General features: G+C 49.6%; 51 protein-coding genes, 1 tRNA gene and 1 pseudogene (2 of these 53 running past the window's edge). 33 read left to right on the forward strand and 20 right to left on the reverse strand.

Going from position 1 to position 57,671, the window contains the following annotated elements:
* Together yjeM and epmA are read right to left on the reverse strand one after the other, a co-directional pair.
* Positions 1-1,296, reverse strand: partial view of a glutamate/gamma-aminobutyrate family transporter YjeM gene (gene yjeM / locus ACJHWT_RS07670; RefSeq protein ID WP_001317580.1) — the 5' portion only. Its footprint begins 207 nt before the window's first position; the window shows 1,296 of its 1,503 coding nt (coding positions 1-1,296); its start codon is at positions 1,294-1,296; the stop codon falls past the left edge of the window.
* A 218-nt stretch (positions 1,297-1,514) separates the two neighbouring features.
* Positions 1,515-2,492: an elongation factor P--(R)-beta-lysine ligase gene (gene epmA / locus ACJHWT_RS07675; protein WP_000004771.1), complete on the reverse strand. Its 978-nt coding sequence runs from the start codon at positions 2,490-2,492 to the stop codon at positions 1,515-1,517.
* Positions 2,493-2,816: 324 nt separating this feature from the next.
* Between epmA and frdA the strand changes: the two genes are divergently transcribed.
* The 6 genes from frdA (at position 2,817) to blc (ending at position 7,946) form a co-directional block, all read left to right on the forward strand.
* Positions 2,817-4,625, forward strand: a complete 1,809-nt coding sequence (frdA, locus tag ACJHWT_RS07680; protein WP_001192967.1) for a fumarate reductase (quinol) flavoprotein subunit — start codon at positions 2,817-2,819, stop codon at positions 4,623-4,625.
* Positions 4,618-5,352, forward strand: a complete 735-nt coding sequence (frdB, locus tag ACJHWT_RS07685; RefSeq protein WP_000829498.1) for a fumarate reductase iron-sulfur protein — start codon at positions 4,618-4,620, stop codon at positions 5,350-5,352. The genes frdA and frdB overlap by 8 nt, the downstream gene beginning before the upstream one ends.
* Positions 5,353-5,362: 10 nt before the next feature.
* A complete protein-coding gene (gene frdC, locus ACJHWT_RS07690; protein WP_000208757.1) occupies positions 5,363-5,758 on the forward strand; it encodes a fumarate reductase subunit FrdC in 396 nt (131 codons plus the stop codon).
* A gap of 10 nt (positions 5,759-5,768) precedes the next feature.
* The gene (frdD, locus tag ACJHWT_RS07695; protein WP_000609663.1) at positions 5,769-6,128 is read left to right on the forward strand and encodes a fumarate reductase subunit FrdD; all 360 of its coding nucleotides are present in this window, start codon (positions 5,769-5,771) and stop codon (positions 6,126-6,128) included.
* A gap of 62 nt (positions 6,129-6,190) precedes the next feature.
* Positions 6,191-7,324 carry a BlaEC family class C beta-lactamase gene (locus tag ACJHWT_RS07700; RefSeq protein ID WP_001317579.1) on the forward strand — a complete coding sequence of 378 codons (1,134 nt, stop codon included), beginning with the start codon at positions 6,191-6,193 and terminating at the stop codon, positions 7,322-7,324.
* Between the two features lie 88 nt (positions 7,325-7,412).
* Positions 7,413-7,946, forward strand: coding sequence for a lipocalin Blc (gene blc / locus ACJHWT_RS07705; protein ID WP_001238369.1), 534 nt, complete (start codon positions 7,413-7,415; stop codon positions 7,944-7,946).
* Here blc and sugE read toward each other — a convergent pair.
* The 4 genes from sugE to efp form a co-directional block, all read right to left on the reverse strand.
* Positions 7,943-8,260, reverse strand: a complete 318-nt coding sequence (sugE, locus tag ACJHWT_RS07710) for a quaternary ammonium compound efflux SMR transporter SugE (RefSeq protein ID WP_000118482.1) — start codon at positions 8,258-8,260, stop codon at positions 7,943-7,945. The two genes, blc and sugE, sit on opposite strands and share 4 nt — an antisense overlap.
* A 174-nt stretch (positions 8,261-8,434) precedes the next feature.
* On the reverse strand, positions 8,435-8,581 hold the full coding sequence (gene ecnB / locus ACJHWT_RS07715; RefSeq protein ID WP_000239596.1) for a lipoprotein toxin entericidin B: 147 nt from the start codon (positions 8,579-8,581) through the stop codon (positions 8,435-8,437).
* A 110-nt stretch (positions 8,582-8,691) separates the two neighbouring features.
* The gene (gene ecnA / locus ACJHWT_RS07720; RefSeq protein ID WP_000977757.1) at positions 8,692-8,817 is read right to left on the reverse strand and encodes a lipoprotein antitoxin entericidin A; all 126 of its coding nucleotides are present in this window, start codon (positions 8,815-8,817) and stop codon (positions 8,692-8,694) included.
* 51 nt (positions 8,818-8,868) lie between these two features.
* On the reverse strand, positions 8,869-9,435 hold the full coding sequence (gene efp / locus ACJHWT_RS07725; protein WP_000257278.1) for an elongation factor P: 567 nt from the start codon (positions 9,433-9,435) through the stop codon (positions 8,869-8,871).
* 41 nt (positions 9,436-9,476) lie between these two features.
* Between efp and epmB the strand changes: the two genes are divergently transcribed.
* Both epmB and ACJHWT_RS07735 read left to right on the forward strand, forming a co-directional pair.
* Positions 9,477-10,505, forward strand: coding sequence for an EF-P beta-lysylation protein EpmB (gene epmB, locus ACJHWT_RS07730; protein ID WP_000940545.1), 1,029 nt, complete (start codon positions 9,477-9,479; stop codon positions 10,503-10,505).
* A 391-nt stretch (positions 10,506-10,896) separates the two neighbouring features.
* The gene (locus tag ACJHWT_RS07735) at positions 10,897-11,766 is read left to right on the forward strand and encodes a YjeJ family protein (protein WP_001008038.1); all 870 of its coding nucleotides are present in this window, start codon (positions 10,897-10,899) and stop codon (positions 11,764-11,766) included.
* A 49-nt stretch (positions 11,767-11,815) separates the two neighbouring features.
* Here the strand turns inward: ACJHWT_RS07735 and ACJHWT_RS07740 are convergent, their stop codons facing one another.
* From ACJHWT_RS07740 to ACJHWT_RS07750, 3 genes are all read right to left on the reverse strand, one after another.
* Positions 11,816-12,169: a DUF4156 domain-containing protein gene (locus tag ACJHWT_RS07740; RefSeq protein WP_000558209.1), complete on the reverse strand. Its 354-nt coding sequence runs from the start codon at positions 12,167-12,169 to the stop codon at positions 11,816-11,818.
* A 137-nt stretch (positions 12,170-12,306) separates the two neighbouring features.
* Entirely contained in the window at positions 12,307-13,953 is a 1,647-nt protein-coding gene (groL, locus tag ACJHWT_RS07745) for a chaperonin GroEL (RefSeq protein WP_000729117.1), read from the reverse strand.
* A 43-nt stretch (positions 13,954-13,996) separates the two neighbouring features.
* The gene (locus ACJHWT_RS07750; RefSeq protein ID WP_001026276.1) at positions 13,997-14,290 is read right to left on the reverse strand and encodes a co-chaperone GroES; all 294 of its coding nucleotides are present in this window, start codon (positions 14,288-14,290) and stop codon (positions 13,997-13,999) included.
* A gap of 275 nt (positions 14,291-14,565) precedes the next feature.
* Between ACJHWT_RS07750 and yjeH the strand changes: the two genes are divergently transcribed.
* Complete coding sequence (gene yjeH, locus ACJHWT_RS07755; protein WP_000015859.1) at positions 14,566-15,822, forward strand: L-methionine/branched-chain amino acid transporter; 1,257 nt, start codon at positions 14,566-14,568, stop codon at positions 15,820-15,822.
* Between the two features lie 15 nt (positions 15,823-15,837).
* On the opposite strand, the gene ACJHWT_RS07760 is transcribed toward yjeH, so the two are convergent.
* Positions 15,838-16,314: an FxsA family protein gene (locus tag ACJHWT_RS07760; RefSeq protein WP_001267443.1), complete on the reverse strand. Its 477-nt coding sequence runs from the start codon at positions 16,312-16,314 to the stop codon at positions 15,838-15,840.
* 336 nt (positions 16,315-16,650) lie between these two features.
* Between ACJHWT_RS07760 and aspA the strand changes: the two genes are divergently transcribed.
* The 12 genes and pseudogenes from aspA (at position 16,651) to lysS (ending at position 31,778) form a co-directional block, all read left to right on the forward strand.
* Entirely contained in the window at positions 16,651-18,087 is a 1,437-nt protein-coding gene (gene aspA, locus ACJHWT_RS07765; RefSeq protein WP_000069437.1) for an aspartate ammonia-lyase, read from the forward strand.
* A 117-nt stretch (positions 18,088-18,204) separates the two neighbouring features.
* Entirely contained in the window at positions 18,205-19,506 is a 1,302-nt protein-coding gene (gene dcuA, locus ACJHWT_RS07770) for an anaerobic C4-dicarboxylate transporter DcuA (protein ID WP_000961959.1), read from the forward strand.
* 114 nt (positions 19,507-19,620) lie between these two features.
* On the forward strand, positions 19,621-19,959 hold the full coding sequence (gene cutA, locus ACJHWT_RS07775; RefSeq protein WP_000883405.1) for a divalent cation tolerance protein CutA: 339 nt from the start codon (positions 19,621-19,623) through the stop codon (positions 19,957-19,959).
* Positions 19,935-21,632 (forward strand): protein-disulfide reductase DsbD, encoded by a 1,698-nt coding sequence (gene dsbD, locus ACJHWT_RS07780; RefSeq protein WP_000068940.1) that lies wholly within the window; start codon positions 19,935-19,937, stop codon positions 21,630-21,632. The genes cutA and dsbD overlap by 25 nt, the downstream gene beginning before the upstream one ends.
* 36 nt (positions 21,633-21,668) lie before the next feature.
* Positions 21,669-22,244 carry a transcriptional regulator gene (locus ACJHWT_RS07785; protein WP_001317578.1) on the forward strand — a complete coding sequence of 192 codons (576 nt, stop codon included), beginning with the start codon at positions 21,669-21,671 and terminating at the stop codon, positions 22,242-22,244.
* Positions 22,245-22,350: 106 nt separating this feature from the next.
* Positions 22,351-22,426: transfer RNA gene (locus tag ACJHWT_RS07790), tRNA-Phe, on the forward strand.
* A 197-nt stretch (positions 22,427-22,623) separates the two neighbouring features.
* Positions 22,624-22,783, forward strand: a pseudogene (locus ACJHWT_RS07795) (integrase); the annotation flags it as partial.
* Between the two features lie 259 nt (positions 22,784-23,042).
* On the forward strand, positions 23,043-24,581 hold the full coding sequence (gene cadC / locus ACJHWT_RS07800) for a lysine decarboxylation/transport transcriptional activator CadC (protein ID WP_001187191.1): 1,539 nt from the start codon (positions 23,043-23,045) through the stop codon (positions 24,579-24,581).
* A gap of 365 nt (positions 24,582-24,946) precedes the next feature.
* Complete coding sequence (gene cadB, locus ACJHWT_RS07805) at positions 24,947-26,281, forward strand: cadaverine/lysine antiporter (protein ID WP_000092909.1); 1,335 nt, start codon at positions 24,947-24,949, stop codon at positions 26,279-26,281.
* A 79-nt stretch (positions 26,282-26,360) separates the two neighbouring features.
* Positions 26,361-28,508 (forward strand): lysine decarboxylase CadA, encoded by a 2,148-nt coding sequence (gene cadA, locus ACJHWT_RS07810; RefSeq protein ID WP_001296667.1) that lies wholly within the window; start codon positions 26,361-26,363, stop codon positions 28,506-28,508.
* A 58-nt stretch (positions 28,509-28,566) separates the two neighbouring features.
* A complete protein-coding gene (gene dtpC, locus ACJHWT_RS07815) occupies positions 28,567-30,024 on the forward strand; it encodes a dipeptide/tripeptide permease DtpC (RefSeq protein ID WP_000856826.1) in 1,458 nt (485 codons plus the stop codon).
* Positions 30,025-30,260: 236 nt separating this feature from the next.
* Positions 30,261-31,778 carry a lysine--tRNA ligase gene (gene lysS / locus ACJHWT_RS07820; protein ID WP_000003805.1) on the forward strand — a complete coding sequence of 506 codons (1,518 nt, stop codon included), beginning with the start codon at positions 30,261-30,263 and terminating at the stop codon, positions 31,776-31,778.
* A gap of 118 nt (positions 31,779-31,896) precedes the next feature.
* On the opposite strand, the gene ghoT is transcribed toward lysS, so the two are convergent.
* The 4 genes from ghoT to yjdI form a co-directional block, all read right to left on the reverse strand.
* Positions 31,897-32,070: a type V toxin-antitoxin system toxin GhoT gene (gene ghoT / locus ACJHWT_RS07825; RefSeq protein ID WP_001173343.1), complete on the reverse strand. Its 174-nt coding sequence runs from the start codon at positions 32,068-32,070 to the stop codon at positions 31,897-31,899.
* Between the two features lie 27 nt (positions 32,071-32,097).
* Positions 32,098-32,394: a type V toxin-antitoxin system endoribonuclease antitoxin GhoS gene (gene ghoS, locus ACJHWT_RS07830; protein WP_001317561.1), complete on the reverse strand. Its 297-nt coding sequence runs from the start codon at positions 32,392-32,394 to the stop codon at positions 32,098-32,100.
* 226 nt (positions 32,395-32,620) lie between these two features.
* Complete coding sequence (locus ACJHWT_RS07835; RefSeq protein WP_000405647.1) at positions 32,621-32,893, reverse strand: GNAT family N-acetyltransferase; 273 nt, start codon at positions 32,891-32,893, stop codon at positions 32,621-32,623.
* An 11-nt stretch (positions 32,894-32,904) separates the two neighbouring features.
* Positions 32,905-33,135 carry a 4Fe-4S mono-cluster protein YjdI gene (gene yjdI / locus ACJHWT_RS07840; RefSeq protein WP_000371717.1) on the reverse strand — a complete coding sequence of 77 codons (231 nt, stop codon included), beginning with the start codon at positions 33,133-33,135 and terminating at the stop codon, positions 32,905-32,907.
* Between the two features lie 179 nt (positions 33,136-33,314).
* On the opposite strand from yjdI, the gene ACJHWT_RS07845 reads away from it, so the two are divergent.
* The 5 genes from ACJHWT_RS07845 (at position 33,315) to ACJHWT_RS07865 (ending at position 40,049) form a co-directional block, all read left to right on the forward strand.
* A complete protein-coding gene (locus ACJHWT_RS07845) occupies positions 33,315-34,946 on the forward strand; it encodes a sensor histidine kinase (RefSeq protein WP_001216477.1) in 1,632 nt (543 codons plus the stop codon).
* Positions 34,943-35,662, forward strand: a complete 720-nt coding sequence (dcuR, locus tag ACJHWT_RS07850; protein WP_000611288.1) for a two-component system response regulator DcuR — start codon at positions 34,943-34,945, stop codon at positions 35,660-35,662. Before ACJHWT_RS07845 ends, dcuR begins: the two co-directional genes overlap by 4 nt.
* A gap of 570 nt (positions 35,663-36,232) precedes the next feature.
* Entirely contained in the window at positions 36,233-37,573 is a 1,341-nt protein-coding gene (gene dcuB / locus ACJHWT_RS07855; protein WP_000899517.1) for an anaerobic C4-dicarboxylate transporter DcuB, read from the forward strand.
* A 77-nt stretch (positions 37,574-37,650) separates the two neighbouring features.
* Entirely contained in the window at positions 37,651-39,297 is a 1,647-nt protein-coding gene (gene fumB, locus ACJHWT_RS07860; protein WP_000066704.1) for a class I fumarate hydratase, read from the forward strand.
* A 122-nt stretch (positions 39,298-39,419) separates the two neighbouring features.
* Positions 39,420-40,049, forward strand: coding sequence for a DUF2238 domain-containing protein (locus ACJHWT_RS07865; protein WP_000198761.1), 630 nt, complete (start codon positions 39,420-39,422; stop codon positions 40,047-40,049).
* Positions 40,050-40,187: 138 nt separating this feature from the next.
* Here the strand turns inward: ACJHWT_RS07865 and melB are convergent, their stop codons facing one another.
* On the reverse strand, positions 40,188-41,609 hold the full coding sequence (gene melB / locus ACJHWT_RS07870) for a melibiose:sodium transporter MelB (RefSeq protein ID WP_000028103.1): 1,422 nt from the start codon (positions 41,607-41,609) through the stop codon (positions 40,188-40,190).
* Positions 41,610-41,711: 102 nt separating this feature from the next.
* Positions 41,712-43,067 carry an alpha-galactosidase gene (melA, locus tag ACJHWT_RS07875; protein WP_000986628.1) on the reverse strand — a complete coding sequence of 452 codons (1,356 nt, stop codon included), beginning with the start codon at positions 43,065-43,067 and terminating at the stop codon, positions 41,712-41,714.
* A 282-nt stretch (positions 43,068-43,349) separates the two neighbouring features.
* On the opposite strand from melA, the gene melR reads away from it, so the two are divergent.
* From melR to pmrB, 7 genes are all read left to right on the forward strand, one after another.
* Positions 43,350-44,258: a transcriptional regulator MelR gene (melR, locus tag ACJHWT_RS07880; RefSeq protein ID WP_001090758.1), complete on the forward strand. Its 909-nt coding sequence runs from the start codon at positions 43,350-43,352 to the stop codon at positions 44,256-44,258.
* A gap of 198 nt (positions 44,259-44,456) precedes the next feature.
* Entirely contained in the window at positions 44,457-46,724 is a 2,268-nt protein-coding gene (gene adiA, locus ACJHWT_RS07885; RefSeq protein WP_076838075.1) for an arginine decarboxylase, read from the forward strand.
* Between the two features lie 335 nt (positions 46,725-47,059).
* Positions 47,060-47,821 carry a DNA-binding transcriptional activator AdiY gene (adiY, locus tag ACJHWT_RS07890; protein ID WP_001217059.1) on the forward strand — a complete coding sequence of 254 codons (762 nt, stop codon included), beginning with the start codon at positions 47,060-47,062 and terminating at the stop codon, positions 47,819-47,821.
* Positions 47,822-47,957: 136 nt separating this feature from the next.
* Entirely contained in the window at positions 47,958-49,295 is a 1,338-nt protein-coding gene (gene adiC / locus ACJHWT_RS07895) for an arginine/agmatine antiporter (RefSeq protein WP_000093154.1), read from the forward strand.
* A gap of 103 nt (positions 49,296-49,398) precedes the next feature.
* Positions 49,399-51,042, forward strand: coding sequence for a phosphoethanolamine transferase EptA (gene eptA / locus ACJHWT_RS07900; RefSeq protein WP_001696433.1), 1,644 nt, complete (start codon positions 49,399-49,401; stop codon positions 51,040-51,042).
* Complete coding sequence (gene basR, locus ACJHWT_RS07905; protein WP_000697915.1) at positions 51,039-51,707, forward strand: two-component system response regulator BasR; 669 nt, start codon at positions 51,039-51,041, stop codon at positions 51,705-51,707. The genes eptA and basR overlap by 4 nt, the downstream gene beginning before the upstream one ends.
* Entirely contained in the window at positions 51,708-52,808 is a 1,101-nt protein-coding gene (pmrB, locus tag ACJHWT_RS07910; protein WP_001052139.1) for a two-component system sensor histidine kinase PmrB, read from the forward strand.
* Here the strand turns inward: pmrB and pmrR are convergent.
* The 4 genes from pmrR to crfC all read right to left on the reverse strand — a co-directional run.
* A complete protein-coding gene (pmrR, locus tag ACJHWT_RS07915; RefSeq protein ID WP_000797658.1) occupies positions 52,784-52,873 on the reverse strand; it encodes an LpxT activity modulator PmrR in 90 nt (29 codons plus the stop codon). The genes pmrB and pmrR overlap by 25 nt on opposite strands.
* A 111-nt stretch (positions 52,874-52,984) precedes the next feature.
* On the reverse strand, positions 52,985-54,487 hold the full coding sequence (gene proP, locus ACJHWT_RS07920; protein WP_001298520.1) for a glycine betaine/L-proline transporter ProP: 1,503 nt from the start codon (positions 54,485-54,487) through the stop codon (positions 52,985-52,987).
* A gap of 263 nt (positions 54,488-54,750) precedes the next feature.
* Complete coding sequence (locus tag ACJHWT_RS07925; RefSeq protein ID WP_000169137.1) at positions 54,751-55,629, reverse strand: YjcZ-like family protein; 879 nt, start codon at positions 55,627-55,629, stop codon at positions 54,751-54,753.
* On the reverse strand, positions 55,626-57,671 hold the 3' portion of the coding sequence (crfC, locus tag ACJHWT_RS07930; protein ID WP_021525745.1) for a clamp-binding protein CrfC. Its footprint extends 183 nt past the window's final position; the window shows 2,046 of its 2,229 coding nt (coding positions 184-2,229); the start codon falls outside the window, past its right edge — the gene reads right to left on this strand; the stop codon is at positions 55,626-55,628. The genes ACJHWT_RS07925 and crfC overlap by 4 nt, the downstream gene beginning before the upstream one ends.

Raw genomic sequence — 57,671 nt, forward strand, 5'->3', positions numbered from 1 at the left:
CATATGCGTTTTGAAAATCACAAACGGTCTGTCGAGATCCTGACGTGCTTTAAAGAATGGGAAAGCCAGCGCGAGGAACAGGTAAGGAAGCGTCATAGACACGTTCGCCATCAGCGTCAGCTTGTTAAAGAACGCCGATGCGGTACCGCCACCAAACGAAACCAGCAGGATGAAGACAGTAACCAACCCGCACTGCATCCACATGGCGATAGACGGCATCCCCATCGCATTCAGGCGCGTCATCGGTTCCGGCCACAACGCTTTCGGCGTCCCCTGGATGATGGCTTTCAGCGGTGAATAGCAAAGCGTAAAGAACGCACCGGTATAAGCGAGGAACATCGAAAGTCCGGTAATACGCGCAAACCATACGCCCAGCGACAATGACGCTTCAGGTGACAAATGCAGTGCGTTACCCAGCGTCACCCCGAGGCTCTTCATCAGCACATAGGTAATATTGCCGAGGTTAACGGAACCATTACTTAATACCTGCTGCCAGTTTGTGCTGACGCCCCATAAAAATATTGCCAGCGAATAACCGATTGAAATAACAATAGCGGCAAAAACAATACCTTTGGCAAAGTTCTTTTCTGGATTTTCCGTTTTATCGACCAGACCACCAACCGCTTCAATTCCACCATAGGCAAAAATAGCAAATACCACAAACGATAGCATTGCCAGACCGGACTGATAACCTGGGTTCGGTGATGCAAGGAAATTAATATCCTGCGCGAAATGCCCACCATTTAATAACAAAATAGTAATGCTTACTAACAGCAATACTAAATTCAGACACATTACTGCAATACCGCCCACCGCAGTAATGCGGGCAATTTTATTAATCCCTTTTGAAGCAACGACGGTGACCAGAATCATCCATGCCACTGCCAGCAGACCAACCACCTGCGTAGGCTCCAGTCCGGCAATACGCCAGTGCTGGGTCATGTCGCTACCATAGAGGAATGTTGAGAACGGTACCCAAACTTTCGCGGAGGTACTCACCATCCAGATGATATAAGAGGAAAACCACATAAACGTACCAATGAAGGCAAAACGTGGTCCGACACTATTATTCATCCAGGAATAGATACCGCCTTCTTCTTTGCGATAAGCAGCTCCCATTTCAGCCATCATTAAGGCGAATGGAATAAAGAATAACAATGCAGAAAATATATAAAAGGGAATCGCACTATAACCCATTAAGTAATAAGCCGATGGGCTATTGGCAAATCCAAATACGGAAGTAAAGATCATCAATATGAGTCCTATCAGACTCATCTTTTTTATCGAGTGAGGCATGAAACCATCCTTCATTTCAGCGCGTGTATAAAACGCGCCCACTGAACTGCACTGCCCAACATTGAGCGGGCAGCGTAAAAACCAATACAGAATTGATACCTGGATGATATCAAATATCCAGTCTTAAATTGTGGCCTTTAGCGGAAAAATGAAAACATATGCTACAGAATGGCGCTTATCACGCCATTCTTCGCGGTTAATTCAGTAATTTTTCAGAATTATGCCCGGTCAACGCTAAAGGCGATGACTTCAGCCAGTGTCTCCGCGCCCAGCGCCAACATCACCAGACGATCAACGCCTAATGCCACGCCGGAACAGTCAGGCATACCGACTTTCAAGGCTTCAATCAGATTCTGGTCAATGGGGTGCTGCGGCAAACCGCGCGCCGCGCGCTTACGGTTATCTTGTTCAAAGCGTTGTTGCTGCTCACGGGCATCCGTCAATTCATGGAAACCATTCGCCAGCTCAATACCTTTATAATAAACCTCAAAGCGTTCAGCGACCCGATGATCTTCGGTACTGATTTGCGCCAGTGATGCCTGGCTGGCTGGAAAGTGGTACACAAAGGTCGGTTTTTCTTTGCCAATATTTGGCTCTACGCCAAAGGTAAACAGCAATTGTAGAAGCGTGTCGCGGTCTTCTTCAGTATCGGCAACGTTGCTCAAATCCAGTTTCGCTGCCACTTCCCGCAGTTGCGTTTTGTCGGCAGAGAGTGGGTCAATTTCCAGATAACGCAAGAAAGCTTGTTGATAAGAAAGGCTTTCTGCTGCCGGACAGTCCAGCACCTGTTGCAAGAGATCGTCCACCTCGTTCATCAACCGGTACATATCATAGTGCGGTCGATACCACTCAAGCATAGTGAACTCAGGGTTGTGATAACGCCCCATCTCTTCATTACGGAAGCTGCGGCACAGCTGGAATACCGGCCCACAACCAGCAACCAGCAGGCGTTTCATATGGTATTCCGGGCTGGTCATTAACCAGAGATTCATCCCCTGCGAATGCCCGGGGCCTACGAAACGTGTCTCAAACGGGACCAAATGAATATCGGTTACCGTCGCCTGGCTCATACAAGGCGTCTCCACCTCCAGCACTCCACGATCGGCAAAGAAACGACGGATCTCCGCCATAATCGCCGCGCGTTTTAATAAGTTAGGAATGGATGCGCTCGGCTGCCAGGATGCCGTTTCGCTCATAGTTAAATCTCCAGTTTTTGACAAGGGCACGAAGTCTACTCGCAACGCGACGGCGAGACAAATTTTACGCAGGAATCAAACAAGGGTGGGCAGTGACTAAAAAAAGCACGATCTGATGGTTTAGTAATTAAATTAATCATCTTCAGTGATAATTTAGCCCTCTTGCGCACTAAAAAAATCGATCTCGTCAAATTTCAGACTTATCCATCAGACTATACTGTTGTACCTATAAAGGAGCAGTGGAATAGCGTTCGCAGACCGTAACTTTCAGGCACTTACCCTGAAGTACGGGGCTGTGGGATAAAAACAATCTGGAGGAATGTCGTGCAAACCTTTCAAGCCGATCTTGCCATTGTAGGCGCCGGTGGCGCGGGATTACGTGCTGCAATTGCTGCCGCGCAGGCAAATCCAAATGCAAAAATCGCACTAATCTCAAAAGTATACCCGATGCGTAGCCATACCGTTGCTGCAGAAGGGGGCTCCGCCGCTGTCGCGCAGGATCATGACAGCTTCGAATATCACTTTCACGATACAGTAGCGGGTGGCGACTGGTTGTGTGAGCAGGATGTCGTGGATTATTTCGTCCACCACTGCCCAACCGAAATGACCCAACTGGAACTGTGGGGGTGCCCATGGAGCCGTCGCCCGGATGGTAGCGTCAACGTACGTCGCTTCGGCGGCATGAAAATCGAGCGCACCTGGTTCGCCGCCGATAAGACCGGCTTCCATATGCTGCACACGCTGTTCCAGACCTCTCTGCAATTCCCGCAGATCCAGCGTTTTGACGAACATTTCGTGCTGGATATTCTGGTTGATGATGGTCATGTTCGCGGCCTGGTAGCAATGAACATGATGGAAGGCACGCTGGTGCAGATCCGTGCTAACGCGGTCGTTATGGCTACCGGCGGTGCGGGTCGCGTTTATCGTTACAACACCAACGGCGGCATCGTTACCGGTGACGGTATGGGTATGGCGCTAAGCCACGGCGTTCCGCTGCGTGACATGGAATTCGTTCAGTATCACCCAACCGGTCTGCCCGGTTCCGGTATCCTGATGACAGAAGGCTGCCGCGGTGAAGGTGGTATTCTGGTCAACAAAAATGGCTACCGTTATCTGCAAGATTACGGCATGGGCCCGGAAACTCCGCTGGGCGAGCCGAAAAACAAATATATGGAACTGGGTCCACGCGACAAAGTTTCTCAGGCCTTCTGGCACGAATGGCGTAAAGGCAACACCATCTCCACGCCACGTGGCGATGTGGTTTATCTCGACCTGCGTCACCTCGGCGAGAAAAAACTGCATGAACGTCTGCCGTTCATCTGCGAACTGGCGAAAGCGTACGTTGGCGTCGATCCGGTTAAAGAACCGATTCCGGTACGTCCGACCGCACACTACACCATGGGCGGTATCGAAACCGATCAGAACTGTGAAACCCGCATTAAAGGTCTGTTCGCCGTGGGTGAATGTTCCTCTGTTGGTCTGCACGGTGCGAACCGTCTGGGCTCCAACTCGCTGGCGGAACTGGTGGTCTTCGGTCGTCTGGCCGGTGAGCAAGCTATGGAACGCGCATCTACTGCCGGTAATGGCAACGATGCAGCAATCAATGCTCAGGTTGCTGGCGTTGAACAGCGCCTGAAAGATCTGGTTAACCAGGATGGCGGCGAAAACTGGGCTAAGATCCGCGACGAAATGGGCATGGCCATGGAAGAAGGCTGCGGTATCTACCGTACGCCGGAACTGATGCAGAAAACCATCGACAAGCTGGCAGAGCTGCAGGAACGCTTCAAGCGCGTGCGCATCACCGACACTTCCAGCGTGTTCAACACCGACCTGCTCTACACCATTGAGCTGGGCCACGGTCTGAACGTTGCTGAATGTATGGCGCACTCCGCAATGGCACGTAAAGAGTCCCGCGGCGCGCACCAGCGTCTGGACGAAGGTTGCACCGAGCGTGACGACGTCAACTTCCTCAAACACACCCTCGCCTTCCGCGATGCTGATGGCACAACTCGCCTGGAGTACAGCGACGTGAAGATTACTACGCTGCCGCCAGCTAAACGTGTTTACGGTGGCGAAGCGGATGCAGCCGATAAGGCGGAAGCAGCCAATAAGAAGGAGAAGGCGAATGGCTGAGATGAAAAACCTGAAAATTGAGGTGGTGCGCTATAACCCGGAAGTCGATACCGCACCGCATAGCGCATTCTATGAAGTGCCTTATGACGCAACTACCTCATTACTGGATGCGCTGGGCTACATCAAAGACAACCTGGCACCGGACCTGAGCTACCGCTGGTCCTGCCGTATGGCGATTTGTGGCTCCTGCGGCATGATGGTTAACAACGTGCCAAAACTGGCATGTAAAACCTTCCTGCGTGATTACACCGACGGTATGAAGGTTGAAGCGTTAGCTAACTTCCCGATTGAACGCGATCTGGTGGTCGATATGACCCACTTCATCGAAAGTCTGGAAGCGATCAAACCGTACATCATCGGCAACTCCCGCACCGCGGATCAGGGTACTAACATCCAGACCCCGGCGCAGATGGCGAAGTATCACCAGTTCTCCGGTTGCATCAACTGTGGTCTGTGCTACGCCGCGTGCCCGCAGTTTGGCCTGAACCCAGAGTTCATCGGTCCGGCTGCCATTACGCTGGCGCATCGTTATAACGAAGATAGCCGCGACCACGGTAAGAAGGAGCGTATGGCGCAGTTGAACAGCCAGAACGGCGTATGGAGCTGTACTTTCGTGGGCTACTGCTCCGAAGTCTGCCCGAAACACGTCGATCCGGCTGCGGCCATTCAGCAGGGCAAAGTAGAAAGTTCGAAAGACTTTCTTATCGCGACCCTGAAACCACGCTAAGGAGTGCAACATGACGACTAAACGTAAACCGTATGTACGGCCAATGACGTCCACCTGGTGGAAAAAATTGCCGTTTTATCGCTTCTACATGCTGCGCGAAGGCACGGCGGTTCCGGCTGTGTGGTTCAGCATTGAACTGATTTTCGGGCTGTTTGCCCTGAAAAATGGCCCGGAAGCCTGGGCGGGATTCGTCGACTTTTTACAAAACCCGGTTATCGTGATCATTAACCTGATCACTCTGGCGGCAGCCCTGCTGCACACCAAAACCTGGTTTGAGCTGGCACCAAAAGCGGCCAATATCATTGTAAAAGACGAAAAAATGGGACCAGAGCCAATTATCAAAAGCCTCTGGGCGGTAACTGTGGTTGCCACCATCGTAATCCTGTTTGTTGCCCTGTACTGGTAAGGAGCCTGAGATGATTAATCCAAATCCAAAGCGTTCTGACGAACCGGTATTCTGGGGCCTCTTCGGGGCCGGTGGTATGTGGAGCGCAATTATTGCGCCGGTGATGATCCTGCTGGTTGGTATTCTGCTGCCACTGGGGCTGTTTCCGGGTGACGCACTGAGCTACGAGCGCGTTCTGGCGTTCGCGCAGAGCTTCATTGGTCGCGTATTCCTGTTCCTGATGATCGTTCTGCCGCTGTGGTGTGGTTTACACCGTATGCACCACGCGATGCACGATCTGAAAATCCACGTACCTGCGGGCAAATGGGTTTTCTACGGTCTGGCTGCTATCCTGACAGTTGTCACGCTGATTGGTGTCGTTACAATCTAACGCATCGCCAATGTAAATCCGGCCCGCCTATGGCGGGCCGTTTTGTATGGAAACCAGACCCTATGTTCAAAATGACGCTCTGCGCCTTATTAATTACCGCCTCTTGCTCCACATTTGCTGCCCCTCAACAAATCAACGATATTGTGCATCGCACAATTACCCCGCTTATAGAGCAACAAAAGATCCCCGGTATAGCGGTGGCGGTAATTTATCAGGGTAAACCTTATTACTTTACCTGGGGCTATGCGGACATCGCCAAAAAGCAGCCCGTCACACAGCAAACGTTGTTTGAGTTAGGTTCGGTCAGCAAAACATTTACGGGCGTGCTTGGTGGCGACGCTATTGCTCGAGGGGAAATCAAGTTAAGCGATCCCGCGACAAAATACTGGCCTGAACTTACCGCTAAACAATGGAATGGGATCACACTATTACATCTCGCGACCTACACCGCTGGCGGCCTGCCATTGCAGGTGCCGGATGACGTTAAATCCTCAAGCGACTTGCTGCGCTTCTATCAAAACTGGCAACCTGCATGGGCTCCAGGAACACAACGTCTGTATGCCAACGCCAGTATTGGGTTGTTCGGTGCACTGGCGGTGAAACCATCCGGTTTGAGCTTTGAACAGGCGATGCAAACTCGTGTTTTCCAGCCACTCAAACTCACTCATACGTGGATTAATGTGCCGTCCGCAGAAGAAAAGAATTACGCCTGGGGATATCGCGAAGGTAAGGCAGTGCATGTTTCGCCAGGGGCGTTAGATGCTGAGGCTTATGGTGTGAAGTCGACCATTGAAGATATGGCCCGCTGGGTGCAAAGCAATTTAAAACCCCTTGATATCACTGAGAAAACGCTTCAACAAGGGATACAACTGGCACAATCTCGCTACTGGCAAACCGGCGATATGTATCAGGGCCTGGGCTGGGAAATGCTGGACTGGCCGGTCAATCCTGACATCATCATTAACGGCAGTGACAATAAAATTGCACTGGCAGCACGCCCCGTAAAAGCGATTACGCCCCCAACTCCTGCAGTACGCGCATCATGGGTACATAAAACGGGGGCGACCGGCGGATTTGGTAGCTATGTCGCGTTTATTCCAGAAAAAGAGCTGGGTATCGTGATGCTGGCTAACAAAAACTATCCCAATCCAGCGAGAGTCGCCGCCGCCTGTCAGATTCTCAACGCTCTACAGTAAAATTTCATCGGGTCCGAATTTTTGGACCTTTTCTCCGCTTTTCCTTGCTGTCATCTACACTTAGAAAAAAACCAGTAAGGAAACATTTATGCGCCTGCTCCCTCTCGTTGCCGCAGCGACAGCTGCATTTCTGGTCGTTGCCTGCAGTTCCCCTACGCCGCCGCGTGGCGTGACCGTAGTGAATAATTTCGACGCTAAACGTTATCTCGGTACCTGGTATGAGATTGCCCGTTTTGATCACCGCTTTGAACGTGGACTGGAAAAAGTCACCGCAACATACAGCCTGCGTGATGACGGCGGCCTGAATGTCATTAATAAAGGCTATAACCCTGACAGAGAAATGTGGCAGCAGAGTGAAGGGAAAGCGTACTTTACCGGAGCACCAACTCGCGCTGCGCTGAAAGTGTCATTCTTTGGTCCTTTCTATGGCGGTTATAACGTTATTGCACTCGATCGGGAATACCGCCATGCGCTGGTTTGCGGCCCGGACCGCGACTACCTGTGGATACTCTCCCGCACGCCAACCATTTCTGACGAAGTGAAACAGGAGATGCTGGCAGTCGCGACCCGGGAAGGGTTTGATGTCAGTAAGTTTATTTGGGTACAGCAGCCCGGTAGTTAGTGAGTGCTGAGTTTCAGACCAATAATCCCCAATACGATTAACGCCAGACTCGCCAGGCGCATCGGATTAGCGGACTCACCGAGCAGCACAATACCGGTGATGGCCGCGCCGACTGCGCCAATACCCGTCCACACGGCATAAGCCGTCCCTACTGGTAACGATTTCATCGCCCAGGCAAGTAGCGCCATACTGACAATCATCGCCGTCACAGTAATAACACTTGGCGTCAAACGACTAAAACCGTGGGTATATTTCAGGCCAACGGCCCATACCACTTCCAGCAGGCCAGCAATAACTAAGATAATCCAGGACATATCAGGCTCCGGAGAATTGGGGCCGTCCCCGGTGAAAAGAGGCGTTTGCAGGTCGTCCTGCAAAGCTGATGGTTGAACGGGTATTTTGCCAGGTGGCAGGGGAATTTCAACTATTACCTTAGTGACTATCGCAAAAAAACAAACGGCACGACACAGCTGTCGTACCGTTATTGCTTATTGCTGTGCTTTTGTTGCTGCACCAGAAATCGCGTTACCGCCATCAGAGATATCTTCACCAACGCCACGCGTGGTGTTGCAGGCAGTTAATACTGTTGAAAGCACCAGAACAGAAAAGATCGCTGCAATTGTCTTCTTCACCATAACGTCTTCCTTTTAGGTAATGTTATTTATGTTTGCCTATAGCAAATTAATAATAGACAACATCGCCAAAAATGACGGAAATCTGATGATTTTTCGGAAGAGAAGAAAAATTAGCTGGCAGCGCGGGAAATGGAGTTGCCGAGATGTTTGATGTCTTCGCCGAAACCGCGAGCGGTGTTACAGCCCGTGAGCAGCGTGCTGGCAAGCAAAACAAGAACGATAAGGCGTTTCATCATCTCTGACCAGAATAAGTGATGGTGCAGCCTGCAGGCCGCACCACAACCGTATTACTTCACGCGAGAGACATATTCACCAGAGCGGGTATCCACTTTGATGACTTCGCCGATCTGCACGAACAGCGGAACTTTAACCACAGCGCCAGTAGACAGGGTAGCCGGTTTGCCGCCAGTACCTGCGGTATCACCTTTCAGGCCCGGATCGGTATCAACGATTTCCAGTTCAACGAAGTTCGGCGGAGTAACGGAGATCGGCTGACCATTCCACAGAGTTACGATACACTCTGCCTGATCCAGCAACCATTTAGCGTTGTCGCCAATTGCTTTTGCATCAGCAGACAGTTGCTCGAAAGTTTCGTTGTTCATGAAGTGCCAGAACTCACCGTCGTTGTACAGGTAAGTCAGGTTCATATCGACAACATCAGCGCCTTCAGCGGAATCAGTAGATTTGAAGGTTTTTTCTACGCGAGTACCGGTCAGCAGACGACGCAGTTTAACGCGAGCAAATGCCTGGCCTTTACCCGGTTTTACGAATTCACTCGCTTCAACCGCGTAAGGTTCGCCGTCTAACATGATTTTAAGACCAGCACGAAAATCGTTGCTATAGTACGTTGCCATAAGGCCCTCTGAAATTTGTTAATTGGTAGCTAAGCCACAAAATGGCGCATATTGTAACCCTAAATACCCCATCCAGAGAAGATTGGTTAACGCAACTTGCCGATGTTGTGACCGATCCTGATGAACTTCTGCGTCTTTTGAATATAGACGCGGACGAAAAACTGTTGGCCGGACGCAGTGCTAAAAAGCTGTTTGCCCTGCGTGTGCCTCGATCATTTATTGAACGCATGGAGAAAGGTAATCCTGATGACCCTCTTTTGCGTCAGGTGCTTACATCGCAAGAGGAGTATATTGTAGCGCCGGGATTCTCCACCGATCCGCTGGAAGAACAGCACAGCGTGGTGCCTGGTTTGTTGCATAAATACCACAACCGAGCGCTATTGCTGGTAAAAGGCGGCTGTGCGGTAAATTGCCGCTATTGCTTCCGCCGCCACTTCCCGTATGCCGAAAATCAGGGCAATAAACGTAACTGGCAGACGGCACTTGAGTATGTTGCTGCGCATCCGGAACTGGACGAGATGATTTTCTCCGGCGGCGATCCGCTGATGGCGAAAGATCACGAGCTGGACTGGTTGCTCACACAACTGGAAGCCATCCCGCATATCAAACGTCTGCGGATTCACAGCCGTCTGCCGATTGTGATTCCGGCACGCATCACAGATGCGCTGGTTGAACGTTTTGCTCATTCTACGCTGCAAATCTTGCTGGTGAATCACATCAACCATGCCAATGAGGTAGATGAAACATTCCGCCAGGCGATGGCTAAATTGCGCCGTGTCGGCGTCACCCAGCTTAACCAGAGCGTTCTGTTACGTGGCGTGAACGATAACGCGCAAACGCTGGCAAATTTGAGTAATGCACTGTTTGACGCCGGTGTGATGCCCTATTACCTGCACGTGCTCGATAAAGTGCAGGGCGCGGCGCATTTCGTGGTGAGCGATGATGAAGCACGGCAGATTATGCGTGAGTTGTTGACGTTAGTATCGGGATATCTGGTGCCAAAACTGGCGCGCGAAATTGGTGGCGAACCCAGCAAGACTCCGCTGGATCTCCAGCTACGCCAGCAGTAACTGATTAAACAGGGAAGTTAAACATTAAAAATGCCTGATGCGCTACGCTTATCCGGCCTACATCGTGCTTTGAAATTGAATGAATTTTCTATGAACTGTAGGCCAGATAAGGCGTTTACGCCGCATCCGGCAAGAGCAACGAACACGAGTACAGCAACCTGCATTAAACTGGAAAGTTTAATCTTTGCCCGTTGCATTAGCCTTAAATATTCGTTTGATATGTTTTTTATTACTTACATAATTAACATCAATAATTATCCATTCTTTTCTGTTTATCTAGAGTGAGCCCCCTAAATTGTGTTATTTTAACAACTATTACTACCAAGCCCATTTATCTGGCTTATAAATTAAAATTAATTATTTAATTGAGAAATGGTTAGGGAGAACCTACATGGCCATAAGCATCAAGGGTGTTAATACTGGTGTTATTCGCAAGAGTAATAATTTCATTGCGCTGGCGCTGAAAATAAAAGAGCCTCGCAATAAAGAATCGTTGTTCTTCATGTCTGCGATGGAACTGCGCGACCTTTTGATAGCACTGGAAAGCCGTCTGTATCACAAGCATAAACTCGACGCTGAGGCTCGTCTTCAGTATGAGCAGGCGCGCGATAAAGCCATGAAAAAGATGGCAGAAAACATTCCAGAAATACAGATTGAAGAGCTTAAAAATGCCGATATTAATCGCCGAGTTAATATGCTGGAACTTACCGATAATCAGGGCGAAAATCTTAGCTTCGTATTAACGTTACATGACGGTAGCAAATGTGAGTTAGTCGTCAATGAGTTGCAGATTGAAATGCTGGCGCGAGCAATCATTCATGCAATTAATAATGCGGAAATGCGTGAACTGGCATTACGTATTACCTCACTGTTAGATTTCCTGCCGTTATACGACGTTGACTGCCAGGACAATGGCAATCTGGAATATGACACCTATTCCCAACCGGAATGGAAACATAACTTGTTCAACCATTATCTGGCGGTGCTTTACCGCTTTAAAGATGAAAGTGGCAAAGAACAATTTAGCGGCGCAGTGGTGAAAACACGTGAAGCAACGCCGGGTAAAGAAGTGGAGGCGATCACTCGCCGAATGCTTGATTTCAGCCCACGACTGAAAAAACTTGCGGGTGTACCATGTCAGGTCTATGTTCGCACCGTAGCGGCAAATAACGCCCAACCGCTAACCCAGGATCAATGCTTACGCGCGCTGCATCACTTACGTGTTCAATCCACCAGCAAAACTGCACCACAGGCGAAATAATCCCATCTGTTTTACTACGAGGCTGGAAGTATCCAGCCTCTGGATCACATCAGTTCGGGCACTTATATACCTGGCCGATAATCTGGCTATCCGTCGGGACAAAACTGGACAACATTCCCTGCGACGGGCTGCTGATGCCATAAATCACGTTACCGCCCATTGCAGCCGCCTGGTTGCGCAGATCATTTGCTGCGCCGCGCATAGAACCGCCCTCTTCACCGTGTTGCCCGGAAAGCCAGTTGCTTTGCTTACCTGTCGCAGTACCAATCAGCTGGCACTCTGCGCCTGGCTGCTCGTCCACAATGCGTACACTCTGACCGGCAGCACTCAATTCGTTGCTGGAGCTACAACCCGCCATCAGTAGCGCGGCACCGACAATCCCTGCTAAGTATTTTACGTGCATGTTATTCCCCATAATCAATGAGCTGGACGCCACTCGCGTCGTCCGTGTCTGAATCTTATACTAGAAAGATGACCAAAAGAAAAACCCCCAGACATTTCTGCCCGGGGGTTTGTTTATTTCTGCGAGGTGCAGGGCAATTACATCATGCCGCCCATGCCACCCATGCCGCCCATACCGCCAGCAGCGCCTAAGTCAGCTGCATCATTTTTCGGCAGGTCGGTAACCATGCACTCGGTGGTGATCATCAGGCCAGCCACAGAAGCCGCGTACTGCAGAGCAGAACGGGTTACTTTGGTTGGATCCAGGATACCCATGTCGATCATGTTGCCGTATTCTTCGGTTGCTGCGTTGTAACCATAGTTGCCGTCGCCGCCTTTAACAGTGTTAGCAACAACAGACGGTTCTTCGCCGCAGTTCAGGACGATCTGACGCAGCGGAGCCTCCATTGCACGCAGTGCAACTTTGATACCCACGTTCTGGTCTTCGTTCTGACCACGCAGGTCAGCCAGTTTAGACGCTACGCGGATCAGCGCAACACCACCACCAGCAACCACGCCTTCTTCTACCGCAGCACGGGTCGCGTGCAGGGCGTCTTCAACGCGTGCTTTTTTCTCTTTCATTTCAACTTCGGTAGCAGCACCTACTTTGATAACTGCAACGCCGCCTGCCAGTTTCGCTACGCGCTCCTGCAGTTTTTCACGGTCGTAGTCAGAAGTTGCTTCTTCAATCTGCTGACGGATCTGAGCAACACGGCCCTGGATTGCAGCTTCTTCACCCACGCCATCGATGATGGTGGTGGTGTCTTTGTTGATCACAACACGTTTAGCCTGACCCAGGTCTTCCAGGGTTGCTTTTTCCAGCTCCATACCGATCTCTTCAGAGATTACGGTACCGCCAGTCAGGGTTGCGATATCCTGCAGCATAGCTTTACGACGATCGCCGAAGCCCGGAGCTTTAACCGCAGCAACTTTCACGATGCCACGCATGGTGTTAACAACCAGAGTTGCCAGTGCTTCGCCTTCAACATCTTCAGCGATGATCAGCAGCGGTTTACCTGCTTTGGCAACAGCTTCCAGAACCGGCAGCATTTCGCGGATGTTGGAGATTTTCTTGTCAGCCAACAGGATGAACGGGCTTTCCAGTTCTACTGCGCCAGTTTCCGGCTTGTTGATGAAGTAAGGAGACAGGTAGCCACGGTCGAACTGCATACCTTCAACCACGTCCAGTTCGTCCTGCAGACCGGTACCGTCTTCAACGGTGATAACGCCTTCTTTACCGACTTTGTCCATCGCTTCAGCGATCAGTTTACCTACGGTTTCGTCGGAGTTAGCAGAGATGGTACCAACCTGAGCAATCGCTTTAGAGTCAGAGCACGGTACGGACAGCGCTTTCAGTTCTTCAACTGCAGCGGTAACAGCTTTGTCGATACCACGTTTCAGGTCCATCGGGTTCATGCCCGCAGCAACAGCTTTCAGACCTTCAGTGATGATAGCCTGAGCCAGTACGGTTGCAGTGGTGGTACCGTCGCCTGCAGCGTCGTTCGCTTTAGAGGCAACTTCTTTCACCATCTGCGCACCCATATTTTCGAACTTGTCTTCCAGTTCGATTTCACGAGCAACGGAAACACCATCTTTGGTGATGGTCGGTGCACCGAAAGATTTATCCAGAACTACGTTACGGCCTTTCGGACCGAGGGTAACTTTCACTGCATCTGCCAGTACGTTTACGCCGCGCAGCATTTTCACACGAGCGTCGTTACCGAATTTTACGTCTTTAGCTGCCATTATCTTTATTCCTTAAATTCGTATGTTCAGTGTCGTGCGCGGATTACGCTTCAACAATTGCCAGAATGTCGCTTTCGGACATGATCAACACTTCTTCATTGTCGATCTTCTCAGATTTCACACCGTAGCCATCGTTGAAAATAACGATGTCGCCAACTTTCACATCCAGCGGCTTCACTTCGCCATTTTCAAGGATACGGCCATTGCCGACAGCCAGCACTTCGCCGCGGGTGGATTTAGCCGCTGCAGAGCCGGTCAGAACGATGCCGCCAGCAGATTTAGTTTCAACTTCTTTACGCTTGACGATCACGCGATCATGCAATGGACGAATATTCATTGATAACTCTCCTTTGAGAAAGTCCGTATCTGTTATGGGTGACGCCGGAGCTTACGTGGTTTCCCGGCTGGTGACCAGAGAAATGGGGATGAGGCTTCGCCCCTTCAAGGGGGAAAAAGAAAAAAAATTCTGATCAGCACAAAATCGGGTGAAAACCCTGATTCACCTCACATTTCATCGCTATTTCTTCATCACCGTCATAAGCGAATCTGATTGTGCTACCATCGAAAATCTACGCAGTTGCCCAAAATTTGGGCGCAATCGGACATCAACCCATGAGTGGACTCAAACAAGAACTGGGGCTGGCCCAGGGCATCGGCCTGCTATCGACGTCATTATTAGGCACCGGCGTGTTTGCCGTTCCTGCGTTAGCTGCACTGGTAGCAGGCAATAACAGCCTGTGGGCGTGGCCCGTTTTGATTATCTTAGTGTTCCCGATTGCGATTGTGTTTGCGATTCTGGGTCGCCACTATCCCAGCGCAGGCGGTGTCGCGCACTTCGTCGGTATGGCGTTTGGTTCACGGCTTGAGCGAGTCACCGGCTGGCTGTTTTTATCGGTCATTCCCGTGGGTTTGCCTGCCGCACTACAAATTGCAGCCGGATTCGGCCAGGCAATGTTTGGCTGGAATAGCTGGCAACTGTTGTTGGCAGAACTCGGTACGCTGGCGTTGGTGTGGTATATCGGTACTCGCGGTGCCAGTTCCAGTGCTAATCTACAAACCGTTATTGCCGGACTTATCGTCGCGCTGATTGTCGCTATCTGGTGGGCGGGCGATATCAAACCTGCGAATATCCCCTTCCCTGCGCCAGGAAATATCGAACTTACCGGGTTATTTGCTGCGTTATCAGTGATGTTCTGGTGTTTTGTCGGTCTGGAAGCATTTGCCCATCTTGCCTCGGAATTTAAAAATCCAGAGCGTGATTTTCCTCGTGCTTTGATGATTGGTCTGCTGCTGGCAGGATTAGTCTACTGGGGCTGTACGGTAGTCGTCTTACACTTCGACGCCTATGGTGAACAAATGGCCGCGGCAGCATCGCTTCCAAAAATTGTAGTGCTGTTGTTCGGTGTAGGAGCGTTATGGATTGCCTGCGTGATTGGCTATCTGGCCTGCTTTGCCAGTCTCAACATTTATATACAGAGCTTCGCCCGCCTGGTCTGGTCGCAGGCGCAACATAATCCTGACCACTACCTGGCACGCCTCTCTTCTCGCCATATCCCGAATAATGCCCTCAATGCGGTGCTCGGCTGCTGCGTGGTGAGCACGTTGGTGATTCATGCTTTAGGGATCAATCTGGACGCACTTATCATCTATGCCAATGGCATCTTTATTATGATTTATCTGTTATGCATGCTGGCAGGCTGTAAATTATTGCAAGGACGTTATCGACTACTGGCGGTGGTTGGCGGGCTGTTATGCGTTCTGTTACTGGCAATGGTCGGCTGGAAAAGTCTCTATGCGCTAATCATGCTGGCGGGGTTATGGCTGTTTCTGCCAAAACGAAAAACGCCGGAAAATGGCATAACCACATAATCCGGCGTTTCGGCATTAATCCTGGCGATCGTCTTTATGATCAAGGCGGTCGTGGTCATCATCCTTTCGCTGGTACTCACCATCAAAAGTATTACCGCCACCGGTCCCGGCGCTAAAACCGCCGCCTGGCATGCGAGAAAAGCGCAAATGCGGCATCAACTTCACTGTCAGATGCTTTTGCACCGGCGGCAATAAAAGCAGAAGACCGAGGAAGTCGGTGAAAAAGCCCGGTAATAAAAGCAGCAAACCGGCAATGATCAGCGAAACACTTTTAATCATCTCCGCCGCTGGGTTTTCACCCGCCGCCATTTTTTGCTGCATCAGCACGAAATTCTTAAAGCCCTGGTTGCGTACCAGTGACATACCGATAACTGACGTGAATATAACCAGCACGAGGGTCAGCAATACCCCCAATACATGGGCAACCTGAATAAAGATTGAAATCTCAATATAGACATAAAGGAAAATGGCAATAAAAGGTAACCAGCGCAAAGGTTTCTCCTGTAATAGCAGCCGGTTAACCCCGGCTACCTGAATGGGTTGCGAATCGCGTTCAGCTTATATTGTGGTCATTAGCAAAATTTCAAGATGTTTGCGCAACTATTTTTGGTAGTAATCCCAAAGCGGTGATCTATTTCACAAATTAATAATTAAGGGGTAAAAACCGGCACTTAAAGTGATCCAGATTACGGTAGAAATCCTCAAGCAGCATATGATCTCGGGTATTCGGTCGATGCAGGGGATAATCGTCGGTCGAAAAACATTCGAAACCACATATATTCTGTGTGTTTAAAGCAAATCATTGGCAGCTTGAAAAAGAAGGTTCACATGTCAAACAACATTCGTATCGAAGAAGATCTGTTGGGTACCAGGGAAGTTCCAGCTGATGCCTACTATGGTGTTCACACTCTGAGAGCGATTGAAAACTTCTATATCAGCAACAACAAAATCAGTGATATTCCTGAATTTGTTCGCGGTATGGTAATGGTTAAAAAAGCCGCAGCTATGGCAAACAAAGAGCTGCAAACCATTCCTAAAAGTGTAGCGAATGCCATCATTGCCGCATGTGATGAAGTCCTGAACAACGGAAAATGCATGGATCAGTTCCCGGTAGACGTCTACCAGGGCGGCGCAGGTACTTCCGTAAACATGAACACCAACGAAGTGCTGGCCAATATCGGTCTGGAACTGATGGGTCACCAGAAAGGTGAATATCAGTACCTGAACCCGAACGACCATGTTAACAAATGTCAGTCCACTAACGACGCCTACCCGACCGGTTTCCGTATCGCAGTTTACTCTTCCCTGATTAAGCTGGTAGATGCGATTAACCAACTGCGTGAAGGCTTTGAACGTAAAGCTGTCGAATTCCAGGACATCCTGAAAATGGGTCGTACCCAGCTGCAGGACGCAGTACCGATGACCCTCGGTCAGGAATTCCGCGCTTTCAGCATCCTGCTGAAAGAAGAAGTGAAAAACATCCAACGTACCGCTGAACTGCTGCTGGAAGTTAACCTTGGCGCAACAGCAATCGGTACTGGTCTGAACACGCCGAAAGAGTACTCTCCGCTGGCAGTGAAAAAACTGGCTGAAGTCACTGGCTTCCCATGCGTACCGGCTGAAGACCTGATCGAAGCGACCTCTGACTGCGGCGCTTATGTTATGGTTCACGGCGCGCTGAAACGCCTGGCTGTGAAGATGTCCAAAATCTGTAACGACCTGCGCTTGCTCTCTTCTGGTCCACGTGCCGGCCTGAACGAGATCAACCTGCCGGAACTGCAGGCGGGCTCTTCCATCATGCCAGCTAAAGTAAACCCGGTTGTCCCGGAAGTGGTTAACCAGGTATGCTTCAAAGTCATCGGTAACGACACCACTGTTACCATGGCAGCAGAAGCAGGTCAGCTGCAGTTGAACGTTATGGAGCCGGTCATTGGCCAGGCCATGTTCGAATCCGTTCACATTCTGACCAACGCTTGCTACAACCTGCTGGAAAAATGCATTAACGGCATCACTGCTAACAAAGAAGTGTGCGAAGGTTACGTTTACAACTCTATCGGTATCGTTACTTACCTGAACCCGTTCATCGGTCACCACAACGGTGACATCGTGGGTAAAATCTGTGCCGAAACCGGTAAGAGTGTACGTGAAGTCGTTCTGGAACGCGGCCTGTTGACTGAAGCGGAACTTGACGATATTTTCTCCGTACAGAATCTGATGCACCCGGCTTACAAAGCAAAACGCTATACTGATGAAAGCGAACAGTAATCGTACAGGGTAGTACAAATAAAGAAGGCACGTCAGATGACGTGCCTTTTTTCTTGTGAGCAGTAACTTAAAAATAACAATCTAATATCAACTTGTTAAAAAACAAGGAAGGCTAATATGCTAGTTGTAGAACTCATCATAGTTTTGCTGGCGATCTTCTTGGGCGCCAGATTGGGGGGAATAGGTATTGGTTTTGCAGGCGGATTGGGGGTGCTGGTTCTTGCCGCTATTGGCGTTAAACCCGGTAACATCCCGTTCGATGTCATTTCCATTATCATGGCGGTTATCGCCGCTATTTCTGCCATGCAGGTTGCTGGCGGTCTGGACTATCTGGTTCATCAGACAGAAAAGCTGCTGCGCCGTAACCCGAAATACATCACGATCCTCGCACCGATCGTGACCTATTTCCTGACTATCTTTGCTGGTACTGGCAACATCTCTCTGGCGACACTGCCAGTTATCGCTGAAGTTGCGAAGGAACAAGGCGTTAAACCTTGCCGTCCGCTGTCTACTGCAGTGGTATCCGCGCAGATTGCGATCACCGCATCGCCAATCTCAGCAGCAGTGGTTTACATGTCTTCCGTGATGGAAGGTCATGGCATCAGCTACCTCCATCTGCTCTCCGTGGTCATCCCGTCCACCCTGCTGGCGGTTCTGGTGATGTCCTTCCTGGTCACTATGCTGTTCAACTCCAAACTCTCTGACGATCCGATTTATCGCAAGCGTCTGGAAGAGGGCCTGGTTGAACTGCGCGGTGAAAAGCAGATTGAAATCAAATCCGGTGCAAAAACGTCCGTCTGGCTATTCCTGCTGGGCGTAGTTGGCGTGGTTATCTATGCAATCATCAACAGCCCAAGCATGGGTCTGGTTGAAAAACCGCTGATGAACACCACCAACGCAATCCTGATCATCATGCTCAGCGTTGCAACTCTGACCACCGTTATCTGTAAAGTCGATACCGACAACATCCTCAACTCCAGCACCTTCAAAGCAGGTATGAGCGCCTGTATTTGTATCCTGGGTGTTGCGTGGCTGGGCGATACTTTCGTTTCCAACAACATCGACTGGATCAAAGATACCGCTGGTGAAGTGATTCAGGGTCATCCGTGGCTGCTGGCCGTCATCTTCTTCTTTGCTTCTGCTCTGCTGTACTCTCAGGCTGCAACCGCAAAAGCACTGATGCCGATGGCTCTGGCACTGAACGTTTCTCCTCTGACCGCTGTTGCTTCTTTCGCTGCGGTGTCTGGTCTGTTCATTCTGCCGACCTACCCGACGCTGGTTGCTGCGGTACAGATGGATGACACGGGTACTACCCGTATCGGTAAATTCGTCTTCAACCATCCGTTCTTCATCCCGGGTACTCTGGGTGTTGCCCTGGCCGTTTGCTTCGGCTTCGTGCTGGGTAGCTTCATGCTGTAATGACCAATCGCGGGGCTTCAGGCCCCGCTTTCTTTCCCGCCGACTAACATCCTTCCCCCGTCCGTTGTATAGTGACCTCTCTCTTGCGGTTCCATCTGTTCTTGCGAGGTGTTTATGCTTGATGAAAAAAGTTCGAATACCGCGTCTGTCGTGGTGCTATGTACGGCACCGGATGAAGCGACAGCCCAGGATTTAGCCGCCAAAGTGCTGGCGGAAAAACTGGCGGCCTGCGCGACCTTGATCCCCGGCGCTACCTCTCTCTATTACTGGGAAGGTAAGCTGGAGCAAGAATACGAAGTGCAGATGATTTTAAAAACTACCGTATCTCTCCAGCAGGCACTGCTGGAATGCCTGAAGTCTCATCATCCATATCAAACCCCGGAACTTCTGGTTTTACCTGTTACACACGGAGACACAGATTACCTCTCATGGCTCAACGCATCTTTACGCTGATCCTGCTACTTTGCAGCACTTCCGTTTTTGCCGGATTATTCGACGCGCCGGGACGTTCACAATTTGTCCCCGCGGATCAAGCCTTTGCTTTTGATTTTCAGCAAAATCAACATGATCTGAATCTGACCTGGCAGATCAAAGACGGTTACTACCTCTACCGTAAACAGATCCGCATTACGCCGGAACACGCGAAAATTGCTGACGTGCAGCTGCCGCAAGGCGTCTGGCATGAAGATGAGTTTTACGGCAAAAGCGAGATTTACCGCGATCGGCTGACGCTTCCCGTAACCATCAACCAGGCGAGTGCGGGAGCAACGTTAACTGTCACCTACCAGGGCTGTGCTGATGCCGGTTTCTGTTATCCGCCAGAAACCAAAACCGTTCCGTTAAGCGAAGTGGTCGCCAACAACGAAGCGTCACAGCCTGTGTCTGTTCCGCAGCAAGAGCAGCCCACCGCGCAATTGCCCTTTTCCGCGCTCTGGGCGTTGTTGATCGGTATTGGTATCGCCTTTACGCCATGCGTGCTGCCAATGTACCCACTGATTTCTGGCATCGTGCTGGGCGGTAAACAGCGGCTTTCCACTGCCAGAGCATTGTTGCTGACCTTTATTTATGTGCAGGGGATGGCGCTGACTTACACGGCGCTGGGTCTGGTGGTTGCCGCCGCAGGGTTACAGTTCCAGGCGGCGCTACAGCACCCATACGTGCTCATTGGCCTCGCCATCGTCTTTACCTTGCTGGCGATGTCAATGTTTGGCTTGTTTACTCTGCAACTCCCCTCTTCGCTGCAAACACGTCTCACGCTGATGAGCAATCGCCAACAGGGCGGCTCACCTGGCGGTGTGTTTATTATGGGGGCGATTGCCGGACTGATCTGTTCACCATGCACCACTGCACCGCTTAGCGCGATTCTGTTGTATATCGCCCAAAGCGGGAACATGTGGCTGGGGGGCGGCACGCTTTATCTCTATGCGTTGGGCATGGGCCTGCCGCTGATGCTAATAACCGTCTTTGGTAACCGCCTGCTGCCGAAAAGCGGCCCGTGGATGGAACAAGTCAAAACCGCGTTTGGTTTTGTGATCCTCGCACTGCCGGTCTTCCTGCTGGAGCGAGTGATTGGCGATATATGGGGATTACGCTTGTGGTCGGCGCTTGGTGTCGCATTCTTTGGCTGGGCCTTTATCACCAGCCTACAGGCCAAACGCGGCTGGATGCGCGTAGTGCAAATAATCCTGCTGGCAGCGGCATTGGTTAGCGTGCGCCCACTTCAGGATTGGGCATTTGGTGCGACGCATACCGCGCAAACTCAGACGCATCTCAACTTTACACAAATCAAAACGGTAGATGAGTTAAATCAGGCGCTCGTTGAAGCCAAAGGCAAACCAGTGATGTTAGATCTCTATGCCGACTGGTGCGTCGCCTGTAAAGAGTTTGAGAAATACACCTTCAGCGACCCGCAGGTGCAAAAAGCGTTAGCAGACACGGTCTTACTTCAGGCCAACGTCACTGTCAACGACGCACAAGATGTGGCGCTGTTAAAGCATCTTAATGTCCTTGGCCTACCGACAATTCTCTTTTTTGACGGACAAGGCCAGGAGCATCCACAAGCACGCGTCACGGGCTTTATGGATGCTGAAACCTTCAGCGCACATTTGCGCGATCGCCAACCGTGAACGACACTTGCAGTGGGAAAGACGGAGGAAAATAGCGTGCAACGTGAAGATGTACTGGGAGAAGCCCTGAAATTATTAGAATTACAAGGGATTGCCAACACCACGCTGGAGATGGTTGCTGAACGTGTGGATTATCCACTGGACGAGCTACGCCGCTTCTGGCCAGACAAAGAGGCAATCCTCTACGATGCGCTGCGTTATCTTAGCCAACAGATAGATGTCTGGCGTCGTCAGCTGATGCTGGACGAAACGCAAACCGCCGAACAAAAGTTGCTGGCACGTTATCAGGCGTTATCGGAGTGCGTTAAAAACAACCGCTATCCGGGCTGTCTGTTTATCGCTGCCTGTACGTTTTATCCCGATCCTGGCCACCCTATTCATCAACTGGCCGATCAGCAAAAAAGCGCGGCCTACGATTTCACCCACGAACTGTTAACCACGCTGGAAGTTGACGATCCGGCGATGGTAGCAAAGCAGATGGAACTGGTGCTGGAAGGCTGTTTAAGCCGAATGCTGGTGAATCGTAGCCACGCGGATGTCGACACCGCACATCGGCTGGCAGAAGATATCCTGCGCTTCGCTCGCTGCCGCCAGGGTGGCGCACTGACCTGACAGAAACACAGAAAAGAAGCGATTTGCCGCAATCTTAAGCAGTTGAATCGCTTTTACTGAAATTAGGTTGACGAGATGTGCAGATTACGGTTTAATGCGCCCCGTTGCCCGGATAGCTCAGTCGGTAGAGCAGGGGATTGAAAATCCCCGTGTCCTTGGTTCGATTCCGAGTCCGGGCACCAAATTCATATAAACGGACCTCCACGGAGGTCCGTTTTTCGTTTCAGGACGCCACGATTTAAGCGTCCTGCCGCCAAATCAATTCTACCGAACTCAACCAGATTCTCCCCACATCACCAGCAATTTACGGGCATATTCCAATTCGGGAAAATTTGTTTCTGAGCTATAGCGCTGACTGACGTGAAATGTCGTGCGGCCCCGTGATGCTGTTGAACGTCAAATGACGTCATCAGGAGCGTAACGCACCCATAAAGCACAACATCGGGCAGAACGCCAACTGATGAGATTTTCTGAATAAGAACAAAGAGAAATGTATCAGTCCGTTTGCTCATGCAAAGACTAACAATCCATTAAAATAGTAAGCGCTCCGGACAATTTTTCATGGATTATTTTCTGAACATTTTTCTTTGGCAAAGATGATGAATTTTGATGGTAAGGAAAATTACTTCTGGTTCTCAGTAAAATCCTTTCGTAATACTATGTAATCAAGAAGTTTATGGCGGGTAAAAATAACGTCCTACATTCACCAATAATATGTAAATAAACCCATCTATAGATGGAAAAAATAGGTTATGGCAATTATCATTGCATCATTCCCTTTTCGAATGAGTTTCTATTATGCAACAACCTGTAGTTCGCGTTGGCGAATGGCTTGTTACTCCGTCCATAAACCAAATTAGCCGCAATGGGCGTCAACTTACCCTTGAGCCGAGATTAATCGATCTTCTGGTTTTCTTTGCTCAACACAGTGGCGAAGTACTTAGCAGGGATGAACTTATCGATAATGTCTGGAAGAGAAGTATTGTCACCAATCACGTTGTGACGCAGAGTATCTCAGAACTACGTAAGTCATTAAAAGATAATGATGAAGATAGTCCTGTCTATATCGCTACTGTACCAAAGCGCGGCTATAAATTAATGGTGCCGGTTATCTGGTACAGCGAAGAAGAGGGAGAGGAAATAATGCTATCTTCGCCTCCCCCTATACCAGAGGCGGTTCCTGCCACAGATTCTCCCTCCCACAGTCTTAACATTCAAAACACCACAACGCCACCTGAACAATCCCCAGTTAAAAGCAAACGATTCACTACCTTTTGGGTATGGTTTTTTTTCCTGTTGTCGTTAGGTATCTGTGTCGCACTGGTAGCGTTTTCAAGTCTTGAAACACGTCTTCCTATGAGTAAATCGCGCATTTTGCTCAATCCACGCGATATTGACATTAATATGGTTAATAAGAGTTGTAACAGCTGGAGTTCTCCGTATCAGCTCTCTTACGCGATAGGCGTGGGTGATTTGGTGGCGACATCACTTAACACCTTCTCCACCTTTATGGTGCATGACAAAATCAACTACAACATTGATGAACCGAGCAGTTCCGGTAAAACATTATCTATTGCGTTTGTTAATCAGCGCCAATACCGTGCTCAACAATGCTTTATGTCGGTAAAATTGGTAGACAATGCAGATGGTTCAACCATGCTGGATAAACGTTATGTCATCACTAACGGTAATCAGCTGGCGATTCAAAATGATTTGCTCCAGAGTTTATCAAAAGCGTTAAACCAACCGTGGCCACAACGAATGCAGGAGATGCTCCAGCAAATTTTGCCGCATCGTGGTGCGTTATTAACTAATTTTTATCAGGCACATGATTATTTACTGCATGGTGATGATAAATCATTGGATCGTGCCAGTGAATTATTAGGTGAGATTGTTCAATCATCCCCAGAATTTACCTACGCGAGAGCAGAAAAAGCATTAGTTGATATCGTGCGCCATTCTCAACATCCTTTAGACGAAAAACAATTAGCAGCACTGAACACAGAAATAGATAACATTGTTACACTACCGGAATTGAACAACTTGTCCATTATATATCAAATAAAAGCGGTCAGTGCCCTGGTAAAAGGTAAAACAGATGAGTCTTATCAGGCGATAAATACTGGCATTGATCTTGAAATGTCCTGGCTAAATTATGTGTTGCTTGGCAAGGTTTATGAAATGAAGGGGATGAACCGGGAAGCAGCTGATGCATATCTCACCGCCTTTAATTTACGCCCAGGGGCAAACACCCTTTACTGGATTGAAAATGGTATATTCCAGACTTCTGTTCCTTATGTTGTACCTTATCTCGACAAATTTCTCGCTTCAGAATAAGTAACTCCCGGATTGATTCATGCTCGGGAATATTTGTTGTTGAGTTTTTGTATGTTCCCGTTGGTATAATATGTTGCGGCAATTTATTTGCCGCATGATTTTTATTACATAAATTTAACCAGAAGATGTCACATAACACATTGTAAATATTGAATGTTTATCTTTTCATGATATCAACTTGCGATCCTGATGTGTTAATAAAAAACCTCAAGTTCTCACTTACAGAAACTTTTGTGTTATTTCACCTAATCTTTAGGATTAATCCTTTTTTCGTGAGTAATCTTAGCGCCAGTTTGGTCTGGTCAGGAAATAGTTATACATCATGACCCGGACTCCAAATTCAAAAATGAAATTAGGAGAAGAGCATGAGTTCTGCCAAGAAGATCGGGCTATTTGCCTGTACCGGTGTTGTTGCCGGTAATATGATGGGGAGCGGTATTGCATTATTACCTGCGAACCTAGCAAGTATCGGTGGTATTGCTATCTGGGGTTGGATTATCTCTATTATTGGTGCAATGTCGCTGGCATATGTATATGCCCGACTGGCAACAAAAAACCCGCAACAAGGTGGCCCAATTGCGTATGCCGGAGAAATTTCTCCTGCATTTGGTTTTCAGACAGGTGTTCTTTATTACCATGCTAACTGGATTGGTAACCTGGCAATTGGTATTACCGCTGTATCTTATCTTTCCACCTTCTTCCCAGTATTAAATGATCCTGTTCCGGCGGGTATCGCCTGTATTGCTATCGTCTGGGTATTTACCTTTGTAAATATGCTCGGCGGTACCTGGGTAAGCCGTTTAACCACTATTGGTCTGGTGCTGGTTCTTATTCCTGTGGTGATGACTGCTATTGTTGGCTGGCATTGGTTTGATGCAGCAACTTATGCAGCTAACTGGAATACTGCGGATACCACTGATGGTCATGCGATCATTAAAAGTATTCTGCTCTGCCTGTGGGCCTTCGTGGGTGTTGAATCCGCAGCAGTAAGTACTGGTATGGTTAAAAACCCGAAACGTACCGTTCCGCTGGCAACCATGCTGGGTACTGGTTTAGCAGGTATTGTTTATATCGCTGCGACTCAGGTGCTTTCCGGTATGTATCCGTCTTCTGTAATGGCAGCTTCCGGTGCTCCGTTTGCAATCAGTGCTTCAACTATCCTCGGTAACTGGGCTGCGCCGCTGGTTTCTGCATTCACCGCCTTTGCGTGCCTGACTTCTCTGGGCTCCTGGATGATGTTGGTAGGCCAGGCAGGTGTACGTGCCGCTAACGACGGTAACTTCCCGAAAGTTTATGGTGAAGTCGACAGCAACGGTATTCCGAAAAAAGGTCTGCTGCTGGCTGCAGTGAAAATGACTGCCCTGATGATCCTCATCACTCTGATGAACTCTGCCGGTGGTAAAGCATCTGACCTGTTCGGTGAACTGACCGGTATCGCAGTACTGCTGACTATGCTGCCGTACTTCTACTCTTGCGTTGACCTGATTCGTTTTGAAGGCGTTAACATCCGCAACTTTGTCAGCCTGATCTGCTCTGTACTGGGTTGCGTGTTCTGCTTCATCGCGCTGATGGGCGCAAGCTCCTTCGAGCTGGCAGGTACCTTCATCGTCAGCCTGATTATCCTGATGTTCTACGCTCGCAAAATGCACGAGCGCCAGAGCCACTCAATGGATAACCACACAGCGTCTAACGCACATTAATTAAAAGTATTTTCCGAGGCTCCTCCTTTCATTTTGTCCCATGTGTTGGGAGGGGCCTTTTTTACCTGGAGATATGACTATGAACGTTATTGCAATATTGAATCACATGGGGGTTTATTTTAAAGAAGAACCCATCCGTGAACTTCATCGCGCGCTTGAACGTCTGAACTTCCAGATTGTTTACCCGAACGACCGTGACGACTTATTAAAACTGATCGAAAACAATGCGCGTCTGTGCGGCGTTATTTTTGACTGGGATAAATATAATCTCGAGCTGTGCGAAGAAATTAGCAAAATGAACGAGAACCTGCCGTTGTACGCGTTCGCTAATACGTATTCCACTCTCGATGTAAGCCTGAACGACCTGCGTTTACAGATTAGCTTCTTTGAATATGCGCTGGGTGCTGCTGATGATATTGCTAACAAGATCAAGCAGACCACTGACGAATATATCAACACTATTCTGCCTCCGCTGACCAAAGCACTGTTTAAATATGTTCGTGAAGGTAAATATACTTTCTGTACTCCTGGTCACATGGGCGGTACTGCATTCCAGAAAAGCCCGGTAGGTAGCCTGTTCTATGATTTCTTTGGTCCGAACACCATGAAATCTGATATTTCCATTTCAGTATCTGAACTGGGTTCTCTGCTGGATCACAGTGGTCCACACAAAGAAGCAGAACAGTATATCGCTCGCGTCTTTAACGCAGACCGCAGCTACATGGTGACCAACGGTACTTCCACTGCGAACAAAATTGTTGGTATGTACTCTGCTCCGGCAGGCAGCACCATTCTGATTGACCGTAACTGCCACAAATCGCTGACCCACCTGATGATGATGAGCGATGTTACGCCAATCTATTTCCGCCCGACCCGTAACGCTTACGGTATTCTTGGTGGTATCCCACAGAGTGAATTCCAGCACGCTACCATTGCTAAGCGCGTGAAAGAAACACCAAACGCAACCTGGCCGGTACATGCTGTAATTACCAACTCTACCTATGATGGTCTGCTGTACAACACCGACTTCATCAAGAAAACACTGGATGTGAAATCCATCCACTTTGACTCCGCGTGGGTGCCTTACACCAACTTCTCACCGATTTACGAAGGTAAATGCGGTATGAGCGGTGGCCGTGTAGAAGGGAAAGTGATTTACGAAACCCAGTCTACTCACAAACTGCTGGCGGCGTTCTCTCAGGCTTCCATGATCCACGTTAAAGGTGACGTAAACGAAGAAACCTTTAACGAAGCCTACATGATGCACACCACCACTTCTCCGCACTACGGTATCGTGGCGTCCACTGAAACCGCTGCGGCGATGATGAAAGGCAATGCAGGTAAGCGTCTGATCAACGGTTCCATTGAACGTGCGATCAAATTCCGTAAAGAGATCAAACGTCTGAGAACGGAATCTGATGGCTGGTTCTTTGATGTATGGCAGCCGGATCATATCGATACGACTGAATGCTGGCCGCTGCGTTCTGACAGCACCTGGCACGGCTTCAAAAACATCGATAACGAGCACATGTATCTTGACCCGATCAAAGTCACCCTGCTGACTCCGGGGATGGAAAAAGACGGCACCATGAGCGACTTCGGTATTCCGGCCAGCATCGTGGCGAAATACCTCGACGAACATGGCATCGTTGTTGAGAAAACCGGTCCGTATAACCTGCTGTTCCTGTTCAGCATCGGTATCGATAAGACCAAAGCACTGAGCCTGCTGCGTGCTCTGACTGACTTCAAACGTGCGTTCGATCTGAACCTGCGTGTGAAAAACATGCTGCCGTCTCTGTATCGTGAAGATCCTGAATTCTATGAAAACATGCGTATTCAGGAACTGGCTCAGAATATCCACAAACTGATTGTTCACCACAATCTGCCGGATCTGATGTATCGCGCATTTGAAGTTCTGCCGACGATGGTAATGACTCCGTATGCTGCGTTCCAGAAAGAGCTGCACGGTATGACCGAAGAAGTTTACCTCGACGAAATGGTAGGTCGTATTAACGCCAATATGATCCTTCCGTATCCGCCGGGAGTTCCTCTGGTAATGCCGGGTGAAATGATCACCGAAGAAAGCCGTCCGGTTCTGGAGTTCCTGCAGATGCTGTGTGAAATCGGCGCTCACTATCCGGGCTTTGAAACCGATATTCACGGTGCATACCGTCAGGCTGATGGCCGCTATACCGTTAAGGTATTGAAAGAAGAAAGCAAAAAATAATTAGCTCGTACAAGGGAAGTGGCTTGCCACTTCCCTTTTTTGCTCATAAGGAGAACACATGAAAACACCCTCACAGCCGCGCGCGATATACTATATCGTGGCGATCCAAATCTGGGAGTACTTCAGTTTTTACGGCATGCGTGCCTTACTCATTCTCTATCTCACCCATCAGCTTGGTTTTGATGATAACCATGCCATCAGCCTGTTCAGCGCATATGCTTCTCTGGTTTACGTTACCCCTATTCTCGGCGGCTGGCTTGCCGACCGCCTGCTCGGCAACCGCACTGCAGTGATTGCCGGCGCGCTGTTAATGACCCTTGGCCATGTGGTGCTGGGCATTGATACAAATTCAACCTTTAGCCTGTATCTGGCGCTGGCAATCATTATTTGTGGCTACGGTTTATTCAAATCAAACATCAGCTGTTTGCTTGGCGAGCTCTACGACGAGAACGATCATCGACGTGATGGCGGTTTTTCGCTGCTATATGCTGCGGGCAATATCGGTTCTATCGCCGCGCCCATCGCCTGCGGCCTGGCTGCTCAGTGGTATGGATGGCATGTTGGCTTTGCCCTTGCGGGAGGCGGCATGTTTATCGGTTTGTTGATTTTCTTAAGTGGTCATCGTCATTTCCAGTCCACGCGTAGTATGGATAAAAAAGCGCTCACTAGCGTCAAATTTGCCTTACCAGTATGGAGCTGGTTAGTGGTGATGCTCTGTTTAGCCCCAGTATTTTTTACCCTGCTGCTGGAGAACGACTGGTCCGGATATTTGCTGGCGATCGTTTGCCTCATTGCAGCACAAATCATTGCCCGCATGATGATCAAATTCCCCGAACACCGCCGTGCTCTTTGGCAAATTGTATTGTTGATGTTTGTCGGGACGTTGTTCTGGGTACTGGCACAACAGGGCGGCAGTACCATCAGCTTGTTTATCGATCGCTTTGTGAATCGTCAGGCATTCAATATTGAAGTACCTACAGCACTATTCCAGTCGGTGAATGCTATTGCGGTGATGCTCGCTGGGGTTGTTCTGGCCTGGCTGGCGTCGCCAGAAAGCCGCGGCAATTCAGCATTGCGCGTCTGGCTGAAGTTTGCCTTTGGCCTACTGCTGATGGCTTGTGGCTTTATGTTGCTGGCATTTGATGCCCGACATGCAGCGGCTGGCGGTCAAGCGTCAATGGGCGTGATGATATCCGGGCTGGCGCTAATGGGCTTTGCTGAACTCTTTATTGACCCGGTGGCGATTGCGCAAATCACGCGTCTGAAAATGTCTGGCGTATTAACCGGTATTTATATGCTGGCAACAGGCGCGGTCGCCAACTGGCTGGCAGGCGTCGTGGCACAGCAGACGACAGAGTCGCAAATTAGCGGTATGGCAATTGCCGCTTACCAGCGATTCTTTTCTCAGATGGGAGAGTGGACGTTGGCTTGTGTCGCGATCATCGTGGTATTGGCCTTTGCTACCCGTTTTCTGTTTAGCACGCCGACGAATATGATACAGGAGAGCAACGATTAACTGTCGTAAAAACAATTGGTTATGAATAAATTAACTTTCAGTTTATCACACTAGCAAATCGAGATTAATAAGTCATTTAAACCATTTTTATGGTTATTTATTAGTGATATCAACTTGAGGTAAGCGTTAGTTTCGATAAGATAAACTGAGTTATTAATAGTCGAGGCAGATAATACAGTGTACCGATCTGTCTCTTTATCTACGCTAAATTGAAAGCTGGATTTAGAGGAACCAAAATGTCTGAACGAGAAACACGGGGAGCCAATGAGGCTATTGATTTTAACGATGAACTGAGAAATCGCCGCGAAAAACTGGCGGCACTACGTCAGCAAGGTGTGGCGTTTCCCAATGATTTTCGCCGCGACCATACCTCTGACCAGTTGCACGAAGAGTTTGATGCGAAGGATAACCAGGAACTGGAATCCTTAAACATTGAAGTCTCGGTTGCTGGCCGAATGATGACCCGTCGTATTATGGGGAAAGCCTCCTTTGTAACGTTGCAGGATGTCGGTGGCCGTATTCAACTGTACGTTGCAAGAGATAGCCTGCCAGAAGGTGTTTATAACGATCAGTTTAAAAAATGGGATCTGGGTGACATTATCGGTGCCCGCGGTACGCTGTTTAAGACGCAAACGGGTGAGCTTTCCATTCACTGTACTGAGCTGCGCCTGCTGACTAAAGCACTACGTCCTTTACCAGATAAATTCCATGGTCTGCAGGATCAGGAAGTCCGTTATCGTCAACGTTATCTGGACCTCATCGCTAACGATAAATCCCGTCAAACGTTTGTTGTCCGTTCAAAAATTCTGGCCGCTATCCGTCAGTTCATGGTCGCTCGCGGCTTTATGGAAGTAGAAACCCCGATGATGCAGGTAATTCCAGGTGGAGCATCTGCTCGCCCGTTTATTACCCATCATAACGCTCTGGATTTAGATATGTACCTGCGTATCGCGCCGGAGCTATATCTGAAACGTCTGGTTGTAGGTGGTTTTGAACGGGTATTCGAAATCAACCGTAACTTCCGTAATGAAGGTATTTCTGTTCGTCATAATCCTGAGTTCACGATGATGGAACTCTACATGGCGTATGCGGATTACCACGATTTGATTGAACTGACGGAATCACTGTTCCGCACTCTGGCACAAGAGGTACTGGGTACCACTAAAGTCACTTATGGCGAGCATGTGTTTGATTTCGGCAAACCGTTTGAAAAACTCACCATGCGCGAAGCAATCAAAAAATATCGTCCAGAAACCGATATGGCGGATCTGGATAATTTTGATGCTGCTAAAGCATTAGCTGAATCTATCGGAATTACGGTAGAGAAAAGCTGGGGGTTGGGACGCATTGTCACGGAGATCTTTGATGAAGTGGCAGAAGCACATCTGATTCAGCCAACCTTTATCACGGAATATCCGGCAGAAGTGTCACCGCTGGCGCGCCGTAATGATGTTAACCCGGAAATCACCGACCGTTTTGAATTCTTCATCGGTGGTCGTGAAATTGGTAATGGTTTTAGCGAATTAAACGACGCAGAAGATCAGGCTGAACGTTTCCAGGAACAGGTTAACGCTAAAGCTGCAGGTGACGACGAAGCCATGTTCTATGACGAAGATTACGTAACTGCGCTGGAATATGGTCTGCCGCCAACCGCTGGTCTGGGTATTGGTATCGACCGAATGATTATGCTGTTTACAAACAGTCATACTATTCGCGACGTTATTCTCTTCCCGGCGATGCGCCCACTGAAATAAATTTCACTTTAATGAACGAAGCAGTCAGGCGACTGCTTCGTTCGTCATTCCGCAAATCCAGTTTTGAGGAGAGACGCTTCGTTTCAAGATAACCAGCGGGTCCACTCAACTACAGCTCCTAAAAGAGAGAAAAAAGTAATGCCACAGGCAGACTCATTGGCCAGGTTATTCCGACCAGAAATGCACTAAGTAAACGAATATGTGTTTTCTCATGTGAGATAAACCAGATAATGACAAAGGATATGTTCACACCAATCACATAAAAAATTAATATTTTAGAGAATAGTGCCATTTTTTATGTTCTTCTTATCCTTCCTGGCTACTTGTAAAACTGACGGAAATAGTCATCAACTGTCATAATGTTGAGGTCAAAGTCAATATCCGGTAAGTCTAAGCATTTAAGCCTGATTAAATCTTCGATTTCACTTGCGGCTAACGATGTCGTTATTGCGAAGGAGTTTTCATTCAGTTGTCGTGGTATCCCATATTCATCAGCCACGATAGAGGAGAAACTCATATCATACATCAATGATCTTAACCTTAAGAACACTGAGGAATAAGATGATGGATAATCAAAAGAAACAACATAAGTATTGAACTTGTTTTTACCTTCCATAATATGACTCCTATCAATATTAAACGCTCTGGGGACGCAAAACTTATTAACCCCGATTGATGATTCTCATATAGGAGATATTCTTTTTTTTGCTCAGTAAAGGGGATGACTTGGGACAAAAAAACGCGCTCTCTGCCCATTCTTTGTGCATCCCCCTACCCTTCAGATGCTCTCCTGCATCACACCGCGGAGAGCATGAAAAATATCGTGACTCTGTACTCTCCCATCAACTGCGAATATCATCATACTCCCGCGTTTTATCAAATTCGTGTTTCGCAAATGGGCATAGTGGGATAATTTTTCGTTTTTCCCGACGCATTTTTTCCACGACTTTCGCAACCAGCTGTTTACCAATCCCTTGCCCTTTCAGGCTTTCATCGACATCGGTATGTTCGATAATCGCTAAATTCTCTCCGGTCGGCACAAAGACAATTTCAGCGATTTGCTTGCCCTGTTCGTCATTAATGTAAAATTTATTGTGGCCTTCGCGTATTTCCATTTTACCCTCGCTTATTTATGACGGTATTTCAGCGCGCCGCTCGGGCACGTATCAATCACTTTAACCACAGTGGCGACGTCGACTTCATCCGGCATGATCCACGGCTTTCGTTTGAGATTAAATAACTTGCCGTTGCCACGTACGCAATTGCCAGAATGCTGACATATCGCAGTGTTGAAATAGACATCGATCTTTTCGCCGGTATAACAGCGATAACCCCTGTCCAGTAGCGCCTGATCCATGACCTTCCCTCTCTCATCAGTATGGTTTTCACTATAAGCATAGCCCTGGAATCTTCATACAGCACTGGCAGTTTCCGTTGCCAGAGTCTCTTCCCCTATATGCCAATCATTCTTACTCCCTTTGAATTACCCGCCTCATCAGAGATAATGCTTAAGAAATTTGTCACACAAGGAAGCTGATGAGACATTCATTGCCCTACCGCATGTTACGCAAACGTCCGATGAAATTGAGTACCACAGTGATCTTAATGGTCAGCGCGGTACTGTTCTCGGTGCTATTGGTGGTGCATCTGATTTACTTCTCGCAAATCAGTGATATGACGCGAGACGGGCTAGCTAACAAGGCACTGGCAGTAGCGCGTACCCTCGCCGACTCGCCGGAAATCCGTCAGGGCTTGCAGAAAAAACCACAGGAGAGTGGAATCCAGGCCATCGCGGAAGCCGTGCGCAAACGCAACGATCTGCTGTTTATTGTCGTTACCGATATGCAAAGTCTTCGCTACTCGCATCCTGAAGCCCAGCGTATTGGTCAGCCATTTAAAGGTGATGACATCCTTAAAGCGCTGAATGGCGAAGAAAATGTCGCTATCAATCGCGGTTTTCTGGCGCAGGCTTTACGCGTATTTACCCCCATCTACGATGAAAATCATAAACAAATTGGCGTGGTGGCGATCGGCCTTGAGTTAAGTCGCGTGACCCAACAGATCAATGACAGTCGCTGGAGCATCATCTGGTCGGTATTATTTGGCATGCTGGTCGGGCTGATTGGCACCTGCATTCTGGTTAAGGTACTGAAAAAAATCCTTTTCGGCCTGGAACCCTACGAAATCTCCACGCTGTTTGAGCAACGCCAGGCTATGTTGCAGTCCATCAAAGAAGGCGTCGTTGCCGTGGACGATCGCGGTGAAGTCACGCTGATCAACGATGCCGCACAAGAATTGCTGAATTACCGTAAGTCGCAGGACGATGAGAAGCTGTCGACGCTAAGCCACTCGTGGTCACAGGTGGTAGATGTCTCGGAAGTGTTACGCGACGGTACCCCGCGGCGCGACGAAGAGATTACGATTAAAGACCGGCTATTACTGATCAACACCGTTCCGGTGCGCAGTAATGGCGTTATCATCGGTGCCATTTCAACCTTCAGGGACAAAACTGAAGTACGTAAACTGATGCAGCGACTCGATGGTCTGGTCAACTATGCTGACGCACTTCGTGAACGATCCCACGAATTTATGAATAAATTGCACGTGATTCTCGGATTATTGCATCTGAAGAGTTATAAGCAGTTGGAAGATTACATTCTCAAAACAGCCAATAACTATCAAGAAGAGATTGGCTCTCTGCTGGGTAAGATCAAATCTCCGGTTATCGCTGGTTTTTTAATCAGTAAGATTAACCGCGCGACCGATTTAGGCCATACGCTGATTTTAAACAGTGAAAGCCAGTTGCCAGACAGCGGCAGTGAAGACCAGGTCGCGACGCTGATTACCACGCTGGGAAATCTGATAGAAAACGCGCTGGAGGCATTAGGACCGGAACCCGGTGGCGAAATTAGCGTAACATTGCACTACCGTCACGGCTGGCTGCACTGTGAAGTTAACGATGATGGACCGGGGATCGCACCCGACAAAATCGATCACATTTTTGACAAAGGTGTCTCGACAAAAGGAAGCGAGCGAGGCGTCGGTTTAGCACTTGTCAAACAACAGGTAGAAAATCTCGGCGGCAGCATCGCCGTGGAATCGGAACCCGGGATTTTCACACAATTTTTTGTCCAGATACCCTGGGACGGGGAGAGGTCGAACAGATGATCAATGTATTAATTATCGATGACGACGCAATGGTCGCGGAGCTGAATCGCCGATACGTGGCACAAATCCCAGGCTTTCAATGCTGTGGAACGGCTTCGACGCTGGAGAAAGCCAAAGAGATTATCTTCAATAGCGATACGCCTATCGACCTGATATTGCTCGATATCTATATGCAAAAAGAGAACGGGCTCGATTTACTGCCTGTCCTGCATAACGCGCGTTGCAAAAGTGATGTGATTGTCATCTCCTCCGCAGCCGATGCGGCAACCATTAAAGATTCGCTGCATTACGGTGTCGTGGATTACCTGATCAAACCCTTCCAGGCTTCCCGCTTTGAAGAGGCGCTCACCGGCTGGCGGCAAAAGAAAATGGCGCTGGAAAAACATCAGTATTATGACCAGGCCGAGCTTGATCAGCTAATCCACGGCAGCAGCTCCAACGAGCAGGATCCTCGTCGCTTGCCAAAAGGCTTAACGCCGCAGACGTTACGCACGCTGTGTCAGTGGATTGACGCGCATCAGGACTATGAGTTTTCAACCGACGAGCTGGCTAACGAGGTTAACATTTCGCGTGTTTCCTGCCGTAAATACCTCATCTGGCTGGTCAACTGCCACATCTTGTTCACCAGTATCCATTATGGCGTCACGGGGCGTCCGGTTTACCGTTACCGTATTCAGGCAGAACACTACTCACTACTGAAACAATATTGCCAATAACGGATCGCTGGTTATCTGTAAGTAATAATTATTACTGTAATGCAAAATACCCCTGGCACAAGTTACATCCTTCATCAGTAAAACTTGTGCCAGATCAAATATAATTATCCCTCCATCATCGCTAAAAATTAATATCTCTTCAGGTGAACGGTGTTTTTAATTTCAAAACGCTAACAAAAGTTAATTAACTATTATGTCACCCGTATTATGTGTATTTTTACCTACAAATGGGTAGATCAGATTAATCTATAAACCTAATGATATCTGCCCTGAGAACAAAAAATAGACCGATAAATATCAATAAGATAACAGCAAACAAAACATTAACATCTGCGCAGTACAAACTATAAACCCATCGCCAGAGAGTTTTTCTCTCTGAAAAAGCCGCTTATCACAGTGCATAAATTTGCCGCTGCTTTAATCAGCCAATATTCACTGTGAGGTATTTGCTCAAGCCGGTAACGACCAAACGGATATTTAGTCAGGCTCTGAAAACAGTTCATACAAAACAGAACGTGACTGTGATCTATTCAGCAAAAATTTAAATAGGATTATCGCGAGGGTTCACACATGTTATTTACTATCCAACTTATCATAATACTGATATGTCTGTTTTATGGTGCCAGAAAGGGTGGTATCGCGCTGGGTTTATTAGGCGGTATCGGTCTGGTCATTCTGGTCTTCGTCTTCCACCTTCAGCCAGGTAAACCACCGGTTGATGTCATGCTGGTTATCATTGCGGTGGTGGCAGCATCGGCGACCTTGCAAGCTTCGGGCGGTCTTGATGTCATGCTGCAAATTGCCGAGAAGCTGCTGCGCCGCAACCCGAAATATGTCTCAATTGTCGCGCCGTTTGTGACCTGTACGCTGACCATTCTTTGCGGTACGGGTCATGTGGTTTACACCATTCTGCCGATCATCTACGACGTCGCCATTAAGAACAACATCCGTCCGGAACGCCCGATGGCGGCAAGTTCTATCGGTGCACAGATGGGGATTATCGCCAGTCCGGTGTCGGTTGCAGTCGTGTCTCTGGTTGCGATGCTGGGTAATGTCACCTTTGATGGTCGCCATCTTGAGTTCCTCGACCTGCTGGCAATCACCATTCCATCGACGTTAATCGGTATCCTGGCGATCGGTATCTTCAGCTGGTTCCGCGGTAAAGATCTGGATAAAGACGAAGAGTTCCAGAAATTCATCTCCATACCGGAAAACCGTGAGTATGTTTACGGTGATACCGCGACGCTGCTCGATAAAAAACTGCCGAAAAGCAACTGGCTTGCAATGTGGATCTTCCTCGGGGCAATCGCTGTAGTCGCACTTCTTGGTGCTGATTCGGACCTGCGTCCATCCTTCGGTGGCAAACCGCTGTCGATGGTACTGGTTATTCAGATGTTTATGCTGCTGACCGGGGCGCTGATTATTATCCTGACCAAAACCAATCCCGCGTCTATCTCAAAAAACGAAGTCTTCCGTTCCGGTATGATCGCCATCGTGGCGGTGTACGGTATCGCATGGATGGCTGAAACCATGTTCGGTGCGCATATGTCTGAAATTCAGGGCGTACTGGGCGAAATGGTGAAAGAGTATCCGTGGGCCTATGCCATTGTTCTGCTGCTGGTTTCCAAGTTTGTAAACTCTCAGGCTGCGGCGCTGGCGGCGATTGTTCCGGTCGCGCTGGCGATCGGCGTTGATCCGGCATACATCGTGGCTTCAGCACCGGCTTGCTACGGTTATTACATCCTGCCGACTTATCCGAGCGATCTGGCAGCGATTCAGTTTGACCGTTCCGGCACCACCCACATCGGTCGCTTCGTCATCAACCACAGCTTTATTCTGCCGGGGTTGATTGGTGTGAGCGTATCGTGCGTCTTCGGCTGGATCTTCGCCGCGATGTACGGGTTCTTATAAATGCACTTTGCGTGCCGCCCGTGACTACGCGGCACGCCATTTTCGAATAACAAATACAGAGTTACAGGCTGGAAGCTATGTCAAACAAACCCTTTATCTACCAGGCACCTTTCCCGATGGGGAAAGACAATACCGAATACTATCTACTCACTTCCGATTACGTTAGCGTTGCCGACTTCGACGGCGAAACAATCCTGAAAGTGGAACCAGAAGCCCTGACTCTGCTGGCGCAGCAAGCCTTTCACGACGCTTCTTTCATGCTCCGCCCGGCACACCAGAAACAGGTCGCGGCTATTCTTCACGATCCAGAAGCCAGCGAAAACGACAAGTACGTGGCGCTGCAATTCTTAAGAAACTCCGAAATCGCCGCCAAAGGCGTGCTGCCGACCTGCCAGGATACCGGCACCGCGATCATCGTCGGTAAAAAAGGTCAGCGCGTGTGGACCGGTGGCGGTGATGAAGAAGCGCTGTCGAAAGGCGTCTATAACACCTATATCGAAGATAACCTGCGCTATTCACAGAACGCGCCGCTGGACATGTATAAAGAGGTCAACACCGGCACGAACCTGCCTGCGCAAATCGACCTGTACGCGGTAGATGGCGATGAGTACAAATTCCTCTGTGTCGCTAAAGGCGGCGGCTCTGCCAACAAAACGTATCTCTACCAGGAAACCAAAGCCCTGCTGACGCCCGGCAAACTGAAAAACTTCCTCGTCGAGAAAATGCGTACCCTCGGTACGGCAGCTTGCCCGCCGTACCATATCGCGTTTGTGATTGGCGGTACGTCTGCGGAAACCAACCTGAAAACCGTCAAGTTAGCAAGCGCTCACTATTACGATGAACTGCCGACGGAAGGGAACGAACATGGTCAGGCGTTCCGCGATGTCCAGCTGGAACAGGAACTGCTGGAAGAGGCCCAGAAACTCGGTCTTGGCGCGCAGTTTGGCGGTAAATACTTCGCGCACGACATTCGCGTTATCCGTCTGCCACGTCACGGCGCATCCTGCCCGGTAGGCATGGGCGTCTCCTGCTCCGCAGACCGTAACATTAAAGCGAAAATCAACCGCGAAGGTATCTGGATCGAAAAACTGGAACACAACCCAGGCCAGTACATTCCACAAGAACTGCGCCAGGCCGGTGAAGGCGAAGCGGTGAAAGTTGACCTTAACCGCCCGATGAAAGAGATCCTCGCCCAGCTTTCGCAATACCCGGTATCCACCCGTTTGTCGCTCACCGGCACCATTATTGTGGGTCGAGATATTGCACACGCCAAGCTGAAAGAGCTGATTGACGCCGGTAAAGAACTGCCGCAGTACATCAAAGATCACCCGATCTACTACGCGGGTCCGGCGAAAACGCCTGCCGGTTATCCATCAGGTTCACTTGGCCCAACCACCGCAGGTCGTATGGACTCCTACGTGGATCTGCTGCAATCCCACGGCGGCAGCATGATCATGCTGGCGAAAGGTAACCGCAGTCAGCAGGTTACCGACGCGTGTCATAAACACGGCGGCTTCTACCTCGGTAGTATCGGCGGTCCGGCGGCGGTACTGGCGCAGCAGAGCATCAAGCATCTGGAATGCGTCGCTTATCCGGAGCTGGGTATGGAAGCTATCTGGAAAATCGAAGTAGAAGATTTCCCGGCGTTTATCCTGGTCGATGACAAAGGCAACGACTTCTTCCAGCAAATCGTCAACAAACAGTGCGCGAACTGCACTAAGTAACCTCTTCGGCCCAGCGCCTGGCAGCATGCTGCCAGGTGATCCCCCTGGGCCACCTCTTTTGCGATTGTAATTTCACGCTTGCTGGTGAATAGTCAGTATTTTCCCTGACTTGCGAACGCACCATGACCCGCACACTCAAGCCGTTAATTCTTAACACCGGCGCACTGGCGCTAACGTTAATCCTGATTTATACCGGCATTTCGGCCAATGACAAACTCACCTGGCTGATGGAAGTGACACCGGTGATTATTGTCGTGCCGCTACTGCTTGCCACCGCTAAACGTTATCCGTTAACGCCGCTGCTCTATACGCTCATTTTCTTTCACGCCATCATCCTGATGGTCGGCGGACAATACACCTACGCGAAAGTCCCCGTTGGTTTTGAGGTGCAGGAATGGCTGGGGTTGAGTCGTAATCCGTATGACAAACTGGGGCATTTTTTCCAGGGGCTGGTGCCTGCACTGGTGGCACGAGAGATCCTTGTGCGCGGGATGTACGTTCGCGGACATAAGATGGTGGCGTTTCTGGTCTGCTGCGTGGCGCTGGCGATAAGCGCGATGTATGAATTAATCGAGTGGTGGGCAGCGCTGGCAATGGGTCAGGGAGCGGATGATTTTCTCGGCACCCAGGGCGACCAGTGGGACACGCAATCCGATATGTTCTGCGCGCTGCTTGGCGCATTAACGACGGTGATATTCCTCGCTCGCCTTCACTGTCATCAGTTACGGCGCTATGGCTTGATAACCAGATGACAACGTGCGCTTTGTTGATGCCGGATGCGGCGTGAATTCCTTATCCGGTCTACAAAATTTGCAAATCCAAAGCATTACATTAAGACGTGGCCTGATAAACATATCGCATCAGGCCATTTTCGTTAGCTATTGTCCACGTCAGGCTTTCACATCACTCACTGCACCGACCGGAATATCAGCATGAACAGGCTCGGGCGGTACTTTGCGATATTTATCCAGAAGATGGATCTGGATCCTGCGCAGCGTGTCACCATTGAGGCGATAGAAACGGAAGTAGAGAATCAGCGTAACCATGAAGAACAGAGCAGGTAGAGCAATCATAATAAACTGCATACCTAATAGGGCTTGCGTAGACTGTTCAACATTCGGTACATAGCCAATCATCCCTAACACAACCGCAATGAAAAAAGCCGCAAAGGCTGAACCGCCCTTCACCACCATAGTCTGCACGGAGTAAGCGATGCTTTCACAGCGTACGTGCAGTTTATATTCACCGTAATCAACGGTATCTGCCACCATGATGACCTGTAATACCCAGAAAAGCGCCGTTCCCACATTCAGCAAGATACCCGCAATCACAATGAGGACGACGTTGTGATAGCTCATTAATGCCATTAACAGGAGAACACCACAGCTTAACACCGGAAGAATAGATGCTCCGGCCCATAAAATGCGTCGGGATAATGATTTAACTAAGCGTGGGAAGAATACTAACGTCACCAGGTTAGCAGCTCCCGCATACGACAGATAATAGGGGAACAGATCCGCATCACCGATAACATATGAGAAATAATAGATAGCAAAGCCGGTAATAATATTGCTGGCTACATTATAAGCAAGAGCCATACCCAAGAGGCATGAAAGCTGATCGTTTTTATAAATAAGCGCAACGATGGCTTTAAGTGTCAGATGGCTTCCTTCAGCAGACGGTTGATTGTCTGACGAAAAGACTTCATGCACATTGCGCAGAGTGATGATGGTTGAAACAATAAAAAAGGCGATCAGTACCAGAGTGAACATCTGAAAGCCAAATCCCCGATCGCCACCGCCGATATAATTAACAAATGGTAGCGTCACACCTGCCGTAACAAAGCCTGCCAGACTGGCAAAAAAACGCGGATAAGGAACCAGTTGTTCGCGCTCACGTTTATCGAGCGTTATGGTTGGAACCAGCGACCAGAAGGGAATATCCATAATGGTGTAAGTCATGCCCCAGAGGATGTAGGTCACGCAAACAAAGACAATCTGAGTAGTACCTTCAAACAGATGCGCACTAAAGAGGAGAAATAAGATTACAGAGTTTGCCAACGTACCGATCAGGATCCAGGGTTTGAACTTACCCCATCGCGATCGCGTAGCATTTACAATCCATCCCATAATCGGATCGTTAATAGCATCCCAGATCCTCGCCACCAGAAACAAAGTACCGACCAAACCCACAGACAGCCCGACGACATCGGTGTAGTAATACATGAGGTACATATACACAATGCCGATCGCAAAATCCTTCCCGAACGCTCCAAATCCATAACTGAGTTTTGTAGTCATTGAAATGCTCATAGGGTATCGGGTCGCTGTTACCAACGCCCGCCTTCTGTTATTGGTATCGTCAGAGGTGTGCGCCGGAATAAATCCCCCGGCGCAGTAGCGTTTAGTCGCGTTTTAACGGTGCAACCAGCCTGGCAGCCAGTCGCCGTGGGCGGCAATCAGGTCGTCAACAAGAGCATATATTTCATCAATGCCCAGCACGGCGGCAGTATGCGGGTCCATCATCGCGGCGTGGTAAACACGGTCGCGATTTTCCGTAAGAATGGCTTCAGTCAGCAGCGTCTGTACGTTGATGTTGGTTTGCATCAAGGCGGCCAGATGCGAAGGTAGCGTACCGACTTTGGTCGGCTGAATGCCATTAGCATCAACCAGACAGGCTACTTCCACGCAACATCCTTGTGGCAGGTTATCAATCAATCCATCGTTACGGACGTTGCCGTAAATCACACTCGGCTCGCCAGTCCAGATAGCGTTCATGATTGTGCTGGCATATTCCCGTGACGGTTTAATATCAATCCGGGAGGCGTTCTTATACTCCTCCAGCTCTTTATGCCAGTTCGCCAGCTGCTCGACGCAGCGTTTCGGGTACTCATCCAGCGGTACTTTATAACGCTCAATCAAATCCTCACGACCTGGCTTAATAAACCACGGCGTGTACTCAGCAAAATGTTCTGACGATTCCGTGACGAAGTAGCCCAGCTTTTTGAACATTTCGTAGCGCACAATATTCTGGCAGCGAGTATTGCCATGAATATTCGGCTTCGGTGCCTGCCCTGCTTCATAAACCGCCAGCAGTTCCGGGTAGAGATTCACGTAACTGCCGTCGGCGGTTTTGCGCTCCAGTTCCAGGTAAAACGCCATATGGTTGATACCTGCGCAACGGTAACGCAGCGTAGCCGGGTCGATATTGAGGTCACGCGCCAGCTCTTCCGCCGTTCCCTGCACTGAATGGCACAGCCCTACCTGTTTGATATGCGGATAGCGGGCATACATCGCCCAGGTATTCATCGCCATTGGGTTAACGTAGTTGAGCATGGTGGCATCGGGGCAGACTTCCGTCATGTCCTCGCAAATTTGCCACAGATGCGGAATGGTACGTAGCGCGCGCATAATACCGCCCGGCCCCAACGTATCGGCAATGGTTTGTTCCAGACCATGTCGCTTACAGACCTCGAAATCAGTCACCGTGCAAGGTTCATAACCGCCAATCTGAAATGCCACCACGACAAAATCAGCATCCTGTAAGGCTTCTTTCTGTTGGGTGTGGCAGGTGATTTTGCCGCTGGCCCCTGCTGAATCCATCAGCTTACGCACCACAATGTGCGACTCTTCCAGGCGGGTGGGATCAATGTCCATCAGGGCAATATGCGCCGTTTTCAGCGCCTCGCGATGGAACACATCACCAAGAATATTTTTAACGAAAATCGTCGAACCAGCGCCGATAAATGTAATTTTGGGTGCAGACATCATGCAGATCTCCTGGCTTGCTTGAATAACTTCATCATGGCAGGCGAATCTGCAGAAAACCTCCGTCTTCCAGGTTGAGCATTCCCATAAACTCAGATCCTGCGTGAAGCAGCAGTAAATCTGAGTTTATGGGAATAAGTTACCTGAAAAGCAGAGTTTTCGGCCTCATGATGCTCGGACGCTCCCCTCGCCGCTGTGGGAAGAGGGTGAAAACCGTGCTCCCACTCGCAGTCATCCTCCCTCACTCCTGCCATAATTCTGATATTCCAGGAAAGAGAGCCATCCATGAATACAGATACGTTTATGTGCAGCAGCGACGAAAAACAGACCCGCAGCCCGCTGTCGCTGTATTCGGAATACCAGCGGATGGAGATTGAGTTTCGCGCACCGCATATCATGCCCACCAGCCACTGGCATGGTCAGGTCGAAGTGAATGTGCCTTTCGATGGCGATGTGGAATACCTGATCAACAATGAAAAAGTGAATATCAATCAGGGTCATATCACGCTGTTCTGGGCCTGTACACCGCACCAACTAACAGATACCGGAACCTGTCAGAGCATGGCGATTTTTAATCTGCCGATGCATCTGTTTCTCTCCTGGCCGCTGGATAAAGACCTGATTAACCACGTTACTCACGGCATGGTGATCAAATCACTGGCGACACAGCAACTTAGCCCGTTTGAAGTGCGCCGCTGGCAGCAGGAATTGAACAGTCCGAACGAGCAAATTCGCCAGCTCGCCATTGATGAAATTGGCCTGATGCTCAAGCGATTTAGCCTCTCTGGCTGGGAACCGATTCTGGTCAATAAAACCTCGCGCACACACAAAAACAGCGTCTCGCGCCATGCGCAATTTTATGTCAGCCAGATGCTGGGCTTTATTGCCGAAAACTATGATCAGGCACTGACCATCAACGATGTGGCTGAGCACGTCAAACTTAACGCCAACTATGCAATGGGGATATTCCAGCGGGTCATGCAATTGACGATGAAACAGTACATTACCGCGATGCGCATCAACCACGTTCGCGCGTTACTGAGCGATACCGATAAAAGTATTCTCGATATTGCCCTGACGGCAGGCTTTCGTTCGAGTAGCCGTTTTTACAGCACGTTCGGCAAATATGTCGGCATGTCACCGCAACAATACCGCAAACTTAGCCAACAGCGCCGCCAGACGTTTCCCGGCTAAAGACGATATCAGTATCAGCCAAAAAAATAGTTTAGCCGTCGATAATAAGCAGTGAAAATAATTTAAAATAATCACATAACATATTGTTTATAAAAACAAATATTTCAAAAATGTTTGTTTTTCACGCGCTTTACAGCCCGAAAAGGCCGGAAGATACTTGCCCGCAACGAAGATTCCTTCATAACCGGGTAAGCAATGATGAAAGTATTAATTGTTGAAAGCGAGTTTCTCCATCAAGACACCTGGGTCGGTAACGCCGTTGAGCGTCTGGCAGATGCTTTAAGCCAGCAAAATGTTACCGTGATTAAATCCACCTCCTTTGATGATGGTTTTGCCATTCTCTCTTCAAACGAAGCCATTGACTGCCTGATGTTCAGCTATCAAATGGAACATCCGGACGAACATCAAAACGTCAGACAATTGATCGGTAAGCTTCATGAGCGCCAACAAAACGTGCCGGTCTTCCTGTTGGGCGATCGGGAAAAAGCCCTCGCCGCAATGGACCGGGATCTGCTGGAGCTTGTCGATGAATTCGCCTGGATTCTGGAAGATACCGCCGACTTTATCGCCGGACGCGCCGTTGCCGCGATGACCCGCTACCGCCAGCAACTGTTGCCGCCACTGTTCAGCGCGCTGATGAAATATAGCGACATCCATGAATATTCCTGGGCAGCGCCAGGCCACCAGGGCGGCGTTGGTTTTACCAAAACACCCGCCGGACGTTTCTACCATGACTACTATGGTGAAAATCTGTTCCGCACCGACATGGGCATCGAACGCACTTCCCTCGGTTCTTTGCTTGACCATACTGGCGCATTTGGCGAAAGCGAAAGATATGCCGCACGCGTATTTGGTGCCGATCGCTCCTGGTCGGTAGTCGTCGGTACTTCCGGCTCTAACCGCACCATCATGCAGGCTTGCATGACCGATAACGATGTCGTGGTCGTTGACCGTAACTGCCATAAATCCATCGAACAAGGCTTGATGCTGACAGGCGCGAAACCGGTCTACATGGTGCCAAGCCGCAACCGCTACGGCATTATCGGGCCAATCTATCCGCAGGAAATGCAACCTGAAACCTTGCAGAAGAAAATCAGTGAAAGCCCGCTGACTAAAGACAAAGCCGGGCAAAAACCGTCTTACTGCGTGGTGACCAACTGTACCTATGACGGCGTGTGTTATAACGCTAAAGAAGTGCAGGATCTGCTGGAAAAAACCTCCGATCGTCTGCACTTTGACGAAGCCTGGTACGGCTATGCACGTTTCAACCCGATCTATGCCGATCACTATGCCATGCGCGGCGAACCTGGCGATCACAACGGTCCTACCGTTTTCGCCACCCACTCCACCCACAAACTGCTGAATGCGCTGTCACAGGCCTCTTATATTCATGTACGTGAAGGTCGTGGGGCGATTAACTTCTCCCGCTTCAACCAGGCCTACATGATGCATGCCACCACCTCCCCGCTGTATGCCATCTGCGCATCCAACGACGTGGCGGTGTCGATGATGGACGGCAACAGCGGCCTGTCACTGACCCAGGAAGTGATCGACGAAGCGGTTGATTTCCGTCAGGCGATGGCGCGGCTATATAAAGAGTTCACCGCTGACGGTAGCTGGTTCTTCAAACCGTGGAACAAAGAAGTCGTCACCGACCCACAAACCGGCAAAACCTATGACTTTGCTGACGCACCAACCAAACTGCTGACCACCGTTCAGGACTGCTGGGTCATGCATCCGGGCGAAAGCTGGCACGGCTTCAAAGATATTCCGGATAACTGGAGTATGCTCGACCCGATTAAAGTCAGCATCCTTGCTCCGGGAATGGGTGAAGATGGTGAACTGGAAGAAACCGGCGTTCCGGCGGCGCTGGTCACAGCCTGGCTTGGTCGCCACGGCATTGTGCCTACCCGTACCACTGACTTCCAGATTATGTTCCTGTTCTCTATGGGCGTGACCCGTGGGAAATGGGGGACTCTGGTTAACACCCTTTGCTCCTTCAAACGCCACTATGATGCCAACACACCGCTGGCGCAGGTGATGCCGGAACTTGTTGAACAATATCCTGACACTTACGCGAACATGGGGATTCACGATCTGGGTGACACCATGTTTGCCTGGCTGAAAGAAAACAACCCTGGCGCACGGTTGAATGAAGCCTATTCCGGCCTACCGGTGGCGGAAATCACCCCGCGTGAAGCGTACAACGCGATTGTCGACAACAATGTCGAACTGGTATCCATTGAAAATCTGCCAGGACGTATCGCGGCAAACTCAGTTATCCCGTATCCGCCAGGAATCCCGATGCTGCTGTCTGGTGAAAACTTCGGCGATAAAAACAGTCCGCAAGTAAGTTATTTACGCTCGCTGCAATCCTGGGACCATCATTTCCCTGGATTTGAACACGAAACAGAAGGGACAGAAATTATTGACGGTATTTACCACGTTATGTGTGTGAAAGCGTAACCACTATTCCGCTGAAGGCGTAATTGTTAAATAACATTACGCCGCCTGGCTTGAGGCCTTTTAAGTATGGCAACGTTTTCATAAAAATTGCTGCAAACAAAAAATGTCATGCTTTTTGCGCGGTCCCACCCCGCGCTTTTTTTTGCCTGTTATTTATCCTTTTTTTAGCCTGTAAAAAAATATGTACATGAGAAATTACTATAAAAATTTGTAATATTAGTAAAACTCGTTATTTTTATGCATGTTTATATTCATCATACAATTATATAACCATTTCCCGGTATCGCTTCGCTTTAGCGAGAACTGGTCTTTTATTCGCACTCAGGAGTACATGTATGAGGATTTGCAGCGACCAACCTTGTATTGTTTTATTGACTGAAAAAGATGTCTGGATAAGGGTGAATGGGAAAGAACCTATTAGCCTTAAAGCTAACCACATGGCGTTATTAAATTGTGAAAATAATATTATCGACGTCTCCTCTCTTAATAACACTTTGGTTGCTCATATTAGTCACGACATCATCAAAGATTACCTCCGGTTTCTGAATAAAGATCTCTCGCAAATACCAGTATGGCAACGTAGCGCTACGCCCATCCTCACCCTTCCATGCCTGACGCCAGACGTCTTTCGCGTTGCCGCGCAGCATAGCATGATGCCCGCTGAAACTGAGTCAGAAAAGGAACGAACACGTGCATTATTATTCACTGTGCTATCCCGTTTTCTCGACAGTAAAAAATTCCTTTCACTAATGATGTATATGTTACGTAATTGTGTAAGTGACAGCGTTTATCAAATTATTGAAAGCGATATCCACAAAGACTGGAATCTTAGTATGGTAGCCAGTTGTTTATGTCTTAGCCCAAGTCTGTTAAAGAAAAAGCTGAAAAGCGAAAACACCAGTTATAGCCAAATAATCACCACCTGCCGCATGCGTTATGCCGTAAATGAATTAATGATGGACGGTAAAAATATCTCTCAGGTATCACAGTCCTGCGGCTACAACAGTACGTCGTACTTTATTTCTGTCTTTAAAGACTTCTACGGTATGACGCCGCTGCATTATGTTAGTCAGCACAGAGAACGCACTGTCGCCTGATTTTTAACCTTAACGAAGAGCTATATTAATAACGGCATCAGCGATAACCCGGCCGATAATAATTCAACTATCGAATGCAGGCGTATGATATGACGTAATTTATTGTCACGAAGCTCGCCTTCGCAGGAGTTTAATTATGTCTTCGGATGCTGATGCTCACAAAGTGGGCTTAATCCCCGTCACCCTGATGGTGTCGGGGAATATTATGGGGTCAGGTGTTTTTCTGTTACCTGCAAACCTGGCCTCCACTGGCGGGATTGCCATTTATGGATGGTTGGTGACGATTATCGGTGCGCTGGGGCTCTCGATGGTATACGCCAAAATGTCGTTCCTCGACCCAAGTCCTGGTGGTTCTTACGCTTACGCCCGCCGCTGCTTTGGCCCGTTTCTCGGTTATCAAACCAACGTCCTCTACTGGCTGGCCTGCTGGATCGGCAATATCGCCATGGTGGTCATTGGCGTAGGATATTTAAGTTACTTCTTCCCGATTCTGAAAGACCCATTGGTATTAACCATCACCTGCGTCGTGGTGCTGTGGATCTTCGTCCTGCTGAACATTGTCGGTCCGAAAATGATCACCCGCGTACAGGCCGTTGCTACCGTGCTGGCGCTGATCCCCATCGTCGGGATTGCCGTATTTGGCTGGTTCTGGTTCCGTGGTGAAACCTATATGGCGGCATGGAACGTCAGCGGTCTGGGCACCTTCGGTGCGATTCAAAGTACCCTTAACGTTACGCTGTGGTCGTTCATCGGTGTGGAAAGTGCCTCCGTTGCCGCAGGTGTGGTGAAAAACCCGAAACGCAACGTCCCTATCGCCACCATTGGCGGGGTATTGATTGCTGCCGTTTGCTATGTACTTTCTACCACCGCGATTATGGGGATGATCCCTAATGCCGCACTGCGCGTTTCTGCTTCGCCATTCGGTGATGCCGCACGGATGGCGTTGGGTGACACCGCCGGGGCCATTGTTTCCTTCTGCGCAGCTGCGGGTTGCTTAGGTTCACTGGGCGGCTGGACGTTGCTGGCGGGTCAAACGGCGAAAGCCGCTGCCGATGACGGACTGTTCCCACCGATTTTTGCCCGTGTAAATAAAGCGGGCACGCCAGTGGCGGGGCTGATTATCGTCGGTATTTTGATGACCATCTTCCAGCTCAGTAGCATTTCGCCAAACGCGACCAAAGAATTCGGTCTGGTTTCTTCCGTGTCGGTCATCTTTACACTGGTGCCATATCTTTACACCTGTGCGGCGTTACTGCTGCTCGGCCACGGTCACTTTGGTAAAGCACGCCCGGCATACCTGGCAGTTACTACCATTGCCTTCCTCTACTGCATCTGGGCCGTAGTAGGGTCCGGCGCGAAAGAGGTTATGTGGTCATTTGTCACTCTGATGGTAATCACCGCCATGTATGCGCTGAATTACAACCGGCTGCATAAAAACCCGTATCCCTTAGATGCACCAATAAGCAAAGATTAATTCCCCTTAATCAAGCAAACATAAAAGCCAACCTTAAGAACTTAAGGTTGGCTTAATTTTGCTTTGCGAGCATATGCGCACTTTGTTCGATGGAAACACCGTGATGTTGAAGCGCCTACTAAAAAGACCCTCTTTAAATTTATTCTCCTGGTTATTACTTGCTACTTTTTATATCTCAGTCTGCCTGAATATCGCCTTTTTTAAACAGGTGCTACAGGTGTTACCGCTGGATTCACTGCATAACGTGCTGGTTTTCTTGTCGATGCCGGTCGTCGCATTCAGCGTGATTAATATTGTCCTGACACTAGGCTCTTTCTTATGGCTTAATCGTCCACTCGCCTGCCTGTTTATTCTGGTCGGTGCGGCTGCACAATATTTCATCATGACCTATGGCATCGTCATCGACCGTTCAATGATCACCAATATCATTGATACTACGCCGGCGGAAAGTTATGCGTTGATGACGCCACGAATGTTATTAACGCTGGGGTTAAGTGGCGTGTTGGCCGCGATTATTGCCTGCTGGATCAAAATCAAACCCACCACCTCACGCCTGCGCAGCGTTCTTTTCCGCGGGGCCAACATCCTGATTTCTGTACTGCTGATTCTGCTGGTTGCCGCACTGTTCTACAAAGACTATGCCTCGCTGTTTCGCAACAACAAAGAACTGGTGAAATCCTTAAGCCCGTCCAACAGCATTGTTGCTAGCTGGTCGTGGTACTCTCACCAGCGGTCAGCCAACCTGCCACTGATACGCATTGGTGAAGATGCTCACCGCAACCCATTAATGCAAAATGGGAAACGCAAAAACCTGACCATTTTGATCGTCGGAGAAACGTCGCGCGCAGAGAATTTCTCGCTGAATGGTTATCCACGCGAAACCAATCCTCGCCTGGCAAAAGATAACGTGGTCTATTTCCCTAATACCGCATCTTGTGGCACAGCAACAGCCGTCTCAGTGCCGTGCATGTTCTCGGATATGCCGCGTGAGCACTACAAAGAAGAGCTGGCACAGCACCAGGAAGGCGTGCTGGATATCATTCAGCGAGCGGGCATCAACGTGCTGTGGAATGACAACGATGGCGGCTGTAAAGGTGCCTGCGACCGCGTGCCTCACCAGAACGTCACCGCGCTGAATCTGCCAGGTCAGTGCATCAACGGCGAATGCTATGATGAAGTGCTGTTCCACGGGCTGGAAGATTACATCAATAACCTGCAGGGTGATGGCGTGATTGTCTTACACACCATCGGCAGCCACGGCCCGACCTATTACAACCGCTATCCGCCGCAGTTCAGGAAATTTACCCCAACCTGCGACACTAACGAGATCCAGACCTGTACCAAAGAGCAACTGGTGAACACTTACGACAACACGCTGGTTTACGTCGACTATATTGTTGATAAAGCGATTAATCTGCTGAAAGAACATCAGGATAAATTTACCACCAGCCTGGTTTATCTTTCTGACCACGGTGAGTCGTTAGGTGAAAATGGCATCTATCTGCACGGTCTGCCTTATGCCATCGCCCCGGATAGCCAAAAACAGGTGCCAATGCTGCTGTGGCTGTCGGAGGATTATCAAAAACGGTATCAGGTTGACCAGAACTGCCTGCAAAAACAGGCGCAAACGCAACACTATTCACAAGATAATTTATTCTCCACGCTATTGGGATTAACTGGCGTTGAGACGAAGTATTACCAGGCTGCGGATGATATTCTGCAAACTTGCAGGAGAGTGAGTGAATGAAAATTCTGATTGTTGAAGACGATACGCTGTTATTGCAGGGATTAATTCTGGCGGCGCAAACCGAAGGCTACGCGTGCGATGGCGTGACAACCGCGCGGATGGCGGAACAAAGCCTTGAGGCCGGTCATTACAGCCTGGTGGTACTGGATTTAGGGTTACCCGACGAAGATGGACTGCATTTTCTCGCCCGTATCCGGCAGAAAAAATACACCCTGCCGGTACTGATCCTCACCGCTCGCGATACGCTGACCGACAAAATCGCCGGGCTGGATGTCGGTGCCGATGACTATCTGGTGAAGCCTTTTGCGCTGGAAGAGTTACACGCCCGTATCCGCGCCCTGCTACGACGCCATAATAATCAGGGCGAAAGTGAGCTGATTGTTGGCAATCTGACGCTGAATATGGGTCGCCGTCAGGTATGGATGGGCGGTGAAGAGTTGATTCTGACGCCCAAAGAATATGCTCTGCTGTCACGGTTAATGCTCAAAGCAGGCAGTCCGGTGCATCGGGAAATTCTCTACAACGACATCTATAACTGGGACAATGAACCCTCGACCAACACCCTGGAAGTGCATATCCACAATCTGCGCGACAAAGTGGGCAAAGCCCGTATCCGCACCGTGCGCGGATTTGGCTATATGCTGGTCGCAAATGAGGAAAACTAATTGAATCTGATGCGTTTTCTGCGCCGACCAATATCGCTGCGCCAACGGCTGATATTGACCATCGGGGCCATTTTGTTGGTGTTTGAGCTGATCAGCGTCTTCTGGCTATGGCATGAAAGTACCGAGCAGATTCAGCTGTTTGAGCAGGCGCTACGCGACAATCGCAACAACGATCGCCACATCATGCGTGAGATCCGCGAGGCGGTCGCCAGCCTGATTGTCCCCGGCGTCTTTATGGTCAGCCTGACGCTATTTATCTGCTATCAGGCGGTACGCCGCATCACCCGCCCGCTGGCGGAGCTGCAAAAAGAGCTGGAAGCGCGCACCGCCGACAACTTAACGCCCATTGCCATTCACAGCGCCACCCTCGAAATCGAAGCGGTGGTTTCAGCGTTAAACGATCTGGTCAGTCGCCTGACCAGCACGCTGGATAACGAAAGGTTGTTTACCGCTGACGTCGCGCACGAACTGCGAACGCCACTGGCGGGGGTGCGTTTGCATCTGGAACTGCTGGCGAAAACGCATCACATTGATGTAGCACCGTTAGTGGCTCGACTTGATCAGATGATGGAGAGTGTCTCCCAGCTGCTGCAACTGGCGCGTGCCGGACAGTCATTTTCTTCCGGGAATTATCAACATGTAAAACTGCTGGAAGATGTCATTCTCCCCTCGTATGACGAACTCAGTACCATGCTCGACCAGCGACAGCAAACCCTGCTATTGCCAGAGAGCGCCGCCGACATCACCGTTCAGGGTGATGCAACCCTGCTGCGGATGTTATTGCGAAACCTGGTAGAAAACGCCCATCGTTACAGCCCGCAAGGCAGCAACATTATGATTAAGCTGCAAGAAGATGGCGGAGCAGTCATGGCCGTTGAAGATGAAGGACCGGGTATTGATGAGAGTAAATGCGGGGAGTTGAGTAAAGCGTTTGTACGTATGGACAGCCGTTATGGCGGGATTGGTCTGGGGTTAAGTATTGTCAGCCGCATTACACAGTTGCATCACGGGCAGTTTTTCCTGCAAAACCGGCAAGAGACTTCCGGCACGCGGGCCTGGGTACGGCTGAAGAAAGATCAGTACGTGGTAAACCAGATATAAAGAAAGCTGCTGACCACCAGCACGCTGAACACGGTAGTTAAACTTTCATAAACACGGTTTTTCATTGCACTCTCCTCCGTTAACCTGGAGGAGAGTATGCGCGTCAGAGATTAAGTGAACCTTAAGAGTTCAATTGGCCTGATAAGACAGCGTCACATCAGGCCATCCGTTTCAGCTTATTCATCAATTCGCGGATGTTGCTGCACCAGGCGGGTACGTTTCGCCTGCAAATCGGCAATCTCGTGGTCAATATCATCGATTTTCTGCTCGATATTATCGTAATGCTCGACGAGAATTTCCTTCGCTTCCTGTATATCTGACGCCGCCGGTGTCGCACCTTTCAACGGACGATTTGCCGTCTCTTTCATGGTTACGCCGGTGATTAAACCAACCACCGCCACTACCATCAGGTAATAGGCAGGCATCATCAGATTCTGCGAGCTTTCGACCAGCCAGGCCGCCAGTGTTGGCGTCAGACCGGCAACCAGCACCGAAATATTAAATGCCGCCGCCAGCGCGCTGTAACGGATATGCGTCGGGAACATCGCTGGCAAGGTAGAAGCCATAACGCCCGTAAAGCAGTTAAGGATCACCGCCAGCATCAGTAACCCGGCAAAAATCAGGCCGATGACGTTACTGTTAATCAGAATAAACGCCGGGATCGCCAACACAAACAGTGCAACACTACCAAGTAGCACAAACGGACGACGGCCAAAACGGTCACTCAGCAAGCCCATCACCGGCTGGACAAACAGCATACCGATCATAATGGCGATAATAATCAGCACCCCGTGGTCTTCGGAGTAATGCAGGTTATGCGACAAATAACTCGGCATATAGGTCAGCAACATGTAGTAAGTCACGTTGGTGGCAATTACCAGACCAATACATGTCAACAGGCTGCGCCAGTATTTAGTGGCAATCTCTTTAAACGAGACTTTCGGGCCATCCTGCAAACCTTCGCGGTCGCCCTGTTCCAGTTTATCAACATGCTGCTGGAACGCCGGAGTCTCTTCCAGCGCATGGCGCAGGTAAAGCCCGATAATCCCTAACGGCAGAGCAATAAAGAACGGAATACGCCAGCCCCAGTCGAGGAAGTTCGCTTCGCCGACAATGGTCGAAATTAACACCACCACGCCCGCACCCAGCACAAACCCGGCAATAGAACCGAAGTCCAGCCAGCTGCCCATAAAGCCACGTTTACGGTCAGGGGAGTATTCCGCAACAAATATCGACGCCCCGGTATATTCACCGCCGACCGAGAAACCTTGTGCCATCTTACAGATCAACAGCAGAATCGGTGCCCAAATACCAATCGTGTCGTAGGACGGTATTAAGCCAATACAGAACGTACTGATCGACATAATCACAATAGTGATAGCGAGGATCTTCTGGCGACCATATTTATCGCCCAACATACCAAAGAAGAGTCCACCAAGCGGTCGAATCAGAAAGGGAACGGAGAAAGTGGCAAGTGCAGCAACCATCTGCACGCTGGGGTCAGCCCCCGGGAAAAAAACTTTACCTAATGCGTAAGCAACAAAACCATAAACACCAAAATCAAACCATTCCATTGCATTACCCAGTGATGCTGCGGTAATGGCTTTACGCAGTTTACCGTCATCAATAATGGTGACATCACGAAGGGTAATTGGTTTTACTTTTTTCCTTTTCAGCATAGCTTTCCTCGCAGAGTTGGCCCATTTCCGCAAACGCCAGAAAAATCAGCGCGACGGCCGCAAAAGGGGAGCGGGAATTGCAGGATGCAATCTCTGTAACAAGCGTAGCGGGTTTGCTTACACCCTCCGGTTAAGGAATGTACAATCAAACCAGTTGACGCCTGAATTGGGCAGTTAATGACCTTTTTACCCTACCAGTGTTTAAATTTGTGATCAACTTCACACATGTATTTCGTTTAGGACTCATTGGTGTAACTGATTATTTACACCAAATTTACAGAGAAGATTTCCTCGACCATTGCCCCCGCCAGACGCTGCGCTGAACAGAGTCGTGGCATCCCCAGCGCGACAGTTTGCCAACGTTGGGTCACTGACCAGCAAACGGGTTGTTTATCTGCCGTGGTCCACTTTCCCAGCCAACTTAAAAAATCAGCATGATCCCCGCCCGTCGGAATGGTCGAAGAGGCAAACCACTGATGGTAATAGTGACGCGTGGTCGGGGCCGCATTGATACTCTCTGCCAAATGTTGTGTCGCTTTCTCGCGCAAATCACCCAGCAACAACGCCACCGCTTGCGGGCTTCCCAGACGGCAGGCATCGCCAAATGCCCCCCAGCGCAACTCCTCCAGAACGATAAAACAGCGCCCAGGCAACGACCAGGCGTTATACGCCCCAGCACGCCAGCGGGTAAAAATTTGCTCGCTCTGTTCACCCGCCTGCACCAGTAGGCCTCGTTGCGTTAACGCCTTTTCCTTCCAGCGACAACGGGCTGAAAACCACTCATACAAGGCGGCAATTTGCTGGGGGAGCTCAGGGAAAGCAGAGTGCTGGCGGTGATCCATTTTTTGCAGCAGCGCCAGATGTTGCGCGATCTGCGTCAGCGCCAGATGACCGGGATCCAGCATCGACGCCAGTTTTTCCACCAATGTCAGACGCAGGCTAAGCGGCGCATTTAACATCCCGCCGTTCGTCCATGCCTGAAGCTGCACACGCGCAAGAAGTTCCTGCATCAGTCGTTCACGAAACTGCTGCTGATGGGCTTGTGGATGGCGGGCATCATCGCCCTGCGCCAGATCCACTAAAAAGCGGGGATGAATCGACTCCAGCACGCGACCGGGGCCGTCCAGTAACGTCTTGGTCAATATCGTTCTGCCGTGAAAAGTGTTTGAATATCATCGCGTAACAGCTGAGCGTCGGTGTAAATCCAGCCATGAGTCATCACAGTCTGCTGCAATTGCTGCTGCATCAGCCTGACCACCGATTCATTTTGTTGACGCAGAGCCAGGCTTTCGCGTAAACGCGTCTGTAATTCCGTCAAACATGAAGCGAACTCAGCGAAAAAAGTATTCATGCCTGCCGTAACAGATTCATCGACCTGCTCTGCCAGAACTTTAGCCATTTGTTGGCAATAAAGATCGACTTCTGCGCTTAATGCTCGTTGCAACGCACTGTAATCAACCGTCTCTGTCGGGGATTTCTCATTTCCCCGTCCCCAGTCGGGCTGATTCAACCAGCGCGAAAAAGTCTCACGCACAACGCCTAAACGCGTGCTCTGCTCGTCCATTGCGTCCTGGCGCGAAATGACTTCACTGAACAGCTGGCGAGTGTTGAAGTGGGGAACTACGCCGTGAAAAACAGGAAAATGAAACCCAGGACGAAACCCTGACTCGCTCAATTCCATTTTGATTTGTTGCTCAATGGGGCGAATAACATCGGTTAACACCCGGCAAAGGGTGGATTCCAGCTCGGCAAAACGCAGCGTAAAGTCGCGACTAATGGTGTTCTGCGCCGTCTGTAACAGTGTCTCACAGCAGGTACGAATCTCGCTTAATGACCCCGAATCATCCTGAAACAAGGCGGCTAACTGCGCATTCAGCGCATCTTGCTGTTGACGCAGAAAGTGGTTGGCGGAGGTCAGGGCCAGCTCGATTTCATGTTTAATCTCGCCGCTCACCTGCGCCTGATTGAGTTGCAATAGCTGCAAACTTTCTTCGATCTGATGGATATTTTGCCGCAATTGTTCACAAGCGACGTTTAACCCGTGCGCACGAAAATCCAGGTATTCCCGCGCCTGCTGCGCGTAATTCAACAGTTTATGCGCGGCAGATCGCAGAGCATACAACGAGGCGTTAGCGTAAGCGGCATGAAGCAACGCCTGAATTGGCTGGGCGAACAGCGAATCTTCCCACAACTGATCGGCAGCATGACGAATATGTTCGAGGTCCGCCAGATCGGCATGACGCCAGCGCCTGCCGAGCGCGGCATGGGCAAAATCTTCCACCCAGCGTTGTTGCTCTGGCGGTGGTAACTTACCGTTGTTGGCTAACTCATGGCGCACCCGATTCGCCAGGTAGCCCCACATCGACGACACCGGAAATATCTGCTGTGGCGTAATACAACCTTTCATCAGCGTCCCGGAAATCAGTGCCCGCACCTGGTCGGCGTCGTCACTGTTACGATCCTGTTGATCGAACTTATTGACCAGCACATACAACGGCACCGATTGCCCCACCGCCAAAATTGCCTCACGGACCTCTTCATCGGAGATCGATTTCAGTTGCGTATAATCCAGCACCGCCAGTACCGCCGAGGCGCGTGCCAGCTGCTGGTTAAGCATTTTTTGCAGATGCGGTTGCCCGGCTTCATTTGGCCCGGGGGTATCCAGTAACGTCAACTGACCGGGATAACTCTCCAGCCCCGCCAGATGGACAAACTCCACTTCAATCACGGGAATATGCTCAATGGCGGCGTAAGCAGAAAAAGGAAAATCGACGTCCAGCGCCTTCGCCAGTCGCACCAAATCATTCAAACTTTTCAGACAATGAAAAATAGGTTGAGCACCCAGATAATATTTTTCGAAAGCGATGCCATTTTCAATCCGCTGCATAAGCGCACGCATATCTTTATCTATTTCCAGCACATCGGTCAGATGCTTAATATCGCAATCACGCAGGCGCTGTTGTAATTGTTGAATTAAATGGTCGATTGGCGCGACATGTGAAAAATGCAGTACCGGTTCTTTTTGCCCGGGCGTATGGCGAATAAGCGTTGGCAGCGCAGTCATTGGGCGATTGCGATTAGGCAGAACCTCCGTACCAACAATGGCATTAATGGTGGTTGATTTCCCTGCTTTCATAGTACCGACAATCGCCAGCACCATTTCCAGTCGGGAAATTTTACGCAA

Origin of the sequence: Escherichia sp. WS338 (assembly GCF_046486405.1) — a bacterium.
GTDB lineage: Bacteria > Pseudomonadota > Gammaproteobacteria > Enterobacterales > Enterobacteriaceae > Escherichia > Escherichia coli.

Bases quoted from the DNA above. Each gene is read 5' to 3' on its own strand.
- melA (WP_000986628.1), bottom strand. From the start codon at position 43,067: ATGATGTCTGCACCCAAAATTACATTTATCGGCGCTGGTTCGACGATT.
- dtpC (WP_000856826.1), top strand. From the start codon at position 28,567: ATGAAAACACCCTCACAGCCGCGCGCGATATACTATATCGTGGCGATC.
- dsbD (WP_000068940.1), top strand. From the start codon at position 19,935: ATGGCTCAACGCATCTTTACGCTGATCCTGCTACTTTGCAGCACTTCC.
- melB (WP_000028103.1), bottom strand. From the start codon at position 41,609: ATGAGCATTTCAATGACTACAAAACTCAGTTATGGATTTGGAGCGTTC.
- sugE (WP_000118482.1), bottom strand. From the start codon at position 8,260: ATGTCCTGGATTATCTTAGTTATTGCTGGCCTGCTGGAAGTGGTATGG.
- adiC (WP_000093154.1), top strand. From the start codon at position 47,958: ATGTCTTCGGATGCTGATGCTCACAAAGTGGGCTTAATCCCCGTCACC.
- dcuB (WP_000899517.1), top strand. From the start codon at position 36,233: ATGTTATTTACTATCCAACTTATCATAATACTGATATGTCTGTTTTAT.
- ghoS (WP_001317561.1), bottom strand. From the start codon at position 32,394: ATGGAAGGTAAAAACAAGTTCAATACTTATGTTGTTTCTTTTGATTAT.
- adiY (WP_001217059.1), top strand. From the start codon at position 47,060: ATGAGGATTTGCAGCGACCAACCTTGTATTGTTTTATTGACTGAAAAA.
- ACJHWT_RS07740 (WP_000558209.1), bottom strand. From the start codon at position 12,169: ATGCACGTAAAATACTTAGCAGGGATTGTCGGTGCCGCGCTACTGATG.
- cutA (WP_000883405.1), top strand. From the start codon at position 19,621: ATGCTTGATGAAAAAAGTTCGAATACCGCGTCTGTCGTGGTGCTATGT.
- lysS (WP_000003805.1), top strand. From the start codon at position 30,261: ATGTCTGAACGAGAAACACGGGGAGCCAATGAGGCTATTGATTTTAAC.
- aspA (WP_000069437.1), top strand. From the start codon at position 16,651: ATGTCAAACAACATTCGTATCGAAGAAGATCTGTTGGGTACCAGGGAA.
- cadA (WP_001296667.1), top strand. From the start codon at position 26,361: ATGAACGTTATTGCAATATTGAATCACATGGGGGTTTATTTTAAAGAA.
- dcuA (WP_000961959.1), top strand. From the start codon at position 18,205: ATGCTAGTTGTAGAACTCATCATAGTTTTGCTGGCGATCTTCTTGGGC.
- ecnA (WP_000977757.1), bottom strand. From the start codon at position 8,817: ATGATGAAACGCCTTATCGTTCTTGTTTTGCTTGCCAGCACGCTGCTC.
- efp (WP_000257278.1), bottom strand. From the start codon at position 9,435: ATGGCAACGTACTATAGCAACGATTTTCGTGCTGGTCTTAAAATCATG.
- dcuR (WP_000611288.1), top strand. From the start codon at position 34,943: ATGATCAATGTATTAATTATCGATGACGACGCAATGGTCGCGGAGCTG.
- ghoT (WP_001173343.1), bottom strand. From the start codon at position 32,070: ATGGCACTATTCTCTAAAATATTAATTTTTTATGTGATTGGTGTGAAC.
- ACJHWT_RS07750 (WP_001026276.1), bottom strand. From the start codon at position 14,290: ATGAATATTCGTCCATTGCATGATCGCGTGATCGTCAAGCGTAAAGAA.
- proP (WP_001298520.1), bottom strand. From the start codon at position 54,487: ATGCTGAAAAGGAAAAAAGTAAAACCAATTACCCTTCGTGATGTCACC.
- epmB (WP_000940545.1), top strand. From the start codon at position 9,477: ATGGCGCATATTGTAACCCTAAATACCCCATCCAGAGAAGATTGGTTA.
- yjdI (WP_000371717.1), bottom strand. From the start codon at position 33,135: ATGGATCAGGCGCTACTGGACAGGGGTTATCGCTGTTATACCGGCGAA.
- ACJHWT_RS07845 (WP_001216477.1), top strand. From the start codon at position 33,315: ATGAGACATTCATTGCCCTACCGCATGTTACGCAAACGTCCGATGAAA.
- pmrR (WP_000797658.1), bottom strand. From the start codon at position 52,873: ATGAAAAACCGTGTTTATGAAAGTTTAACTACCGTGTTCAGCGTGCTG.
- ACJHWT_RS07835 (WP_000405647.1), bottom strand. From the start codon at position 32,893: ATGGAAATACGCGAAGGCCACAATAAATTTTACATTAATGACGAACAG.
- groL (WP_000729117.1), bottom strand. From the start codon at position 13,953: ATGGCAGCTAAAGACGTAAAATTCGGTAACGACGCTCGTGTGAAAATG.
- ACJHWT_RS07865 (WP_000198761.1), top strand. From the start codon at position 39,420: ATGACCCGCACACTCAAGCCGTTAATTCTTAACACCGGCGCACTGGCG.
- adiA (WP_076838075.1), top strand. From the start codon at position 44,457: ATGAAAGTATTAATTGTTGAAAGCGAGTTTCTCCATCAAGACACCTGG.
- eptA (WP_001696433.1), top strand. From the start codon at position 49,399: ATGTTGAAGCGCCTACTAAAAAGACCCTCTTTAAATTTATTCTCCTGG.
- blc (WP_001238369.1), top strand. From the start codon at position 7,413: ATGCGCCTGCTCCCTCTCGTTGCCGCAGCGACAGCTGCATTTCTGGTC.
- ecnB (WP_000239596.1), bottom strand. From the start codon at position 8,581: ATGGTGAAGAAGACAATTGCAGCGATCTTTTCTGTTCTGGTGCTTTCA.
- epmA (WP_000004771.1), bottom strand. From the start codon at position 2,492: ATGAGCGAAACGGCATCCTGGCAGCCGAGCGCATCCATTCCTAACTTA.
- cadC (WP_001187191.1), top strand. From the start codon at position 23,043: ATGCAACAACCTGTAGTTCGCGTTGGCGAATGGCTTGTTACTCCGTCC.
- frdB (WP_000829498.1), top strand. From the start codon at position 4,618: ATGGCTGAGATGAAAAACCTGAAAATTGAGGTGGTGCGCTATAACCCG.
- melR (WP_001090758.1), top strand. From the start codon at position 43,350: ATGAATACAGATACGTTTATGTGCAGCAGCGACGAAAAACAGACCCGC.
- yjeH (WP_000015859.1), top strand. From the start codon at position 14,566: ATGAGTGGACTCAAACAAGAACTGGGGCTGGCCCAGGGCATCGGCCTG.
- cadB (WP_000092909.1), top strand. From the start codon at position 24,947: ATGAGTTCTGCCAAGAAGATCGGGCTATTTGCCTGTACCGGTGTTGTT.
- ACJHWT_RS07735 (WP_001008038.1), top strand. From the start codon at position 10,897: ATGGCCATAAGCATCAAGGGTGTTAATACTGGTGTTATTCGCAAGAGT.
- fumB (WP_000066704.1), top strand. From the start codon at position 37,651: ATGTCAAACAAACCCTTTATCTACCAGGCACCTTTCCCGATGGGGAAA.
- ACJHWT_RS07700 (WP_001317579.1), top strand. From the start codon at position 6,191: ATGTTCAAAATGACGCTCTGCGCCTTATTAATTACCGCCTCTTGCTCC.
- basR (WP_000697915.1), top strand. From the start codon at position 51,039: ATGAAAATTCTGATTGTTGAAGACGATACGCTGTTATTGCAGGGATTA.
- frdD (WP_000609663.1), top strand. From the start codon at position 5,769: ATGATTAATCCAAATCCAAAGCGTTCTGACGAACCGGTATTCTGGGGC.
- frdC (WP_000208757.1), top strand. From the start codon at position 5,363: ATGACGACTAAACGTAAACCGTATGTACGGCCAATGACGTCCACCTGG.